Source organism: Corynebacterium drakensteinense (genome assembly GCF_041224285.1).
Classification (GTDB): Bacteria; Actinomycetota; Actinomycetes; order Mycobacteriales; family Mycobacteriaceae; genus Corynebacterium.
Genome location: NZ_JAXOFP010000004.1, coordinates 1 through 56,098 on the forward strand (window position 1 = coordinate 1; position 56,098 = coordinate 56,098).

Annotated in this window: 55 protein-coding genes, 1 tRNA gene and 1 other RNA gene (1 of these 57 cut by a window edge); 16 read left to right on the plus strand and 41 right to left on the minus strand. The window is 55.9% G+C overall.

Annotated elements, in window-relative coordinates; all coding sequences use genetic code 11:
• Positions 1-97 precede the first annotated feature (97 nt).
• From U1140_RS03345 to U1140_RS03390, 10 genes are read right to left on the minus strand one after another with little or no spacing between them, the layout of a single operon-like run.
• Positions 98-373 (minus strand): hypothetical protein, encoded by a 276-nt coding sequence (locus U1140_RS03345; protein WP_369846060.1) that lies wholly within the window; start codon positions 371-373, stop codon positions 98-100.
• 4 nt (positions 374-377) lie between these two features.
• On the minus strand, positions 378-1,730 hold the full coding sequence (locus U1140_RS03350; RefSeq protein WP_369846061.1) for a hypothetical protein: 1,353 nt from the start codon (positions 1,728-1,730) through the stop codon (positions 378-380).
• 52 nt (positions 1,731-1,782) lie between these two features.
• Positions 1,783-2,238 carry a hypothetical protein gene (locus tag U1140_RS03355; RefSeq protein ID WP_369846062.1) on the minus strand — a complete coding sequence of 152 codons (456 nt, stop codon included), beginning with the start codon at positions 2,236-2,238 and terminating at the stop codon, positions 1,783-1,785.
• The gene (locus U1140_RS03360; RefSeq protein ID WP_369846064.1) at positions 2,238-3,014 is read right to left on the minus strand and encodes a hypothetical protein; all 777 of its coding nucleotides are present in this window, start codon (positions 3,012-3,014) and stop codon (positions 2,238-2,240) included. Before U1140_RS03360 ends, U1140_RS03355 begins: the two co-directional genes overlap by 1 nt.
• A gap of 8 nt (positions 3,015-3,022) precedes the next feature.
• A complete protein-coding gene (locus U1140_RS03365; RefSeq protein ID WP_284814052.1) occupies positions 3,023-3,175 on the minus strand; it encodes a hypothetical protein in 153 nt (50 codons plus the stop codon).
• The gene (locus U1140_RS03370) at positions 3,172-3,498 is read right to left on the minus strand and encodes a hypothetical protein (RefSeq protein WP_369846065.1); all 327 of its coding nucleotides are present in this window, start codon (positions 3,496-3,498) and stop codon (positions 3,172-3,174) included. Before U1140_RS03370 ends, U1140_RS03365 begins: the two co-directional genes overlap by 4 nt.
• On the minus strand, positions 3,482-3,754 hold the full coding sequence (locus U1140_RS03375; protein ID WP_369846066.1) for a hypothetical protein: 273 nt from the start codon (positions 3,752-3,754) through the stop codon (positions 3,482-3,484). Before U1140_RS03375 ends, U1140_RS03370 begins: the two co-directional genes overlap by 17 nt.
• Positions 3,741-3,959, minus strand: a complete 219-nt coding sequence (locus U1140_RS03380; protein WP_369846068.1) for a hypothetical protein — start codon at positions 3,957-3,959, stop codon at positions 3,741-3,743. The genes U1140_RS03375 and U1140_RS03380 overlap by 14 nt, the downstream gene beginning before the upstream one ends.
• A 10-nt stretch (positions 3,960-3,969) precedes the next feature.
• Positions 3,970-4,179, minus strand: a complete 210-nt coding sequence (locus tag U1140_RS03385; protein ID WP_369846069.1) for a helix-turn-helix domain-containing protein — start codon at positions 4,177-4,179, stop codon at positions 3,970-3,972.
• Between the two features lie 31 nt (positions 4,180-4,210).
• Positions 4,211-4,408, minus strand: coding sequence for a helix-turn-helix domain-containing protein (locus U1140_RS03390; protein WP_284596538.1), 198 nt, complete (start codon positions 4,406-4,408; stop codon positions 4,211-4,213).
• 37 nt (positions 4,409-4,445) lie between these two features.
• Between U1140_RS03390 and U1140_RS03395 the strand changes: the two genes are divergently transcribed.
• Positions 4,446-5,102: a hypothetical protein gene (locus U1140_RS03395; protein WP_369846071.1), complete on the plus strand. Its 657-nt coding sequence runs from the start codon at positions 4,446-4,448 to the stop codon at positions 5,100-5,102.
• On the opposite strand, the gene U1140_RS03400 is transcribed toward U1140_RS03395, so the two are convergent.
• Positions 5,083-5,259 carry a hypothetical protein gene (locus tag U1140_RS03400; RefSeq protein WP_284817883.1) on the minus strand — a complete coding sequence of 59 codons (177 nt, stop codon included), beginning with the start codon at positions 5,257-5,259 and terminating at the stop codon, positions 5,083-5,085. The two genes, U1140_RS03395 and U1140_RS03400, sit on opposite strands and share 20 nt — an antisense overlap.
• A gap of 113 nt (positions 5,260-5,372) precedes the next feature.
• Here U1140_RS03400 and U1140_RS03405 point away from each other — a divergent pair, with 113 nt between their 5' ends.
• Positions 5,373-5,822 (plus strand): hypothetical protein, encoded by a 450-nt coding sequence (locus U1140_RS03405; protein WP_369846073.1) that lies wholly within the window; start codon positions 5,373-5,375, stop codon positions 5,820-5,822.
• A gap of 214 nt (positions 5,823-6,036) precedes the next feature.
• On the opposite strand, the gene U1140_RS03410 is transcribed toward U1140_RS03405, so the two are convergent.
• The gene (locus tag U1140_RS03410; protein WP_284873053.1) at positions 6,037-6,210 is read right to left on the minus strand and encodes a hypothetical protein; all 174 of its coding nucleotides are present in this window, start codon (positions 6,208-6,210) and stop codon (positions 6,037-6,039) included.
• Positions 6,211-6,254: 44 nt separating this feature from the next.
• On the opposite strand from U1140_RS03410, the gene U1140_RS03415 reads away from it, so the two are divergent.
• Positions 6,255-6,923 (plus strand): hypothetical protein, encoded by a 669-nt coding sequence (locus tag U1140_RS03415; RefSeq protein WP_369846074.1) that lies wholly within the window; start codon positions 6,255-6,257, stop codon positions 6,921-6,923.
• Between the two features lie 33 nt (positions 6,924-6,956).
• Here U1140_RS03415 and U1140_RS03420 read toward each other — a convergent pair whose 3' ends face one another.
• On the minus strand, positions 6,957-7,187 hold the full coding sequence (locus tag U1140_RS03420; protein WP_369846075.1) for a hypothetical protein: 231 nt from the start codon (positions 7,185-7,187) through the stop codon (positions 6,957-6,959).
• A 269-nt stretch (positions 7,188-7,456) separates the two neighbouring features.
• On the opposite strand from U1140_RS03420, the gene U1140_RS03425 reads away from it, so the two are divergent.
• Positions 7,457-7,753, plus strand: a complete 297-nt coding sequence (locus tag U1140_RS03425; RefSeq protein ID WP_284817893.1) for a hypothetical protein — start codon at positions 7,457-7,459, stop codon at positions 7,751-7,753.
• Positions 7,743-8,135, plus strand: coding sequence for an ImmA/IrrE family metallo-endopeptidase (locus U1140_RS03430; protein ID WP_369846077.1), 393 nt, complete (start codon positions 7,743-7,745; stop codon positions 8,133-8,135). Before U1140_RS03425 ends, U1140_RS03430 begins: the two co-directional genes overlap by 11 nt.
• A 360-nt stretch (positions 8,136-8,495) precedes the next feature.
• Here the strand turns inward: U1140_RS03430 and U1140_RS03435 are convergent, their stop codons facing one another.
• The 4 genes from U1140_RS03435 to ssrA all read right to left on the minus strand — a co-directional run bounded on the left by U1140_RS03435 (position 8,496) and on the right by ssrA (position 11,734).
• On the minus strand, positions 8,496-8,963 hold the full coding sequence (locus U1140_RS03435; RefSeq protein ID WP_249617518.1) for a Panacea domain-containing protein: 468 nt from the start codon (positions 8,961-8,963) through the stop codon (positions 8,496-8,498).
• A complete protein-coding gene (locus tag U1140_RS03440) occupies positions 8,956-9,882 on the minus strand; it encodes a hypothetical protein (RefSeq protein WP_369846079.1) in 927 nt (308 codons plus the stop codon). The genes U1140_RS03435 and U1140_RS03440 overlap by 8 nt, the downstream gene beginning before the upstream one ends.
• Positions 9,883-9,988: 106 nt before the next feature.
• Positions 9,989-11,155 carry a tyrosine-type recombinase/integrase gene (locus U1140_RS03445; RefSeq protein WP_369846080.1) on the minus strand — a complete coding sequence of 389 codons (1,167 nt, stop codon included), beginning with the start codon at positions 11,153-11,155 and terminating at the stop codon, positions 9,989-9,991.
• 191 nt (positions 11,156-11,346) lie between these two features.
• Positions 11,347-11,734, minus strand: a transfer-messenger RNA (tmRNA) gene (gene ssrA, locus U1140_RS03450).
• 127 nt (positions 11,735-11,861) lie between these two features.
• Between ssrA and U1140_RS03455 the strand changes: the two genes are divergently transcribed.
• On the plus strand, positions 11,862-12,806 hold the full coding sequence (locus U1140_RS03455; RefSeq protein ID WP_369846082.1) for a DUF4300 family protein: 945 nt from the start codon (positions 11,862-11,864) through the stop codon (positions 12,804-12,806).
• 21 nt (positions 12,807-12,827) lie between these two features.
• Here the strand turns inward: U1140_RS03455 and U1140_RS03460 are convergent, their stop codons facing one another.
• From U1140_RS03460 to ftsE, 4 genes are all read right to left on the minus strand, one after another.
• The gene (locus U1140_RS03460) at positions 12,828-14,735 is read right to left on the minus strand and encodes an acyltransferase family protein (RefSeq protein WP_369846083.1); all 1,908 of its coding nucleotides are present in this window, start codon (positions 14,733-14,735) and stop codon (positions 12,828-12,830) included.
• 96 nt (positions 14,736-14,831) lie between these two features.
• Entirely contained in the window at positions 14,832-15,341 is a 510-nt protein-coding gene (gene smpB, locus U1140_RS03465) for an SsrA-binding protein SmpB (protein ID WP_369846085.1), read from the minus strand.
• 61 nt (positions 15,342-15,402) lie between these two features.
• Positions 15,403-16,305, minus strand: a complete 903-nt coding sequence (ftsX, locus tag U1140_RS03470) for a permease-like cell division protein FtsX (RefSeq protein ID WP_369846087.1) — start codon at positions 16,303-16,305, stop codon at positions 15,403-15,405.
• Between the two features lie 36 nt (positions 16,306-16,341).
• Positions 16,342-17,031 carry a cell division ATP-binding protein FtsE gene (ftsE, locus tag U1140_RS03475; RefSeq protein WP_369846089.1) on the minus strand — a complete coding sequence of 230 codons (690 nt, stop codon included), beginning with the start codon at positions 17,029-17,031 and terminating at the stop codon, positions 16,342-16,344.
• Between the two features lie 239 nt (positions 17,032-17,270).
• On the opposite strand from ftsE, the gene U1140_RS03480 reads away from it, so the two are divergent.
• Entirely contained in the window at positions 17,271-18,944 is a 1,674-nt protein-coding gene (locus U1140_RS03480) for an AbgT family transporter (RefSeq protein WP_369846090.1), read from the plus strand.
• Between the two features lie 46 nt (positions 18,945-18,990).
• Here the strand turns inward: U1140_RS03480 and prfB are convergent, their stop codons facing one another.
• Positions 18,991-20,124 (minus strand): peptide chain release factor 2, encoded by a 1,134-nt coding sequence (prfB, locus tag U1140_RS03485; RefSeq protein ID WP_369846091.1) that lies wholly within the window; start codon positions 20,122-20,124, stop codon positions 18,991-18,993.
• A gap of 70 nt (positions 20,125-20,194) precedes the next feature.
• Between prfB and U1140_RS03490 the strand changes: the two genes are divergently transcribed.
• Both U1140_RS03490 and hisN read left to right on the plus strand, forming a co-directional pair.
• Positions 20,195-21,172: an inositol monophosphatase family protein gene (locus tag U1140_RS03490; RefSeq protein WP_369846093.1), complete on the plus strand. Its 978-nt coding sequence runs from the start codon at positions 20,195-20,197 to the stop codon at positions 21,170-21,172.
• Positions 21,165-21,974 (plus strand): histidinol-phosphatase, encoded by an 810-nt coding sequence (hisN, locus tag U1140_RS03495; RefSeq protein ID WP_369846094.1) that lies wholly within the window; start codon positions 21,165-21,167, stop codon positions 21,972-21,974. Before U1140_RS03490 ends, hisN begins: the two co-directional genes overlap by 8 nt.
• A gap of 43 nt (positions 21,975-22,017) precedes the next feature.
• Here hisN and U1140_RS03500 read toward each other — a convergent pair whose 3' ends face one another.
• From U1140_RS03500 to U1140_RS03510, 3 genes are all read right to left on the minus strand, one after another.
• Positions 22,018-23,292, minus strand: a complete 1,275-nt coding sequence (locus U1140_RS03500) for a S1 family peptidase (RefSeq protein ID WP_369846095.1) — start codon at positions 23,290-23,292, stop codon at positions 22,018-22,020.
• A gap of 275 nt (positions 23,293-23,567) precedes the next feature.
• The gene (locus tag U1140_RS03505; protein ID WP_369846097.1) at positions 23,568-24,137 is read right to left on the minus strand and encodes a VanZ family protein; all 570 of its coding nucleotides are present in this window, start codon (positions 24,135-24,137) and stop codon (positions 23,568-23,570) included.
• Positions 24,137-25,024 carry a mechanosensitive ion channel family protein gene (locus tag U1140_RS03510; protein ID WP_369846098.1) on the minus strand — a complete coding sequence of 296 codons (888 nt, stop codon included), beginning with the start codon at positions 25,022-25,024 and terminating at the stop codon, positions 24,137-24,139. Before U1140_RS03510 ends, U1140_RS03505 begins: the two co-directional genes overlap by 1 nt.
• A 118-nt stretch (positions 25,025-25,142) precedes the next feature.
• On the opposite strand from U1140_RS03510, the gene U1140_RS03515 reads away from it, so the two are divergent.
• Positions 25,143-25,661 carry a DUF488 domain-containing protein gene (locus U1140_RS03515; protein WP_369846100.1) on the plus strand — a complete coding sequence of 173 codons (519 nt, stop codon included), beginning with the start codon at positions 25,143-25,145 and terminating at the stop codon, positions 25,659-25,661.
• 121 nt (positions 25,662-25,782) lie between these two features.
• Here U1140_RS03515 and U1140_RS03520 read toward each other — a convergent pair whose 3' ends face one another.
• The 8 genes from U1140_RS03520 to U1140_RS03555 form a co-directional block, all read right to left on the minus strand.
• A complete protein-coding gene (locus U1140_RS03520) occupies positions 25,783-27,462 on the minus strand; it encodes a urocanate hydratase (protein ID WP_369846102.1) in 1,680 nt (559 codons plus the stop codon).
• 114 nt (positions 27,463-27,576) lie between these two features.
• Positions 27,577-28,326, minus strand: coding sequence for an IclR family transcriptional regulator (locus U1140_RS03525; RefSeq protein ID WP_369846103.1), 750 nt, complete (start codon positions 28,324-28,326; stop codon positions 27,577-27,579).
• 125 nt (positions 28,327-28,451) lie between these two features.
• The gene (locus U1140_RS03530) at positions 28,452-29,810 is read right to left on the minus strand and encodes a YjiH family protein (RefSeq protein WP_369846105.1); all 1,359 of its coding nucleotides are present in this window, start codon (positions 29,808-29,810) and stop codon (positions 28,452-28,454) included.
• A 226-nt stretch (positions 29,811-30,036) separates the two neighbouring features.
• Positions 30,037-31,599, minus strand: a complete 1,563-nt coding sequence (locus tag U1140_RS03535; RefSeq protein WP_369846106.1) for an AMP nucleosidase — start codon at positions 31,597-31,599, stop codon at positions 30,037-30,039.
• A 26-nt stretch (positions 31,600-31,625) separates the two neighbouring features.
• On the minus strand, positions 31,626-32,057 hold the full coding sequence (locus tag U1140_RS03540) for an aminoacyl-tRNA deacylase (RefSeq protein ID WP_369846108.1): 432 nt from the start codon (positions 32,055-32,057) through the stop codon (positions 31,626-31,628).
• 19 nt (positions 32,058-32,076) lie between these two features.
• Positions 32,077-32,676, minus strand: a complete 600-nt coding sequence (locus U1140_RS03545) for a LysE family transporter (RefSeq protein WP_369846109.1) — start codon at positions 32,674-32,676, stop codon at positions 32,077-32,079.
• Between the two features lie 163 nt (positions 32,677-32,839).
• Positions 32,840-32,916 (minus strand) — tRNA-Met (locus tag U1140_RS03550).
• Positions 32,917-33,119: 203 nt separating this feature from the next.
• Positions 33,120-36,131 (minus strand): UPF0182 family protein, encoded by a 3,012-nt coding sequence (locus U1140_RS03555; protein ID WP_369846110.1) that lies wholly within the window; start codon positions 36,129-36,131, stop codon positions 33,120-33,122.
• 91 nt (positions 36,132-36,222) lie between these two features.
• Here U1140_RS03555 and U1140_RS03560 point away from each other — a divergent pair, with 91 nt between their 5' ends.
• Both U1140_RS03560 and U1140_RS03565 read left to right on the plus strand, forming a co-directional pair.
• Positions 36,223-36,768, plus strand: coding sequence for a PPA1309 family protein (locus tag U1140_RS03560; protein ID WP_369846111.1), 546 nt, complete (start codon positions 36,223-36,225; stop codon positions 36,766-36,768).
• A 64-nt stretch (positions 36,769-36,832) separates the two neighbouring features.
• Positions 36,833-37,546 (plus strand): beta-N-acetylglucosaminidase, encoded by a 714-nt coding sequence (locus U1140_RS03565; RefSeq protein WP_369846272.1) that lies wholly within the window; start codon positions 36,833-36,835, stop codon positions 37,544-37,546.
• Positions 37,547-37,613: 67 nt separating this feature from the next.
• On the opposite strand, the gene U1140_RS03570 is transcribed toward U1140_RS03565, so the two are convergent.
• Positions 37,614-38,819, minus strand: coding sequence for a YlbL family protein (locus U1140_RS03570; RefSeq protein ID WP_369846113.1), 1,206 nt, complete (start codon positions 38,817-38,819; stop codon positions 37,614-37,616).
• Between the two features lie 89 nt (positions 38,820-38,908).
• Between U1140_RS03570 and U1140_RS03575 the strand changes: the two genes are divergently transcribed.
• Together U1140_RS03575 and U1140_RS03580 are read left to right on the plus strand one after the other, a co-directional pair.
• Positions 38,909-40,309: a zinc-dependent metalloprotease gene (locus U1140_RS03575; RefSeq protein ID WP_369846115.1), complete on the plus strand. Its 1,401-nt coding sequence runs from the start codon at positions 38,909-38,911 to the stop codon at positions 40,307-40,309.
• Positions 40,310-40,354: 45 nt separating this feature from the next.
• Positions 40,355-41,278, plus strand: coding sequence for a hypothetical protein (locus U1140_RS03580; protein ID WP_369846116.1), 924 nt, complete (start codon positions 40,355-40,357; stop codon positions 41,276-41,278).
• Here the strand turns inward: U1140_RS03580 and U1140_RS03585 are convergent.
• The 7 genes from U1140_RS03585 to U1140_RS03615 form a co-directional block, all read right to left on the minus strand.
• Complete coding sequence (locus tag U1140_RS03585; protein WP_369846117.1) at positions 41,205-43,253, minus strand: ATP-dependent DNA helicase UvrD2; 2,049 nt, start codon at positions 43,251-43,253, stop codon at positions 41,205-41,207. The two genes, U1140_RS03580 and U1140_RS03585, sit on opposite strands and share 74 nt — an antisense overlap.
• A gap of 67 nt (positions 43,254-43,320) precedes the next feature.
• Entirely contained in the window at positions 43,321-44,562 is a 1,242-nt protein-coding gene (locus tag U1140_RS03590; RefSeq protein WP_369846119.1) for a potassium channel family protein, read from the minus strand.
• Positions 44,563-44,571: 9 nt separating this feature from the next.
• Positions 44,572-48,189 (minus strand): UvrD-helicase domain-containing protein, encoded by a 3,618-nt coding sequence (locus tag U1140_RS03595; protein ID WP_369846121.1) that lies wholly within the window; start codon positions 48,187-48,189, stop codon positions 44,572-44,574.
• Positions 48,182-51,403, minus strand: coding sequence for a PD-(D/E)XK nuclease family protein (locus tag U1140_RS03600; RefSeq protein WP_369846122.1), 3,222 nt, complete (start codon positions 51,401-51,403; stop codon positions 48,182-48,184). Before U1140_RS03600 ends, U1140_RS03595 begins: the two co-directional genes overlap by 8 nt.
• 3 nt (positions 51,404-51,406) lie before the next feature.
• Positions 51,407-52,162: a hypothetical protein gene (locus U1140_RS03605; protein ID WP_369846123.1), complete on the minus strand. Its 756-nt coding sequence runs from the start codon at positions 52,160-52,162 to the stop codon at positions 51,407-51,409.
• A gap of 8 nt (positions 52,163-52,170) precedes the next feature.
• The gene (locus U1140_RS03610; protein ID WP_369846125.1) at positions 52,171-53,115 is read right to left on the minus strand and encodes a DUF3152 domain-containing protein; all 945 of its coding nucleotides are present in this window, start codon (positions 53,113-53,115) and stop codon (positions 52,171-52,173) included.
• A gap of 28 nt (positions 53,116-53,143) precedes the next feature.
• Complete coding sequence (locus U1140_RS03615; protein WP_369846127.1) at positions 53,144-53,371, minus strand: DUF3107 domain-containing protein; 228 nt, start codon at positions 53,369-53,371, stop codon at positions 53,144-53,146.
• Between the two features lie 184 nt (positions 53,372-53,555).
• Here U1140_RS03615 and U1140_RS03620 point away from each other — a divergent pair, with 184 nt between their 5' ends.
• Complete coding sequence (locus U1140_RS03620; protein ID WP_369846128.1) at positions 53,556-54,896, plus strand: DEAD/DEAH box helicase; 1,341 nt, start codon at positions 53,556-53,558, stop codon at positions 54,894-54,896.
• Positions 54,896-56,098 carry the 5' portion of an Rv3212 family protein gene (locus U1140_RS03625; protein ID WP_369846130.1) on the plus strand. It continues 108 nt past the right edge of the window, so only the first 1,203 of its 1,311 coding nucleotides appear in the window; its start codon is at positions 54,896-54,898; its stop codon lies off the right edge, out of view. Before U1140_RS03620 ends, U1140_RS03625 begins: the two co-directional genes overlap by 1 nt.

Here is a 56,098-nt window from a genome sequence, read left to right on the forward strand (position 1 = left end):
ACCCCGGTCGAGGTTGAAGTCGGGTTTTGGGAACAAGATGAGTCCTGGGAAATAATGGAAAATAAGGTAAATGCCTAGGAACAAAACCCAGTACACTTCACGCCCGGGATATAGACCCCGCCCCCGGGCCAGACAAACCAGGGTGGGCATGAAGCACCTGAGCCACCCACCGGTCAAGCACCCCCTGGGTCTCAAGTTTCACATCGAGCATGGAAATAGACAGCGGCGGCTTAGACCCACGACGCGAACCACCACGCCCAGTAGAACCCCCAGCACCTCGGCTAGGAACCAACAAATCATCTAAGCCCGGGGCATGCCGTTCTAGATCATGCAGAGCCCTGCCCAACATAGAGAGCAATTGATCTTCCATCACAGAATCAGTCCTTCCTTCCAGAACCCTTAAGAGATCGAAGAGAACTGGCAAGACCAGACCAGAGCCTGCCAGGCCCAGACCCACCCGTACCGTTCCTACCCGTACCGACCCGACCCGACCCGGCCCGTCCCGTCCCGGACATTTCCTGGACGTCACCCTCCGGTTCTGATCCGCGGACAGAAAATGGATTAGAAAATATCGTTCTGTTACCTTGCTGTGACCTTTCCGTTATAATGCCTGATCGTGGCTGTTTTTTGCCTTGAGATTGTTGCGTTATAGCCGTACTCTCTTGCTGATTATGCGATGTTTTGTGCCCGAAGAGCTCTGCAGAGCTGGCATATAGCCACGCCGGGGCTTGATCATCTGGTACCGATGCAGGTGCCCCACAATCACTGTGGCCGACATCTGGAGCTTGCTGTTGTTTCTGGCGCGATTCTGCACGGCGTCGTTGTTCTTCGCGGAACTCACGACGTAGACGTGCGGCATCATCAACTGCATCTGTCTCCTGTCTTGTGCTCGGTTCAGCTATCGGTGGCGCGCAATCGACTGGCGCCGCAGACGGCGCCGATGGGGGCGACTTCGGTGGACTAGGCGCTCGCTCCAGGCGCTGCTTGGCTGCCTGCTGCGGGTGGGGCTTTTTCCGCTCCGGGGTGGGGTCATCGAAGCTAATCTCGGTTTGTTTCGGGGTGAGCTTTATCCCCTGCGATTGTGCCCACGAATTTCCGTTGATGTGCTCAATGGTTGAGTCCTCGTAGTAGACCTCTTCCCGGCTAGGAACAGGCAACGGCTGCCAATCACTGGTTGACTTGTTTTGTTCTTTCCGGATGGAGTTACACCCACGGCAAGCCACCACAACAGTATCGACGGTGGAATCTTCATGTCCGTTCAACGAATCGATGGTGCCACCGCGGGCAGAGCGACGATCTGAGAAGCTCACGGTCTTGCCACACCACCGACACACATCTCCATCTCGGACACGCGCAGCAATCGTGACTTCTGGATTGCGGGAATCTCGCTTACGGGCACGGTCAATTTCGACTTCAGCTTTCTTTCGCATGTGCAGCAGTTGCTCATCGGTGACGATCATGTGCTGTTTGCGCCCATCGCATTCGACTGGCTCCATGAGCCCGGCGTGGGTAAGCAGGTCGATCATGTACTGGTGCCGTCCGGGGGCAATGGTTGCCAGCAATCCAGTGGATACAACATAGTCAGTTAAGTGTTGTGCAGAGACAGACGATGCGAGAACTAAAAAGCCCCACGCTTCATTGCGTAGGGCATGGTCACCGTCGCAGGCTTCGAGCAATTCGAAGAGCTTCGGATGCGTTAGCGCACTGTCATCGATTCGCAGCCAAGCCATGACAGACTCCTAGATTTTCTGGTGAAGGTAGTGTTCGTATTTCGGTCGTTTGCTAGCGGTGCGGGTGATTCGATGACGTCGCGGGGGCGCGCTTGGTGGGGTTTTGTTTGCGCGCCAAAGCGGGATAGCACTCACTGCATAAGCCTTGGCCGCAATGTGCCAGCTGTCCCGGTTTCGGAGTTCTGGCGGCTCGCACCATTTTTTCCCCACAACCACGGCAATAGTGCTGGTATTCTCCATGGGCTTTATTCGCCATGGTCCAGACATCGCTATAGCGTCCAGCCATCACCCCGTCGACACGCAAGCCCTGGCGCTCCATGTCGTAGAGCGCACGCTCACACACATCGAGCAGTGGGCAACGGTGGCACAGAATCTTGGCTAGGCGGTGGCGTTCGGCAACGTCATCCTCGGTTTCGGTAGCGCGCCTGCCCTCCCAAAGGTTATTGCGACGATAGCCCCGTTGCTGGCAAACACCAATTTGATCATCATCTCTCGCTATCCAGGCCATTACACAGACCTCAACGGACGCGCCTGAACCACGTGGGAACCTGACGATTTCACGGCAGCTACATAATCATCTTCAAACGAGTCATGCTGGAGGCCGGGGGTGTCTTCTGTAGGCATTTCACCGGCAGGTGTTTTCGCAGCGACGGCACGCAATCGCACCATTTTCCCGTCAGCGGCAACCCACCCCACCTTGTTGTCCTGGTCTTCAACAACGCCTGTCACGGTTAGCGGTTCTTCCATGGCTGCTGCTACCGCGCCCACACGCTTGATCTGGCGTGGTGAAAGCAACACACCGCCGTTTTCAATGCTCGTGCGCTCGTCCCACCGGTCTACTACACCTGCTACATCTCCAATGGCAGTACCTTGGGCAGGGTGGTTCGCTCGGTGCACCTGGGCTCGGCGCAAGTTCAGCCCCAGGCCTGACTCGTCAGTGCGCACGATGGTGTCATCGCTAATGAACAAGCCAACAAGTGGGTCGTCTTCCGAGTCGGAAGGTTTCATCGCCATTGCGGAAAAGACCCGTGCGCTAGCAACGGAAACCTCGACAACGGCATCGCGCTCATAATCCAGATCCAGGTAACTAATTCCGACATCGGCGGCGAGGAAAATCTGGTCATCTTCATTGCGCGCACACACTGACATCCATTGATCGGAGAGATCAAAACGGAACTGGATAATATCGTTTGGTTCTTTGCCTGCGATGGCAATCGCAGCTTTGACTGCGCGTTGAAATTCAACGGCGTAGGCAACGACTTTTGATCTGTGCTTTGTGCTCATGGTTCGTCCTAATCGTTTTCTTCGTTATCTTCTAGTAGTGAGAGCTGGCCTGGCAGCACAATGTGTGAATCGCCTGGAGCGACAATCCATTGCCAGAGTTGGATCTTTCTCCGCTCCGGCAGGTCCTCCCACCATCGCTGCGCATCGGATAGCTGGCTCATGCTGTGTAGCGCTCGGTATCGATGCCGAGCTGTTCACATAGGCGGAGTGCGGCTGCCGGTAGCTTGCGTGGATATGGTCGGCATTTGGATTGATCATGGATACGCCATGTGGTGTAGCCCTGTTGCCTGGCCTGTTCGGCTTTATCTGGATGTATGGGCACCGCTACGTTGTTCATGATTCCGGTCTTGGCATCTGCATGCTTTTCGACGATATGGTTTCCGGTTACATCGTCGGCGGGCTCGAACTGGATCCAGTTGCCGTATTTGTTCAGTATCCACCGAATGCGTTTCCCGCACTCCCGGCAGTTATGAGCGGAGCTCATTACGTATCCTTTCGTGCTCACGCATCAGTTCGTCCCAATCTTGGAGCAACCGCAGCAAAGTTATGTTGGTGATGTCCTGGACGACGGCAATGAGGTAATTCAGATGTTCGGCGACGGTGAACGTGTCAATGCCGTCTTCTTTGAGCGCCTGCTTAATTTGCGCATGGAAGTCGTCGGCTGCGTTGTCAATCTTTTTCGGCGCCTGGGTGTAGACAATCTTGCCGTCACTGCGGCGATGGTAATTAGGCAGCTGCATGATCATCTCCTACCTGTGTTGCGTGCTTTTTGCTTTGGGCGCCATGTCCGAATAGTGCGGATTCGACGTCTGTGAGGTCTTCTTCCATTGCGTTGTGTGCTTCGGTGATTGCCGAGAGGGTGGTCTGCAGCTGGATTAGCCAGGAGACGACGATGACGAGCGCTACAAGTAGTGCGAGGAATGCTGCGATAATGAGGTCTGTCATGGGCTTTGTCCTATTTTTTGACTGAATTTGTGGTGTCGAATTGGTCGAGGAATGCGTCAACGCATTTGCTGGAGAATCGAACCGAGCGGCCAATTTTCCAGGGGCCGAGGTAGTCAAGTTCACCGGCTTCGGTTCTGCGGTAGATGGTCATTTTGGAAACTCCGAATATTTCTGCGATGTCTTCGACGCTGTACGCGAAGCTTGCTGCACGGGCATTCATGCTGTGGTTCTCCTTTCGTCAGATATGTGGGTCAGTGGCTTAGGTCGTAGATGTTGTCTGTTGCCAGCGCTTCGATTTCGGAGCGCAGGTAGAGAAGTTTGCGGCGGGTTAGGCGTACACGTTTGAGTCGGCCTTCGCGTGCCCAGCGGCGTAATGTGTCTGCGGATACTCGCAGGTATTCAGTGGCTTCAGCTACTGACATGTAGGGGCTGTTGATGTTGGTGGACATGGGCATTTCCTTTCGTTGGTGTGCTTAGATAAATCACATGGCTAACCCGGCAGAGATTCTTTTCAATCAGTTCAATGAGTGGCGCAAAGACCAATCCGCGAGTTCTTTACGCAAGGACACAAGGTCGTTGCAACGCCACCGCATCATGGTTGGGCACCTCAACGACGTCGAAAAGCTGTTGTCGGTGATGGAAAAAGACGGCAAACGCGTGCAGTCGTTTAGGAAGTATTTCCCTGTCTGGTCACGGTTTCTTTTTGCATACCCTGATGGCTGGAGTATTAGCTCGAACACATTAATCAGCGTCACAGATCTTGATGCACTCGATATGCTGATTGATCCAATTGATAGCTACTGCTTGCACGCAGATGAAGAGAAGTTCGACGACCTTAAGGCTTATCTCGATCGGGTTAAGCAAGCCCTGGACGATGACGAGACTCTCCCATCCACGGTTAAGCTGTCCACACGGACGCTTGTCGAAAATCTTGTAACCATCATTGATTCCTATGCCATTTATGGAGATGTTCGGCTGGACGATGCTTTGCAGCGTCTGCTTGGGAATCTCGCGATGGTTGCTATGCAAAGCAAGAAGTCCGATATCTGGCGCAAGATTCTCGACAGATTCGTTTTTCCCTGGCTTGCAAATCAGCTTCCGGGCTTGCCGATGGCGGAAGTCCTTAGGTCTCTGGTGGGTTAAATTTCATGGCTTTTTCCAAAGCTTCTTCCCTGGCGAGGTAGACCGCCCGTGCGGAAATTTCACCATGCATGATCTCGTCGTAGACGTTGTCTAGAGTCCAGACCACTGCCAGGAGTTCTGCTCGGGTGATGTCTTCGGGAATGAATGAGCGTGGCATTGTTTCTCCTTGGTTTCCACGTGATTTATCGCTATTGAGTTCTCTGTGATGTTTCATGTGATTAGTTCTTGGAATGCGCAGGCAGTAATCCGACAACCTGGTAATTTTTGGTTATGGGGTACTTGCATTTACAGCCATTTTTTGATCTTTACTTTGAGCTAGACGACGTTTCGGTAGCCAGTGTTTTTGAAGCCGCGCAGCAGGGTTTGCGCGAAGGGATGTTTATCTCCCTCTGTGGTGCAGACGGAGAGAGTGGGGGTTACCTCGAAGTTGATGCTGCACTCTTCGTTCCCGAGGTCACCGCCCGCGACGGCACAAAGATCGTTGATGGCGGCCTCCAGCTCTGGCTTAAACCGCTTTTTGTCGATGAGCCCGTTGCCGCTGATGAAGTACTCGTCGACCAGCTTTTGAAAGTCATGAAGGAAACTGACGGCTGTATCGTTATCGGTGCTGATAACGAGCTTGTGTTGAGTCTGGAGCGCGCACAGCAGCTTAGGCTTCAGGCTCGCAGGGTCAATCCGTTTGAGGACATCGTTTTTCCTAATCCATCCCATGATGATTAGTCCTATCTGTGGTTTGATGACGGGCGGGTATTCTGGATGCTGTCGTGAACTGTGCCGAGAAAAGGTAATGATTGTGGAACTCCGTGATGGTTGTTGGACTTCAAGAACTCAAAGAACCATTTGCGAAGAAATAATCTCCACCGCTAGACGCATTGAGTATGGTGATGGCAACTACCAGGAACTTGCACGCAAGATTCAGGAGTCCGCAAGAGAGCTAGCTCGCTATTCTCGATAGGGTTTGTTGGAATTCTTTGATTTCTTCGCGGCTTAGATCGAAGCAGTGAATCTTTTCCGGGAAGTGCATTGCGATTCTTTCTTCACCGGAGATTCGGTAACGGTAAATCCATATTCCAAAGGCCGTTGCCCCGGTGTCTTTGCTTTCACTCATAGTTCTCTCTCTTTTGGTCGATGAAGTTTGTAGAATTTCCGGTCATGGATTTCTCTTCCCTGGATTACGACCTGCTCATTTCGCTTGTCGCTTTGAGCTTTGCTCCCATCACCGTCTGGTTGGCTAGAGCGCAGCTGGCTCATGCCAGAGATTCCGAGATTGGTCGAAGCTTAGGAATCGAATTTCAAAAAACCGGTGAATTGGTGAACGACAATGCCGGTGAAGTAGTCAACGACAATGTGGTTGTGGCTGTGCAGTTAACCAATATGGGCATAGCTACAATTCCGAAGCTTTGGTGCTCAATCGTGGCGGGGGATCACTATTGGCACTTGGATCCTGTGTATGGTCTAGCTCCTGGAGAACACACTGCTGTTGTTCGTTTAGAGCTAGAGCGTATAAGCCTGGACGATGTGTTTTTGCATGTTGCATGGCCAGTTCCGGAGACTCTAGGCAAACGTAAGGGGCTTCGCTATCAAGCAGTACGCATGAATCTGGATCAAGAACTTCAACGATGGCGTTGGAAACCCATGGCACGCGTTTTTCGTGGATTGCATAAGGGCCGTCGCCCCATGGGTGTGTGGAAATCGTTTTCGCCTCGGTCTTATTCTGCGAAGAATTTGCCTGGCTGGCCTGTTGGGTCTCCTGTTGATTCTTTATCTTGGTCAGAAGGTGTACGCAATAAGCTGATATTGCCAAAGAAAAACCAGCCGTAATCATGGTGATGGTTTCCATTAGTCCTCCCTCCCCTAGGCGGCGGTCTTGCCGTTTTCTTCACTGAAGAACATTTGGTCAAGGGCTGTACCCGTAATTTCTTTAAGTTTGAGAAGCGTCACGATGTCCGGAACTGACTTCCCGGCGCGATAATTTCGGATTGTGCTTCCAGTTCGATTGAGAAATGCCTGTCCGAGCTGTTCATCACTGCGCGATCCCGTAATCTTTTTCGCTCGGTCAAGAACTTCTGGGTTTAGCTGAATCATGCTGATCTCCTAGACTTTTTGGTCAACTGTTAGACAGTATGGCTATAACTAAGCCATTTTGTCAAACATAATCCTCATTCAAGACATAACCGCAGGTAATTAACTAGACATAATGACTAACTAGCTGTACTCTTGCGCTCATGGATCACAGAGCTTGGTTTGAGACCGCGACTGATAATGCGACAGTGAACGCTGCAGCGAAGACCGCCGGTATTGTTCAGCGAACCCTCGCGCGACAGCTTGAAAGAAACCAGATAAGTGCGGAGAGCGTGATTTCAATAGCGGAGGCTTACGGCCTGCATCCCGTTGGAGCGTTAGTTGATACCGGCTTTCTCAATGAGAAGTGGGCCACCGCAATTGATCCGTCTCATGCCCTCCGTAAGGTAGACGAAGAAACGCTTGCCTACGAGGTGTTACGCCGAATGAAGATCGGAGCAAAGACAGATGTATTCACCACTCCGGTCGACGAGCTTTCAGATCGGCGCGAAAGAACTTCCGAAATGCCGTTGACGGCGGTGGCGTATAACGGCCCGGACGAGGATGCACAACGCGGCGATGGTGAATAATCCAGAACTACACCGCATCGCCGAAGCACATGGGGTAAAACTTGTGCGGCACACCGGTGGGCCACCAGGCTGGTACGACCATGCACGTCGCACGATAAGCACCAGGCGCGGCCAGTCAATCCAGCAATACCGCAGCGTGCTTGCACATGAACTAGCGCACGCGGTTTACGGTGACGTGCCGGTCGATAACGGGTTTTTCAATCTGCGGCAGGAAGCGCGCGCGGATAGGTGGGCGGCGAAGTTACTGATCTCGCCTGTGGAGTTTGCGTTAGCCGCGCAGTGGCATGGTGATTGTTTGCCCGCGGTTGCTGACGAGTTGGAGGTTACCCAGCACCTACTTGAGGTGTGGGTCGAAGCCCGGCAGCGGCGACAGCTGACCTAGCCCGGCACGGGCATGGTTGGTCTGGTTTTTGCGTTTTGGTGAAATCTGGGGAATTAGACCGTGGTGAGGTTGTTCGGAAACTCCGAAAGGAACCAGGTCAGAGCGCCCACGGTAGAGCATTAGATCACTACAATCTTGATGCAATCCGTGAGTGTGGCGACCCGGCACTGCATCAGCTTGGCACTAGCTTCTTTACCGATGGAACTAGCGGGTGGACGCAGCAATGTGCAGACGAAATGGGATCCTAAAAATTTAGGGTGGTGCAGAACTGAACAAAGGTTGAACTCTTAGGCAATTTCTAAGAGTTCAACCCGCGGGTTCATACAAACAGCGGGGTTAGAACAAGAGCTATGCGTAGATTCACGCAATCTTTGAAGATTCTTCCAGTTGACGCCTGAAATGCTTCTTCATGAGCTCTTCATCGATAACGACATCGGAGCTCGCACGTGGCCGAACGCCCGCTTGTTCACGGGTGAATGTCCAGGGCGAATCCGGCATATGGGTCAATTCACTAAGGTCCGTTCCGCTTAATGCACCATAATTAGTCAACACACCGTCAACAACAAGTTTCTCGAGTTCCCCCAAGTTCTCCGGGTCTCCGATCCAGGACGAGACATGAAACTGTCCCTTATGGCGCGAAAATAGGTCGCGGTTGACTGGACCATGGCGCCAGGCCTGAAATTCAGCGTTGAACAACGGCTTTTCAAGCAATGCGAGCGACCAACCTTGCGAGAAATATGCCAATTTCTGCAGTTTCATTGCAGAAATCGGTTTCCCAAAATAGCGAACAATATAGGCGGCAACATCGTGAATAGTCGTATTATGCATGACTGCCACCTCCATCCCGACTGTCGCGTTCAGCCGCAAGTCTACTCTTAATCTGCCTATAAATCTCTGGCATTACGTCTTGCGTATCTTGCCCTCCTTTTCGGATTGTTGCAAATCCGACCTCAAACGCCTTGGCGATACCTAAATAAATTTCACGGTCATAGGTATAGAATTTCCGTTTTTCCGGGTAATCAATAGTTATTACCCCTCGAAGTCTCCGCTCTTGTTCACCGCCTACCCGTGCGCTCTCAATTGGAATGACAACAAACGACTGATACCCATTATGTATATTCGGATTTATCGCAACCAAGTCTTTATGCTCTTCTTGGACATCCTCGACAACGATTATTTGGCGTTCGCCCACAACGGCCCCCAACAGAGCCCTCCCCTCTTCGGTATTCCTGTCGAAGTATTCTCGTGCATCACCAGGACGGCCGTGACACTTTATAAGCTCAAACCGGTCACGATCTTCGTCTTCTTTGTCTTCTTCCATAAGCGCATACTTATAAACGCATATCCGGGCATCATCGCTCAATGCGCTCGATGTGCATGCAACCAGGTCATTTAGCAGTGCATCTTTATGATGGTCGAGCATGTCAGATTGGATATAGTCCGAAATTGGCTGGATAAACCCCGGCACTGCCGATGTAAATCGGCGCATATAATCCAACGGATTCGCCTTATTCCGAAGTATTAAATTCGTGAGATTTGGCGCGAATACACCAGCAGCGATAAATAACAGCAACAATGACGAGAACGCCCATTGTCCTTCGCCTAACGCCGGCGGTAACAACCCGGAACAAATAATGCCCGAAACACGGAAAGTACCCTCAATACTATGGCGCTTTGTCTCTTTTGGTTTCCGGAATTCGTTCTTATTTTGAGCAGGCTTTCTAAAAAATTTATTCCGCCTTTTCATACCGCATTCCACCCTGGCACACAGGCCTGTTGATTAAGCATCTGTTCCTCTCATCAATTAAGAATTGGATTTTGAGTTCTGCACCATCAAAGCTCTACTTCTGGCGCTATTCACCAAGCAAAGAATCCACACGCCCAAAGATTTCTTTCGTCTTCGTCTGACTTGCACGCATATACGTCTCAGTAATCGTCTTGAGATCCACCTGGCCCAGAATCTCACCAATCGCAGCCGGGGTCATACCTTGTTCCGCCAGCGTCGTAATCAACCACACTCGCCCATAATGCGGCGTAATGCGCACATCACCATACCCGGCGCGGGTTTTTGCCTTGTTTTGTGCGGTTCGGTAGGTGGTGTCCATGAGTAGGCGGCCGGTGGGTGTGGTGGTGACCCAGGCTGTGGGGGCGGTGCCTGTGTAGGTGCCTAGGTGATGACGGATGGTGTTGTGGAAGCGGGTGAAGATGGGGACTTCGCGGCGGCCGGCGTCTGTTTTGGGGTTGGGGTCGTAGACCATGCCTTCGCCGTGTTTGCGCCAGGCGGTGCCTTGGATGTGGATTGTCATGGTTGTGCCGGTGTCGGTGATGTCGCAGCGTCGTAGGCCAAGGGCTTCGCCGATGCGTAGGCCGTGGAAAAGGGTGAATATTGTGATGAGTTTGTAGCGTTCGGGCATTTCATTGACGATGGCGTTCATGACGTCGGTGTCTGGGAGTTTTTTGCGGTGTGGTTTTGGTTTTTGGATTGCGGATATGTTGGCTGCTGGGTTGGTGGGGATTATTTCGCGTTCGACGGCTGCGACGAGTGCTGTGTGGAGTCTTCTGAATGCGGCGTAGCTGGTGGACTGTATGCCGTATTTGGCGGCTAGTGCGTCCCACCAGTCGATAATGTCGCGGCGGGATAGTTCTTCGAGGGGCACAGCTTTGAGTTTTGCCGCGCGTCCGGTGGTGTTGAGGATTCGGTTACCGACTGATTTGCGGTAGTCCTGCATTGTGGAGGGCTTAAGGATGTGGCTTTGGGTTTCAAGCCATTGTTCTAGCCAACTGCCTAGTGTGTATGCCGGAGCGGTGTCTTGCTGTTTTTGTTCCGCGCGTTGTTTTGGTGGGCTCCAGGAGTCGAACTCGATGAGTTTGCGTTCGCCTTTGAGCCAGGCGGCTGCGTCGTCGTAGTCAAAGAATGTGGTTGGCGCCTTGTGTGCGCTGCCGTCTGGTCCGACGTAACGGGCGCGCCACTTGCCGGAGGGTAGTTGTTCGATTGATCCAAATTTCCGTTTGGTGGCCATGGTTGGGTCTCCTGGCGTGGAATTGTCGTGGAAGATTTGTGGAAGATCATGGCATATATGGAATATTTATGGAAGATGAACACCCCCACATGCACGCCTATGCACGCTACTGCACAGTTAGCATAACCGCAGTACACGTGGTGATTGCATGAGAAAAGCCCAGGTTATTGCTAACCTGGGCTACCCCCATATTGTGGAGCTGCCGGGACTTGAACCCGGGTCCTTCGTTGTATCGCCAGGGCTTCTCCGTGCGCAGTTCGCGGATGATCCTTGCTCGGCCCTCCGACTCGCACGAACACGTCTCGGAAGATGGGCCCAGTTATCAGTGAGTGTCCCTACTGGCCCTGATAACTCAGCCAGCAGGCTAGCTCTTTAGTCGATGCCAGGTTCCAAGCCAAGAGCATAACTTGGGCTGACAGACACGCGGTCGCTGCGATTTAATTAGGCAGCGAGGGCGTAGTCACGCTGAGAGTTCTTCTCTGCGTTTATTTGAGTTGTAACGCCGCTTACGGTGGCCGTTACCTTACACCGGCACGCTTCCCCTGGCTCAACAGACGAAGTCGAAACCAAATCAACCCCGCTGTTAGGGAAACCCTGTCGCTTCAGCATACACCGAACCCCAGGTAGCAGCAATCTCACCCCAGGTAGCAGCAATCCCACAGTAAGCAGCGGGCAGTGCACAACGGGATTCCGTTAGCATGAACCAATGCGAACAAAAGTCTTGCTCATCTCCGCGTTAACCACGAGCCTGCTCTTGGCAGCGTGTACACAACCCGACGAGGCGGCAGACCCGTTGGCTTCTTCTAGTAGCACCTCGCGGCAGTTCCCCACCGCCGACGCTGACGCGCACGAGCTTCTGCGCGGAATAACGGTCAGCAACCTCGTCGACAAGCAATCGCAAGATACCGCACGCGCTGCACTAGCCGATGCCGGTGTGCCAGAGCAGAGCATCACGCGGTTTTTCGAGCTGGTCGACGAATACAACACAGCCGTTCCCACAGACAGCCTGGTCAGCGATGGATTCACCGACTATGGCACACAGGATCCGGACTATGACGTCGCGGCGCTCACCACCGCCTGGCAACAACACCACGCAAATTACGCGGGCACCAACTGCCGGATTAACACCTTCACGCTGGCAGATTCGCTGTTCAGAGTGAATGACCAGGACAACCCAAACGAATCCTTGCTGTTCATCGACCAGGAATCTCTGAACAACGCCCCGGGCGAAATCCTGGATGAACAAGAGCGCCGGAAATTCGCCGCGTTCTATAGCAACATCCCGACGACCAACCAGCAGGATCCAGCCCAACACATCGCGGATATTCACACGCATTTCGACGAGCGCGGCATCGACTTTGCAGACACCAACGCGCGGGTGATCTCGATGTTCTCACACGATACCTTGACCGATCCGGCCACCTTATTCATCGGACATACCGGCGTCGCAGTACCGCTTGACGACGGCTACCTGTTCCTCGAAAAAATCGCTTTCGACATGCCCTATCAGGCCATCACCGTGCGCGATCTCCAGCAGCTTAATGATTATCTGATGCAGAAATACGACGACGGGCCGGACCTGGAGTACGGTCGTCCCGTCATCTTCGATAACGACGAAGTTATCGCGGGCATGCGGTTTGCCAACAAGTAGTTAACACAGCGTGAAAAGTAATTAACACAACGTGTCTGTGTTTTTGTCTCCGTTGACGTATTGCTGCAGTGCGTATTTGATCGCGGTGACGTATTCGGTCGCACCGATCGGATCCGGGTGGATGCCGTCCTCGCGCAGTGCACCAGGAGTGTGCATGGCGTGGGTGCACCAGTCAGAGATATAGACGTTGTCGTGGGTCTGCGCTGCCTCAATAATCTGCTCACGCGCGTGCGGCATCCACGACCGATCCCCATACGGCAACACCATGACTACTGTGCGCTCCTCTCCGAGCACCTCCATCATGGAATCAATTTCGCCAGGAAACGCCGAGCTGTTGGTGCCGAAGCCGAGCACTACCGTATCGCGCAGCAGCCCTTGCGATGCCAAGGACGAGGCAATCTGAATGCCGACACCCCAAGCACGAGAAACATCGGCGTCAACATAGATGCCTGGGAATTCCTCATCCAACGCTGCATAAGATGCGAGCATTACCGAATCCCCGATCGCTGTGATCTCGTCACCGGTCGGCATGGTCCGATCCTTGACGTCCGTGTCCTTGGTTTTAGCATCACCGTCGTCAGCGGATTCATCGGAATGGGCTTGTTCTTGCATCTGCTGACGTTGCTGCCGGTTTTGTTCTGCCAATGCGTCCAAGTCTTGTTCGAGGTTAGTTTTGGCAGAGGAATTTACCACTGCGTACGCAGTTCCCCCGACCGAGCCCACTGCCAACACGAATCCGACAACCCAAGTAGCAGCGGCTCCTACCGACGCAGACTTCCGTGGTCGGTGCGCCCAAATGGTGGTGAAGACCTTGCCATAGCCCTTGCGTCGGAAAGGGTTTTCTATCCAGCGGTAGCTCATCTCGGAAAGCCCCAACGAAATAGCCAGAGCCAACGCACCAAGCCAAACAGCATGATTTTCGACGACTTCTTCCGGCGCGAGCTCACGGATAATCATGATCACGGGCCAGTGCCACAGGTAGATAGAGAACGAGCGTTGACCGAGATAACGCATCAACGGGAATTCGAAAATCCAGCGTAGTGGGCGCACCTCATAGACCACCGCGTAAATCATGCCGGCACCAGCCAGGCTGGTGATAAACAATCCACCCCAGTAGGGGAAATTGCCATCGTCAGCCATGAACAACAGCTGCAGCACGTAGACCGCCGTGGCCGCCATACCAATCAAGGCAGCCAAGAAACGCGCCCGCGTGATTTCTAATACCGGCCATGAATCCCGCGTCGGATCCGGTTTGCTGGTGGTCATCAACATCGCCAGCACGGCACCAATCAGCAGACCAAATGCGTGGGTATCAGTGCCGTAGTACACGCGAGTCGGGTCCGACGTCGGGTCATAGATCACGGCCATCGCGATAGCCGAAGCCACCGCAGCCAGCAACGAGGCCAACGCGATATGCAAACGTTTGCGCGCTCCCCACACCGCAAGCAGCGCGAACAGTCCCAGCGGCCACAGTAGGTAGAACTGCTCTTCAACCGCCAAAGACCAATAATGCGCGAAAACTTCCACCTCACTATCCGCAAAATAGGAGGCAGAAGTAGCGATCTGGGTCCAGTTGCTTACGAAAAACAGCGAACCCAAAAATTGCGTCCGGATATTGACCGCAAAATCACCGCCGATGATGCCGACGATCGCGGTACAGATCACGAGCACCACGACCGCCGTCGGCATGATTCGGCGCAGGCGGCGCACCCAAAAGTCTTTGAGATTCAAGGTTCCGCTGGTGTCATATTCCCGCAACAGCAGCGAGGTAATCAAAAACCCCGAAAGCACGAAGAACATGTCAACGCCCAGGTAGCCACCTGGTAATACGTCACCAAAGAAGTGGTAGACCACCACCGCCGCCACAGCCAGCCCACGCAAGCCATCGAGGCCGGCAACTTGCCGCAATCGAGCACGAGTTTTAGACATGAATTCCAGCCTTATGCGCCATGTACTCCGTTAATGAAGAACACATCATTAAGAAAGAACAATTCATCGGGAAACCTCACTACCGACGAAAAAATACTAAACGTTGATGCCCTTCACACGACGACCCAGCTCACGGGAGACTTCCCGGTTGATGTCACGGCGCTTGATGTCCTCGCGCTTATCGCGGTTCAACTTACCTTCCGCGAGCGCGATCTCACATTTCGCTTTGCCGTCTTTCAGATACACCTTCAGCGGGACCAGTGTGCGGGAACCATCACGAACCTGTCCCATCAGCTTATCGATCTCGCGGCGATGCAGAAGCAATTTGCGGGTGCGTTTCGGCGAATGATTCGTCCAATGCCCCATCGAATATTCCGGGATGTGGAGGTTTCGCAGCCACACCTCGTTTTTGTCGATGGTGGCAAAGGCGTCGACAAGCGAAATTTTGCCTTCACGCATGGCTTTAATCTCGGTACCTACCAGCACCATTCCGGCCTCGTAGGTATCGAGGATCTTGAAATCATGGCGCGCCTTGCGGTTGGTCGCCAGCACCGCAGAATTGGCCGCCGCAGCGTTCTTTTTCGCCTTGTTTCCCTTTTTCGCCATAACAGCTGTAATCCTACTAGCTTTATTACTGAGCTTTGCTTTCGAGCTACATTTCTGCGCTCTACTTCCGTACGTACGAACGCAGCGTGATATAAGCCGTGATCCCAGAAAAGACCATGCCTGCGACCGCAACTGCCGGGAACGTCGCCCAGATATCACGGGTACGGATCGGAGCGATGAGCTGTGACTCGTACAACCCCGCCAGTGACGGATCCACAATGGTGAATTTGGCGGCAAACAAACCAGCACCAGCGACGATTGCACCAAGCATCGTTGCCAGCATCGCTTCGATGACGAACGGGGCTTGGGTGTACCAGCGCGAAGCACCGACGATGCGCATGATGCCGATTTCTTCACGACGGTTAAACGCCGCGATTTGCACCATGTTCGCGATCAGGAAGATCGCAGCCACGGCTTGCACCACAGCCAGGATGAACGTCGCATTCCGGATGGTATCCAGGTTGTCCGTCGCACCGCGGACGTCTTCTACCTGGTCGATCACCCCGTCGACCTGCGGTAAGTCACGAATCGGATCCAACGGTGCGGTGTCAGTCGGATCTGTCAGACGCACGTGTAACGCTGCAGGTAGGGCATCCGGTGAGGTTTCTTCGACCAGCACGGGGTCTGTCTCACCAAAGACTTCCACGAATCGTTCGTAAGATTGTTGCTGGGAACGGAAAATCACCGAATCAACCCCATCAGAGGATTCCAGTTTCTGCTTAACCTCGCTGCACTGTTCTGAGGTGCAGTCGTCATCGCTAGCAGAGATCTCCCCGTCCAGCTGCACCATGACCTCGACACGCTCGAGGTAAATGTCTTTCGTGTCCGCAGTCATCATTGAGACCAGCACGCCGGCAGTCACTAGGCTCAGCGAAATCGCGGTGGTTACGATCAACGCGAAAGCCATGGTGAAATTGCGCCCCAGGCCTTTGAGCGATTCTTTGAGCACAAAACTCAGCTTCATATTCTTCTCCTGCCCCTGCTCACGTAGTCGCGAGCGTTAGCGTGATTCCCCGTAAATACCGTGTGCTTCATCGCGCACAATCTTGCCGAGATTCATCTCGATGACGCGCTGGCGCATGTCGTTGACTGTGCGCGCGTTGTGCGTGGACATGACGACGGTGGTTCCTTTCGCGTTGATCTGGCGCAACAGCGTCATGATCTCATCGGCGGTATGCGGATCCAGGTTGCCGGTAGGTTCGTCGGCAAGCAAAAGCAGTGGCCGGTTCACGAATGCGCGGGCGATGGCCACGCGTTGCTGCTCACCACCGGAAAGCTCATTCGGCATGCGATTAGCTTTCGCATCCAACCCGACCATCTCGAGCGCTTCCATCGTGCGCTTTTTGATGCGCTGTGGGCGCTCACCGATGACTTCCAGCGCGAAAGCAACATTGTCATAGACGTTGAGTTTGCTCAGCAGCCGGAAATCCTGGAACACATAGCCGATGCGCTGGCGCAGCTTGTTCACCTCGCCGCCTTTGAGCTTGTTGACGTGGAAATCCGCAAAGTGGATATCACCTTTGGACACGTTGGTATCGCGGATCATTAACTGCAAAAACGTCGACTTACCCGAACCAGATGGGCCGATGAGGAAGACGAATTCGCCTTTGTCGATGTGCAGGTCGATCGCATCCAGCGCCGGACGCGTCGACGTCGGGTATTCTTTGGAGACCTTGTCGAAAGTGATCACAACTACCACTTTAGCCACATCCATCATGGGTAGGTCTAGTCAGCGTGGTTACGAAATTTCCAACAGTGTTATTGACCGTGGTGTTGCCAGTGATGTTGACAGTGATTTCGATGGCCCCGAATGAGCCGCTGATGGAACCCTAGACAATTTATACGTGTCCAATATATCGTGAGACGGATCACCAATAAACGGAAAATGCGTGATCGGCAAGAAGACCAACCACAGATTGGCCACAAACCATGAACACAACCGCGCCACAAGACACAAAAGACAAAAAGAAGGCGGGCACGAACTCGAAGAAAAAATCCGGTGGAAAAGCTGGTGAATCCGCCGGTGGTTTCCTTGGGCTGATCGAAAAGATTGGTAACAAACTGCCCAATCCGTTCTGGTTGTTCGTGATACTGGCAGGCCTGGTAGCCATCACGAGTTGGATCGGTTCCACCATCGGCATGAGCGCGACGCAACCAGATTCTGGCGAGACCGTCGAGGTCGAAAACTTGCTGACTGCCGACGGCATCCAGCGCATGGTCACCGATGCGGTGGAAAACTTCACCAGCTTCCCGCCGCTCGGCGTGATTCTGACGGTCATGCTCGGTGTAGCAGTCGCTGAGCATTCCGGTCTGCTCAGCGCCCTGGTGCGCTCAATGGTGGCGAAAGTCGGGCCCAAAGTTCTGACGTTTACCCTGGCACTGGCCGGTGTAACCGGATCTGTCGCCTCGGATGCGGTCTATGTCATCCTGATTCCGCTGGGCGCGATGTCATTCCACGCTCTGGGACGCTCCCCGATCGTCGGCGCGATGGTCGCGTTCGCTGCCTCTTCTGCTGGCTTTAACTCCTCGCTGATCCTCAATATCACCGACTTGTTGCTGGCTAGCATTTCCACCCCTGCCGCCCAGCTTGTCGACGAAAACTATGACGTCTCCCCGCTGGCAAATATCTTCTTCGTTATTCCTTCTGCGGTGGTTCTGGCACTGATCATTACGGCCGTGACCGAGCTGTTCGTTAACAAGCGTGCGCATGATCTAGTGGATCACGACAAGATCGATTACTCGCAGGTCTCTTTTGATAATGCTGCTGGTGGCGGCAATGACGACAGCGGCAATGACGACGATGACCAAGGCGATGCACAAGATCAGCTTAAGCTGGCGGCAGAAGAAAAAGCTGGCCTGCGCGCAACCGGTATCGCCTTGCTTGTGATGCTGGCTGCCTACTTCGCACTGCTGTTTATTCCTGGTTCACCATTGGCAGGACCAGACGGCGAAGTGATGGATTCGCCACTGATCCGTTCGATCGCAGTCCCAATTGCAGGCGTATTCTTCCTGTGCGGCATTGTCTACGGGCTGGTCTCGAAGTCGATTTCTAGCTCCGCGGATATTCCAGAATTCATGGCAGCTGGTTTAAAGACGATGCTGCCGATGATCGTGCTGTTTTTCGCCGTGGCACAATTCTTGGCTTGGTTCGAATGGTCCAACCTTGGCGTGTGGACGGCCATCACCGGTTCCGAACTACTCAACCGTGCAGATCTGCCACCGATCTTGTTGTTTGCCGGAGTAGTCGCCCTCGTCGCCCTGCTGAACCTATTCATCACCTCTGGTTCTGCACAATGGGCGCTGATGGCACCGGTAATCGTGCCGATGTTGATGTATGTCGGAACCTCGCCTGAGGTCACGCAGATGCTGTTCCGTATCGGTGATAGTCCGACAAATATCATTACGCCGATGTCGCCGTACTTCGCTCTGGCGCTAACCTTCTTGCAGCGCTATTACAAACGCTCCGGCGTCGGCACGCTGATGTCACTGGCACTGCCGTATTCGATCTCTATGATCGTCGGCTGGTTTGCATTCTTCATGATCTGGTATTTCCTAGGAATCCCACTGGGCCCAGGTTCCCCGATGGAATACCCAGCTAGCTAATCCGTCAGCGCGTTTGCCAACGCAGCGCCCGGCGCGGTTACCAACTCTAATCGGTAGCCGCGCCTTCCTGTGCCGCATCCGACATACGCCAGCGAATGGCGGCCTCTAAAAATCCATCAAGATCGCCATCCAGCACCTTGCCGGGGTCACCAACCTCAAAGTTGGTGCGCAAGTCTTTGACCATTTGGTACGGGTGCAATACATACGAGCGCATCTGGTTGCCCCACGATGCATTACCGCCCGCGCCGAGTGCATCCAGCTCGGCGCGTTCTTCTTGCCGCTTGCGTTCCAACAGCTTCGCCTGCAGCACTCGCATGGCAGAGGCTTTGTTCTGGATCTGGGACTTCTCGTTCTGGCAGGTCACCACAATCCCCGTCGGCACGTGAGTTAACCGCACCGCGGAATCGGTGGTGTTCACCGACTGCCCACCCGGACCAGAGGAGCGGTACACGTCGGTACGAATTTCCGAGTCCGGAACTTCGATAGAGTCAGTCTGTTCCACCACCGGCAAAACCTCAATCTCTGCAAACGAGGTCTGGCGTCGAGCCTGGTTATCGAACGGCGAGATTCGCACCAACCGGTGTGCTCCCTGCTCCACGGACAACGTGCCGTACATGTATTGACCGTGTACAACGAACGTCGCGGATTTAATACCGGCTTCTTCGGCATAGGACACGTCGTAAATCTCAACCTTGTGCCCTTTGCGCTCTGCCCAGCGGATATACATGCGCATCAGCATCTCCGCCCAGTCGGCAGCATCCACACCACCCGCGCCAGAGCGAATGTTGATCACGGCTTCACGCTCGTCGTATTCACCGGCCAACAAAGTGGTGATCTCCAAGGCGTGGATGGCTTCTGCCAGCGCTGCTAATTCCTCATCTGCGGCAGCTGTCGCGGACTCATCACCGTCGGCAGCTTCTTCGTCAGCGAGCTCATAGAGCACCGGAATATCATCGAGGCGCTGGCGCAAGCTCGAAAGTTTGCGCAGCTTAGCCTGTTTCGCAGACAGCTCCGAGGTGACTTTCTGCGCATGGCTGGGATCATCCCACAAGCTGGGATCAGCCGCTTGGTCTTCGAGCTCACGCACCCTACTCTGTAAAAATTCGGGGTCGGCTACCTGCTCGATTGACTCCAACGTGGTGGTGAGCTCTTTGACTACAGCAGCTTTATCCGATCGCATATCCACCCAGCCTACTCAATCCGCACTGTGTGAACCGAACGGATTTTCAGGCACAGGAATTTCAGGCAGAATGGTTGCCATGAATTCGCCTGCAGATTCTGCTTCCGACGACTCACGCACCAACGATCCCCAAACCAACGATGCTCAACTCGAGCTCGATAAAGCCATCGATGCCACTGCCAAAGCGTTCATGGTCGCCCACGTCGGCGACGACGACGGGCAGCTAGCCCAGGCACTGGTTCTCAACTCTGGGCGCATCGCCTGGCGGCTGCGCGAAAAGGGCCTGGAGCAGAGCACAAAAACCTCGATTTCCGACGTGGTTACCAACGCTGATCGCGCAGCCGAGCGCTTCATCGCGACGGTACTGGAAGGCATCCGCGCTGAAGATGGCATCGTCGGCGAAGAAGGTGCCCGCTCCCACAGCACATCGGGGCGCACCTGGGTGATCGATCCGGTCGATGGCACCTATAATTTCGCCTCCGGTTCGGATTACTGGTGCTCAGCACTCGCGCTCGTCCACGGCAGCACTGGTGATGCTGCTTCTGACGACGCTACGGATCACGCGGGTGATGGCGCTCCCGAGCGGATCATCGCCGCTGCTGTACACCGCCCTGCCATGGGATACACCTGGTTTAGCGGTGCCACAGAATCCGGCTCTATGCTCCCTACCACCCGCGATGGCGAAGCCGTCGCCAAGATCAACGACCGGCCACTTGGCAAAGCCTGCGTCGGCACCTATCTGCACCCGACCTGCATGGCCGATGAATCCACCCGCACAGCCTGGCACGCGGTACTTTCCCAGGCCGCTACCTTGCGCATGCTCGGCGCTGGATCTGTCGATCTCGCCTCAGTTGCCGATGGCACCCTGCATGCGTGGATGCAGCACTCCGTTCCCGCATGGGATTGGTTACCAGGCAAAGCGCTGGTCGAAGGCGCGGGTGGAACCACCGCCACCCACATGGCAGGTGGGGTGCGCTGGCACATCGCTGGAAACAAACAAACCGTCGCTGAGATCGTCGACATTCTGAAAGGCAGCAACCATGACTAACCCCCCGCCCCACTCGCTGTATGCCGAAGACCTCGCGCTCGCGTTGGAACTGGCCGATCGCGCCGACGGCATCACCCTGAATCGTTTTCAGTCCGCGGACCTGCGAGTCGAATCCAAACCCGATATGACTCCCGTCAGCGATGCCGACGTAGCGTGCGAAGAAATGCTGCGCGAACAACTCGGTGGCGAGCGCCACAATGATGCCATTTTGGGCGAAGAAATGGGCGGCACTCCGCAATTTTCCGGGCGCCAGTGGGTCATCGACCCCATCGATGGCACCAAAAACTATGTCCGTGGTGTGCCTGCCTGGGCTACCTTGATTGCTTTGCTTGTCGACGGCGAGCCCGTCGTCGGCGTGGTTTCTGCCCCAGCGCTAGGTCGGCGTTGGTATGCCGCGAAAGATCATGGTGCATTCCGTCGCGTATTCGATTCCGAGCCTGACCCGTTGTCGGTTTCGGCGGTCACGGATATTGCTGATGCCTCAGTGTCGTTTTCTTCCCTGGAAGGTTGGAGGGAACGCGGCCAGCTCGATAATTTCTTGGCACTCAGTGAGCAGACCTGGCGGCTCCGCGGCTTCGGGGATTTCTGGTCTTATTGCCTGGTTGCCGAAGGTGCTGTGGATATTGCTGCAGAACCAGAAGTATCCCTGTGGGATCTGGCTGCCCTCGATATTATTGTCCGCGAGGCCGGCGGCGCTTTTACCAGCCTAGACGGCGCAAAAGGCCCACACGACGGTTCAGCCGTGGCCACAAATGGGCACCTGCATGAGACCGTGTTGGACCTTTTAGCTCGCGGAGAATAACTTTCCGCGGTTTAAGTTTTCCGCGGCTTAGTTTTTCGGCGGTTTAGTTTTCTGGCAGCTGGAAGCCAGCGCCGACGCTGCCTTTCGCGTTGATGTCATTGATGATGGTGGTGGCGTCGGTGGCCATCGTCGGCACATGCACGAAGCCTTGCAGCGGGCTGCGGCACGATAGATCCAGCCCCGTCGGGTTTGCTCCACCAGAAATCACGCCGACCAAGCGGTTACCTACCAGCAATGGTCCGCCGGAATCACCCAACGTGGCGCAAACCTGGTTGAACTGCAAACCGCGGGCCTCGCCGTAGTGGACACCACAGGTGTGGCCAGTAGCAACACCGTTTTTACAGACCTGCTCACCAAAGCGTGGGCCAGGAGCGATCTCGTCGACAGTGACGTCATTATAGCTTCGGCTAATCTCGGCGTTCGAGCCGAATTCAATGATGGAATAGTCATAATCCGGGTTGGAGGCAACGATTGTGCCGGAGTTTCCGACCTGCCAGGAATCCGCAGAAGCGACATAGTCACCTTCTGCACCGCAGTGGCCAGCGGTGATGCCTACCTTGTGCCCTTGCGCATCAGTGCCTGCGACCGCAAGCGTACAGATACCAGAATCACCCACGAACAACGGAGTTCCCGGGCCGTATAGCGATTTGCCTTGCGCAAGATGGTCGTTGGATTCTTCGGGGATGCGCGGCGCATCAAACCACGAACCGGGCACGCGGTGCAGGATGAATTCTTCAGCTGGCTTGCCCGCTAGAAACTTCGACAACGGATCATTCACCCAACGCATGTGCGGATCAACCGCCGGGTTTTCGATAATGGCCGGACGTTCACCTAAGCCCTCGTACTCACGACCCTCGGCGTGCTGCGATGCACCGTTGTGCTTTTCAGTGCCATGTGCTGGGTCTTCGTTCGTTGCCTGGGCATTCTCTATACCGGTCGTGTCCGTGCTAGGCGACGCAGACTGTGGCTTTGACTGTGAGCCCTGCGCCTCGCGATGCTTCGGCAACACGTTGGCCAGCTGCTGATCGACGGCATCGGTGATTTCTTCATCCACCTCCGGGGTAGTAATTCCCCACTGTTCTAAGTGCGCGCGTGCCTGGCCCACGAATCCAGCAGAATCAACCACTGGGCCTTCTTCGATGGTTTTGCTCACTTCGGCAAAAGCCTGCCGTGCTGCTTCCACACGTGGGTTTTCCTGCCATGGTTGCGCACTCGCGCTCGCAGACCCTGTCAACAAACCTGCCGCACACGTTGCTGCCGAGGCCACCACGGCGGTGAGTACTCGACGTGCACTACGCGAACGCATTGGCGCTGTCATTACTGGCTGCGCCGAAGCTGGCTGCGTCTTGGCTGTTGGTGTTGCTTGCTGCGACGCTGGTCGTCCTCGCACGAATCATCCTCTATTCTGCTCGCGAAAAACTGCCGAAAGGCTGTGGTGTCCAAGATTTCTTCTGCCTTATCGTCGCATGGATTTTCCGCTTGCACGCTGGGTTAATCAGGTCGTTGAATGATAGTTATCAAACGGTTATTACCTGTGTACGCGAGCTGGGAGAACGCTTTTATTCATCGCATAGACCACCCCCATACGTGCAGTTAGTACACGATCTTTTCCGGATCTCCGAGCCGCTCGCCAAGCCCTACCAGCACAGCAAAAACCACAGCCAAAGCCAGCGAAATGCCTAACCAGAACGGGTACAACCTGGGTCCAGCCGCCTTCGCCAGCAACGCACCCAGAAACCCGCCCAGAGTGTTGAAGAGGAGATCGTCAGTAGAGCTTCGTCCGACAGAAAATGCGTATTGTGCTGTTTCGATACTGAAACTGCACAGCGCAGCCAGTACAGCGACTTTCCACACACTTGCCCACCCAGTCCGCGATCCACCGCGCACTCGATTACTTCCCCGGCGCGAACTTCCCGTAGCAAACACGATGAACAATAACGCACCAAAGGGAATGAATAAAGCGGTATTTCCGCCATATTCGAACACACTGAGGAACCAGTTCGATGACGAGCGCCAGACATCGAGTGGTTCCAGAATGATCTCACGCACCCGCTGGTTGTCTGGGTCCCAGAGATAGCCGATCTGGTAGAAGCTTTTCAGTAGGGTTAAGGCAATAATGACGGCCAACCAGGCCACAAACGCAATTCGGTGAAGGTTTTTCATTAGTCGTTATTGCCGTTTTCTGGGCTGCGGGCGGAAACCTGCGATTGTTGCTGCTGCGACGAACGCACGCGCAAAGACTCCAGGCCAGTCGTCGCCAAGGGAATTTCTTCCCGACGCATTGCTTCGAGCACCGCGGAGATAACTGCATCGGTGGCCTCACGGGATTCCAATCGCGTGGAACCAGACCAAAACAGTAGTTCAAGGCTGACGGTTTCAATTCCTACCTCGTGGTAGTACGCGCTCGGTTCGGGATCGTTGAGCACACAATCTAGGCTGTTCATCGCCTCGATAGCAACGGTTTTCGCCCGGTTCAGGTCGGCAGTCGTCGCTATATCAATCACGACCCGGGCACGGATGGTTTCGAATCCAGTCTGCACGACGACCTCTCCGGAGTGCATGAGCGTATTCGGCACGACGACGAGTTGGCCGTCAAAACGACGAATACTGGTAGAGCTGAGATAAATGTAGGTAATCGTTCCTGCATTATCGCCAACTTGCACCTGATCTCCTACGCGGAACTGATCACGGGCGAGAATCATGATGCCAGCGAACATATTGCCCAGCACCGTCTGAAAGGCAATACCAGCAGCAATGGAAATAACACCGATTCCGCCGAGAATATCGACCGGGTTAATCGATGGGAAGACCACCGTCATCGCCGCAGAAAACGCTAAAGCAGTGATGATCCAGAACACCAGTCGCCCGAGCACACGACGCGAACTTTGCACGCGGCCACGCATGTATAGATACAACCGGGTAATTGCGGTGACGACCGCTGCGATAGCGACACCGATCAGCAAGGTGATCAACCCTCTGAACACTCCATCCCAAGTGATCGTGCGGATGAGTTCTTCGCCAGGAGCATTCACGTTCATTGTCTCAAGCATTTATTCCGTCCTGCCCGTGCAGCATCGTGGTTCTGCTGCTTCCTCAAGCCTTGCAAGTTCTATACACTTTGCAGCTTCTTTACGCTCTGCAACTTCTTTACTCAGTATCTTAGGGACTATGAGCCAAGATAGCCGTCTAACCGAGAAATCCGTGACAGCACCCGATGGTTCCATCGCTGGCATACCGGTGGGCACCTACCCAGTGCGCGGGCACGAATTTTTGTTGTTTCGCGTCTTCGATGTGCGCGGCAACCACGAGGAGCCAAACACCGCAGATGCGCAAGATTCGCAGCAGCGGCAACGCCCGGCAGCTTTTTCCGTGCTGGCTGATCGCCTGTGGCCGCGTGGGATCAAAAAGGAAGACCTGCAGCCAGACCTGTGGGATAAACAGCTGTGCCCGTCGCAAGAACTCCGGAAAGAATTCCACGACGGACTGTCTTTCGACGATTTTTCACACCGTTATACAGCAGAATTAGATGAGCGAGCTGCGGCCGGACAGCTCACAGAAACTATTAAAGCCCTGCATAAAGCGGCAGGGCAAGGAAATATCGCCATATTATTCGCAGGCAAGGACACCGAGCACAGTCATGCTCGTATCCTCGCCCAATGGTTGGTAGAGGCTATCGACGCAGAATGAGCTTCGCTGCGATAGCCAGCATCACAAACGCCCCGCCTAGTGCTGCTGCACTACACGGTGGAGCATCCATCATGCAGGCAGAGCCCAAGCGGGGCGAAGATCAGTGAGCTAGTACGTAAAACTAGCTTTCGCGGGAACGGAACGGCATCGGAATACGCACACCGCGCTCTGTCGCCACTTCATCAGCACGGTTATAACCAGCATCGACGTGACGAATAACTCCCATTCCCGGGTCGTTGGTGAGCACAGCTTCCAGCTTCTTTGCGGCAAGCTCTGTGCCGTCGGCAACGGTAACCTGCCCGCAGTGAATGGAACGCCCCATGCCGACGCCTCCACCGTGGTGCAACGAAACCCAAGTGGCACCACCGGAGGTTGCGGTCAATGCGTTAAGCAGCGGCCAGTCGGCAACCGCATCGGTGCCATCGAGCATGCCTTCGGTTTCGCGGTATGGCGAGGCCACCGATCCAGAGTCCAAGTGGTCACGGCCGATCACGATTGGAGCTTTGACCTTGCCCTCTGCAACCAGCTGGTTAAACAGCAAGCCGGCCTTGTGGCGCTCTCCATAGCCCAACCAGCAAATACGCGCTGGCAGGCCTTCGAATTCGACATATTCTTCGGCAGCATCCAGCCAGTTGTGCAGGTGCTCGTTTTCAGGGAACAATTCCTTGATCGCCTGGTCGGTGACCTTGATGTCTTCCGGGTCACCAGATAGTGCCACCCAACGGAACGGGCCGAGGCCTTCACAGAACAGCGGGCGGATATACGCCGGCACGAAACCAGGGAATTCGAACGCACGGTTGTATCCGGCGTGGCGCGCTTCATCACGGATGGAGTTGCCGTAATCGAACACCTCCGCGCCTTCGTCCTGGAATTCCACCATCGCTTGCACCTGAGCCGCCATGGATTCGCGTGCTTTCTTGGTGAAAGTTTCTGGGTCAGCCTTCGCCTCGCGGTGCCATTCTTCGACGGAGTGTTCTACCGGCAGGTAGGACAGCGGATCGTGCGCGGAAGTCTGGTCAGTAACAATATCGACGGTCAGCTCACCGGCACGGTGACGCTTGAGCACCTCCGGGAAGATTTCGGCAGCGTTACCCACCACACCGATGGTCAGTGCGCGCTTTTCTTCTTTAGCCTGGTTGGCCATCTCGATGGCTTCGTCCAAGGAAGTGGTGACCTCATCGAGGTAACGCTTGCCCTGACGACGCTTCAGGCGAGTCTCGTCCACATCGGCGATGATGCACACACCGCCGTTGAGCTTGACGGCGAGCGGCTGGGCGCCACCCATACCACCGCAACCACCGGTCAGGGTCAAGGTACCAGCCAAAGTATCGTTAAAGCGCTTGGTGGCCACCGCCGCGAAAGTTTCGTAGGTGCCCTGCAAAATTCCCTGGGTAGCGATGTAAATCCAGGAGCCAGCGGTCATCTGGCCGTACATCATCAAGCCTTCGTCGTCGAGCTTGCGGAAGTGCTCCCAGTTCGCCCAGTCGCCCACCAGGTTGGAGTTCGCGATCAGCACGCGTGGCGCCCATTCGTTAGTGCGCAACACGCCGACTGGTTTACCGGATTGCACCAGCAGGGTCTCATCGGCTTCAAGATCCTTGAGGACGTCAACAATAGCGTCGAACGATTCCCAGTTACGGGCGGCTTTACCAGTGCCGCCGTAAACCACTAGGTCTTCCGGACGCTCAGCAACCTCTGGATCGAGGTTGTTCATCAGCATGCGCAGCGGAGCTTCCGTCTGCCACGACTTGGCGGACAATTCGGTTCCACGCGGGGCGCGAATTTCACGAGGTTGCGACATTTTCGTCAACGTCCTTTCACTCAAAAACTTCTTTTTCTCGTCTTTTAATGTAGAAGTTTTCTAGGTCACAAAACAGACGCTTGTCGACGATTTTGTCTGAAATTCGAGACGCAATCAGCGTGTGCGATTGCCGTACATCCGCGCAGAAATCTCTCGCGCACTCTCCTGCAAGAGGCGACACACCTCGGAAAATTGCTCGTCCGACAAGCTATTGACCGGATAGGTTACCGCCAGCGCCGCGGCTGGCCGTTGCAGATGATCCAATACTGCGACGGCAACGCTGGCTTGCCCCCGACTGACTTCTTGGACTTCCACATCGAAGCCGCGCTGTCGCACGTCGGCCAGGTGTTTTTGGAACCCGCCCCAGCCTTCTGTCGCATCGGAGGCCGAATACACCGCGCGATATTCCGTTTCCGGCAAATGTGCGAGCATCGCCCGGCCAGAGGCCGTGCCCACCGCTGGCAACCGCACCCCCACTTGGCTGATTAACGATACTGCCCTGGCTGCACGCGTTTCTTGCAGATACACGATTTCGGTGGCCGACAAGCGGGATAAGTGCCCCGATCCGCCCGCGAAACTGGCAATCTTCTCCAGATGCTTATGGCTCAGCCGCACCAACGGCTGCTGGGTCGTATAGGCACTGGCCATGGAATAGGCGGCAAGCCCGAGACCATAGGTGCGCTCACCGGCGAGATGGACGACAAAGCCGGCCTCGACCATTTCTGCGAGCAGGTGATAAGTCGTCGACCGGGGTATTCCTAGTTCTCGGTGTATGCGGGCTGCTGAAATCGGCACGTCAATCGTTGAGAGGAGCCGCAAAATATCTAGAGTATGTCGGGCAGCCGGGACCTGCGGAGAATTCATAAACTACAGACTAACGATTACAGACTATGAATTATTGCTCAGGAACTACCTGGGAACGGCTACTAAGGAACCTCTGAGCAACCGTATGACACCGCACCCGAGCTAGCCGCAGCACACGCAGGCTTTTAGAGCAGCAAGTGCGCGATTGGGGTGGCAATCAAGATCGTCAGCACGACGCGCTCGAACCAGATGATCACGATAGAAGTCAGGGAAATCGGGATCCGGGTAGCCATGATGCACGGAATAAGCGCGGAGAAGAAAATAATCATCGAAATCGACACCACGCCGACAACGAACTTCGCCACCATATCCTCTGCGCCTGCCATGCTGGCTGCTGGCAGGAACATTTCTGCAATACCAGTGGCCATCGCCTGGCTGGAATCCATGGTTTCTGGCAGACGCACAATCCAGGCAAAGGGGTAGAACAAATAGCCGATCCACTCGAATACCGGGGTGAAGCGTTCCAACAAGATGCCACCCAGGCCCACCGACAAGATCGAAGGCACGATGGCACCAGCCATCTTGATACCGTCGACGAAGCTGTCGACGACGGCACGCCACAGGCTTGGTGCATTTTCTAGTGTGTACAGCGCTTCATGCCACGCGGCTTTGAAACGGCTACCGGTCACTGCACTTTCTGGCTCGGGCGTTGCGCCTTCGCGATATTCATCCGGGATGCGGGCCAACGGCGGGATGCGCACGGTGATCGCGGTAACCAGGAAGGTAACAACCAGCGTGGTGAAAAAGAACGTCGTCCAGATTTCCATGAGGCCGAGTGCATTAGCGACGATGACCATGAACGCTGCGGAGACCGTCGAAAAGCCGGTGGCGATGATGGCTGCTTCTTTCGCGGTATAGCCACCGCGCTGATAGACGCGATCTGTGATCAAGATGCCCAGAGAATACGAACCGACGAACGAGGCCACCGCGTCGATAGCCGAACGACCCGGGGTTTTCCACAGCGGGCGCATCACCGGCTGCATGAGCACGCCGATAAATTCCAAGAAACCGTAGCTGACCAGCAGTGCAAGAAACGCTGAACCGATCGGGACGATCAAACCAACCGGGGTGGCGATCTTCTCCCATAAAAACGGCACCATGTCTTCGTCGCCAAGCACCCATGGCAGCGCATCCAATACCGCGAGCAGAGCGATGATAAAACCGATGACATTCGTGACGACGAAAATCGCCGACAGCGTGCCCTCTTTCCAGTTCTGGTTATAGATGGAGCGCACAGCTCCGAAACCAGCAAGAGCCAGGATGATCCACGGCACCAGCCCCGGCACACCATCGCGGACGATCGTGACCATGTGGTCGAGCGGGATCGAGCTTTTGTCTTGATAGGTCAGTGGGAAGAAAAAGACGAACGCACCAATGGCGCTGTAAACAAACAATCGCCAGATATGCTTCGGGATTGGCGGGTCGGTATGGCCGACGCTCGGCACGTTGGTGACATGCTTCGGTTCTGGAATGGTCGGAGACACGGCTATTCCCCTCTGGTTCGATGACTACTTGCTCGGGCGGACGCGGACACTAATCCCGCGTCACATTCAAACGAGATAAGTGATAGTCGTAACACTATTACTTGTTGAACAATGTGAGCAAGGCAATAGCCATAGCGCTAGTCTGTGATCACAGACTTACAGAGTTCACCTGCCATCGGTGCCTTCGGCAAGTCCCCGCATTCGCATTGAGCCTGCCCAACTTTTGCTAGCGAAACGCTACTTCCCCCACCGGCCTGCGCAGCTTGCGTGAATGCAACTGGTCTGGCCCTTCAGCCATCTTCTCGCAGGCACGCACCGCTGCCAGCAGGTGCTCCTCTTTCGAAGACTGATAAAACTTCTTCGCCGACTTGGGCAGTTTGGGCTCGTGATGCAAAGGCTTATCCGATACGCTCAGCAACGCCCCATACGGAACGCGGAAACGGTAACCGTTGGTAGCGATGGTCGCCGATTCCATATCGACGCCGATCGCCGTCGATTTCTGCAGTTCCCGATAGATATCGGACTGCGCGCGCCATTCCCAGTTTCTGTCAGACGTCGACAGCACGGTTCCGGTACGCAGCCGCTTGCGTAATTCATCACCGGACAATCCGGAAACTCTCCGCAACGCATCGGTGACTGCCATCTGTACTTCCGCAATCGGAGGAATCGGCTTTTCCATGGGAACCAGATTGTCGAGAACGCCATCGGAGCGGTCATAGCTATTCGCCAAAATCATGTCGCCGATGCGCATGCGCCCGTCGAGGCCAGCGCAATGCCCCACCATCATCCAGCAGTGTGGCCGGAGCACCGCCAAGCAATCAGTGATGGTCTTGGCATTCGACGGACCGACCCCGATATCGATGATGGAAATGCCACACCCGTCTTCCCGAACCAGGTGATAAGCCGGCATCTGGTGCTCATGCGCGTGCTGGCGACATACCTCGGCTGCGGGGATGTCACCAACCGGAAAGTGCAAGTCTCCGGGACAGACTAGCTCGGTGTATGGCAGCGAATTGCAGGCATCCGCCTCGTTTAGTGAGGCAGCGTAGTGCAAAAACACGTCGGTATGCAGCTGATAGTTAGTAAAAAGCACAAACCGCTGCAGGTTGCTGGCGTTCGCTCCGGTGTAATGCTCCAGCCGCTGCAGAGCCAGATCAACGCGCGGTGCGGTGAACAAACTCAACGGTTTAATCGGCAGATTCAAAAAATCTGCTTCTCCATCCGCGACAGCATCATCGACGAATGCAGAGTCAATCGGGGTAAAACGCCTCTCCACGGCAGCGATATCTGCAGCCGTCATCGTGGCGGGCTCCCTCTGTGTGGCGGCTTCGTTAAACAAACGTGCTGCCTTTTCGGAAGCCTCGTTGAAACCACGACACATGCGTAACGGGATCGGCTGTGCAGACACCCGAATTTCTACCTCCCCGCCATGGTGAGCGAGCAAATTAGAAATCTGTTCAAGCAGATAGCGCCGGAACATCCGCGGGCGAGTAATCGATGCCGCATATATTCCCGGGCGGTCAACGAATCCGTGCGATAAGGACGAATCAATCTCGCCAATCTCTTCGACGCTAAAGCGCAGCTCTGGATAGCACGCACGAATCGAGCTAGGCAACTGGCCACCAGCTATTTTTGCAGTGCAGGCTCTGCCATACTGCGCAACCAAATAAGACATATTTGCCTGATGGATCTCCTGCAGCCGATCCACCGCTGCCTCCGGATCAGTGAAAAACTGCCCCTGGCCCTCAGTCGTGGTGAAAGGTGCAGACTCGAACAGATTGGTACCCATGATCTCAGCCTAGACCGAAAACAGCACTACTCGGCAGGAGCGTAAATCCCTACAACACTTTGATCTACCGCAGCTTCCAATTCCTGACGACTAATCAGGTATTTGCGGCCCATTTTCCCCCCTCCAATGTAAAACTCCTCACCCTTGATAGCATTCAGATCCGCTACAACAGGAAGGCCTTCAGGAACCCCAATCGGGCCGATACTATCTCTTTCCATACCAGTTAATGCCAACGCTTCATCCATCGGAAGGAACGACGTTTTACCGCCCAACGCTTGCTTGAGACCTTTACTATCTAAACGATGAGTGGCAGGAACCAGAACGAGAGCATTATGTCGCTTTCCTGACATCTTGGTAGAAACCACAATCGAATTCAGACTTTGCTCCGCAGTAGCACCAGTCTCCTGCAAAAAAGTCTCAGTGTCTGAGATATCAGGATTGACATGAAGAACACGCATAGTTTTTCCTTTTTATTGTTTAGACAAGTTCGAAGAAATAGAAGACACCAATACAAATGAAGACTATGCCAGGCAAGAAACGAACAGCGGGAATTCGCGCCAGTGGCGAATTCGCTGCTGCTTTCAACAGCACGGACATCATGAGAAATACCAGCAGAGTCACCACTAGCAGAAGGCCGAGAACCAGGGATTTCTGGCTGAATCCAGTGTAGTGGCTCATCATCTGCGTAAAGAAAGAGGTAAAGAAAACCAGTGCCTTTGGATTCGAAATGTTGGTGACAAAGCCCAATCGAAACGACTTAGCCCATGTGCCTTTCTCTGGCGATCGCGTCGAAGGGGTCGATTCTGTCACGACTTGGTCGCCGTAATTGCGCGCTAGCCTTGCTGCGCCACGGAGAGCCAGAACTCCCAATATCACGAGAACCACGCAGCCGACCACCGGTAGCACGACTCGCAGGGTAGGAACAGCGACCAGCAACGCCTCGATACCAACCAGCGAGAGCACTGACCACACCGCCACTCCCAGTGCAGCGCCAAGAGCCGTCCAGAACCCCGCACGCAGACCATACCGCGAGGTTTGCAGACCGATAGAGATAATATCAGGACCCGGCATCGCCATAACGAGGGCCCAACTAAGAAAATCAGCTAGCACTGACATGCTCCATCTAATCAAGTGAACGCTCGAAATTAAGACCAGATTTCGAGCATGCCGTACGCTTTGAAAACAAGTATACGAAAATTCCCTAGCGGCGCTAAGCACCGCTAGGGAATCAGTTGAATATTGGTAGCGGGGACAAGATTCGAACTTGCGACCTCTGGGTTATGAGCCCAGCGAGCTACCGAGCTGCTCCACCCCGCGTCGGATGATATTCAATTCACCTGCCAGCTGAAGGCTTCCACTTTCAAACACCTTCGCGATCTCCCGCTCGCTGACATCATGTAACTATACATACCATCGCTAGATATACCAAATCCCGCCATGCGCTGGGCACACAGCGGGATTATCAACGATCTCGCGAGCAATATCTTACTGACGTTGCATCGCTGCCAATCGTGTTATCGCTAGTTCTGCGACTGGTAGTTTTCCACCGCACGGTCCAGGCGATCCAGCGCGCGTCCGTATTCCTCGAAGGAACCATCCCGCGCCTTTTCCAGCTCACGCAATGCGTCGTTGATCGCATCGACACCTTCGCCGCTAGCTGGCGGGGTTGGACCAGAACGATCCGCAGAATCGCGATCCGAGTCAGCATCTTTATCGCTGGAAGCCGAAGCACCAGCCTCTGCAGTATCAGCTGCATCAGCATCATCGGAGGAATCACGGGAAGTGCCCTCGTCACCATCGGCCAGGTCGATATCCTGGGCCGCCTGCGAGTCAATACCTACCTGCTCCAGGGCCTCACCGATGGTTGGCGCATATCCGATGCGTCCCTTATAGGAAACCAACACACGCAGCAGCTTCGGGAAGGCCGAGTCTTGGTCCTTGCGCTCGGCGTAAATCGGCTCCAAGTAGAGGATTTCACCGCCGCCTACCGGCAAAGTCAGCAAGTTACCGTTGTAGAGCTCGTTCGTGCGCTCCCACAGACCACGGTCACCAGCAACCTGGTCAGACGACATCATCGCATCCTGCGCCTGGCGCGGACCTTGCGTCTGCGTATTCGTCGGCAAGACACGTACGGTGATGTCACCGTAGTTTTCTGGATCCGAAGTCACCGTCATGTGCGCCGACAGGAAGTCACGCTCCAGACCACGGAATGGGGTCACCATCTGGAAGCTGGACTTATCCGGGTTTTCTGGGTCCGCGGCCATCACGTAATACGGAGGCTGCGGCAACTCCTGGGATTCCGGCTGGGTTGGGTCCAGAGGAACTGACCAGAAAGCATCGTTGGAGAAGTACACGCCTGGGTCATCCACGTGGTAGCGCGCGAGCAGGTTGCGCTGCACCTTGAAGATATCTTCTGGGTAGCGGAAATGTGCACGCAGCTCATCAGAAATCTCGGATTCGTCCTTCACGGTGTCCGGGAATACTCCGCGCCACGCATCCAATACCGGGTCTTCGGTATCAAACTCGTACAGCTCCACGGTGCCGTCGTAGGCATCCACGGTGGCTTTCACCGAGTTCCGGATATAACCGATGCGGTCATTGATCAGACGCTGCTCAGTGCCATCCGGGTTCAGTGCGTCACGAGTAGCCTGCGACAACGACATTTCCGTGCTGTATGGCATCGCATCCAAGGTGGTGTAACCATCCACGATCCACTTGATCTTGCCATCAACGACAGCCGGGTAGGTGTGCGAGTCGGTGGTCAGCCAAGGCGCCACCTTTTCGACGCGGGCACGCGGGTCACGGTCATACAAAATCTTCGATTCTGCACCAACGCGGTCCGACAGCAGGAAGTTCATCTCCTGGTATTTCGCGGCATAGACCGCACGCGAGAACCAGTTACCAATGCCAACTCCACCTTCTCCGGTATAGGTGTACGACGAATTATCAGTGTCATATTCCACGTCGTTGCCAGTGCCCCCAACAATCGCATAGTCCAGACCATCTTGGGCCGAGGCAATGACCGGGCCATAATACACACGCGGCTGATCCACCTTGATGCCGAGTTCTTCAGCATCTTCGTCCTCGGCGCGAGAAGCCAAGGTCTGCAAATCAGACACGGTATACACCGGGAAACCACCACGGGTAGAACCAGCGGATTCTGCGGCTTCGTTGATGGTATTGGCTTGTGCTGCTACGAAACCGTTGCCGTGGGTGTAGACCGTGTGGCGGTTAATCCAAGAACGCTGGTTTTCACGCAATGCATTCGGGTCCAACTCACGTGCGGCCACCACGAAATCGCGCTGTTCGCCGTCGATCTCATAGCGGTCCATGGACAACACATCAGGAAAACCGTAGAAGTTACGAAGTTGTTGTTGCTGGGTAAACGTCGGCGCCAAGACATCTGGATCGAGCAGACGCAGGTTGGAAATCGTGTTTTCGTCCGCAGCAACGTCGTCGTCAGAAACCTCTCCCGCGCCCCAGTTGGTCTCATACTCCACGTTGGTGTCGTCGATGTTGTAGGCGAAACGGGTGGCAGCGATATTGCGCTCAATCGACTGCGCTTCTTTCAATGCGCGGTTCGGTTGGACGGAGAACTGCTCCATCAGCATTGGCCACGCGGTGCCCACCGCGATGGAAGTCACCAACATCAGCACCACAGCAAGACCTGGGATGCGCAGATCCTTGATCACGATCGCCATGAAGAAAGCCACAGCCACCAACGCAGAAACCACGATCAGAATGATCTTGGCGGGCAGATCCGCGTGCAAGTTGGTAAACGAAGCACCGGCAAAAATATCGTGCTGGTTAAACAGAATCGTGTAGCGATCCAAGAAATAGCTGGCAACCTGCACCAGCATCCACAACCCGGCGATCACAGCGAGCTGGATGCGAGCCGGCTTGGATACTGATCCCTTCACACCGGCAGCTTGGCTACCCACACGGATTCCACCAAGGATGTAATAGCCAATCAGCGAGACTAAGAAACTCAGAACCAGCAGCACGCTCAGCGACGACACCACAATGTTGAGCAGCGGCAGGCTAAAGGCATAAAAGCCCAAGTCCATGCCGAACTCAGCATCTTCACGGCCGAAGTCCCCGCCATTCAAAAACAGCAGGACGGTGCGCCAATAGCCTTGGCCCAAAAATCCTGCCGCTAATGCGATAACCAGCGGTGCACCGTAGAGGAATTTGCGCATCGTCGCCGCAATGGAATCGCGGTACTGGTATACCGGCGAGTTCACATCGGCCATCGAGACATCCGTCGGCCGGTTTTTCCACGTCAACCACCCGACCAGGAAGGTGACCAGGCCGGCGATAATGGCAAAGATGAAAAACAGAACAATGCGGGTAATAATCGCGGTGGTATACACCCCGCGGAAATCGACTTCACCAAACCATTGCCAATCGGTGTACAGCGACACCACCAACGGGCCGAACGCAAAGAGCACCACGATGATGCCGATCATCCACGACAAAATCCGCGGTGGTTTACGCAAAGTAGGTGAAGGTTGGTTAAGGCTGCCAGCCAAGTCCAACTCCTTTAAAATTATCGAAAACTGGAAAGCGTTATAGTGATCTAGCTTAGGCAATAGTAGACCGAAACAAAAGGACACCAGCAAAATGAACAAGCAGCAGATAACGCAGCCGATGCTGAACCGAGCGATGATGGAAGCCGTAGACTTTATCCACCCCGAGGGTTGGGATTGTCCGCCCACCTTGTTTGCGTTGGTGCCGACGAGCCTGTTGGCGAGCCAGATGGTCGATTTCGACGACTCAGCTCCCCTGACGCTGGTGGTGCAGGACGATCTACCCAACAACATTGAGCCCGGTTCAGAGCATCTGGCTGATTATGTCTCACGCGTGATCTGGCCGGACAACGTCGTTGGCGCGGTGTTGGCACAGGAAATCAAGTTCAAAGACACCGCGGATTCGCGCGATTCCGAGCCCCGCCCGGCGCGGTTGTTTTCCGGGGTCATTCGCGACGAGTACGCGGCCGACGAAATTGAACAAACCTTGCTGCAGTTGCGCCCCACCGAAGAAGAATTAGCCGCCGCCGGCCCATTCGCCGAAGACGACGTGCAATTACGCGGCGGCCCAGGAATCGCACCGGGTGTTATCGCAGCTTTACGGCATGGCCTCAACCAGAGCAGCGATAACGTACTCTAGAGTTTCACTAGTCTCAATAAAAGGTTGAAACTTTTGCCGACCCCGGGAGTTTTTCGTGTCCGCCATGTTTTCTGCTCGCACGCTCACCACTCGCGCTGCCACTCTTGCAGCCACTGCAGCCCTGCCGCTAACGCTGGCGGCGTGCGCCTCTGGCGGCGATAACGGCGATTCCACCCGGTCATCAACGTCCGTGACGACGTCGTCTAGCACCCCCGAAACCTCGGAAGAAACCACCAGCGCAACCCCGTCGACAAGCACGTCGAGTTCGTCGACAAGCACCACCGGCTCTAGTACGCACACCACGACGAGCTCTACAGACGCAAATGCAGCAGGTGATGCCGGAAACCGGCCAGCGCAATCCAGCGCGGCAACGAGTAGCACGTCGGCCAGCCAAGCACGCGGCGAGATGCCTGAATCGGTAGCAAACGCTTACGAGATCTTCGGCGAATTAGTTCCACGCTCGCTGTTCGAGCAATTCGACTCGTGCGAATCCGTCGGCATGCAAAGCTATTACAACTGTTCGGGAACCTCGGTGGGCCAATTCCAGTTCACAGAATCCACATCCAAGGCGATTTCTACCTTGCAAACCTTGACTGAATTGCGAACTTCCCAGGTCGTCGACGATTCGGGAGACCGCGTCGTCGGATGGTCGTCGTTGGGTTCTACCGCAATCATCACGGTGGTCAACACGGAATCAGGTTTGGTCATGCAGCACATGATCTCCGGTGACGCCGACGAGCCAGAAGAAAAGATTAAAGAGCTCGGGTTGGTGAGCTAAAACTCTCTGCGGCAGTTCTGCCACCCCGGCCTCGAGCACCAGCTACACGCCCACCCCGCGCCCTGCCCTATTTCTCGCAGGTAACGACGTCGTCGCCGTGGGCAAAAGCGTCCATGGCCGCGATCGCGTCGTCAAGGGTTTCCACTTTCGCGATGACCATATCCCCGTGATCCACGCTGGTCGCTTCCGCACAGTTATCGGCCGGCGCTAAGAACAACTCCGCACCGACTTCCGCGGATTTCGCGACTTTGTGCGCAATTCCGCCGATGGGCCCCACTTTCGAATTCGGGGCAATCGTGCCGGTACCTGCAACGAATTTTCCGCTGGTGAGATCGCCCTCGCTGAGCTTGTCTATCACCGCGAGCGAGAAAATCATCCCCGCCGACGGGCCACCAACATCCTGCAAATTATAGGCAACGTCAATATCGGCATCCGGGACAGAGGTCATCGTGATACCCAGTAATGCTTCGCCTTGCGCATGCGGGTTTTCTAGCAGTTCGACGTCTGCTTCTCGTTGCTCGCCGTCACGTTCAAACTGCAGGTGAATGGTCTCGTTCGGCTTATGCCCACGGACCGCGTTTTGCACATCCTCCGGCGAATGAATCTCTTGTCCGTCCACTTTGTGGAGCACGTCACCGTCGGCAAGCTGGTCTTTTCCTGCAGAAATCTCCAACACCTGCGCGATCGCGGTGTGCGTTGGAATATCGAGATAATTCATCGCGGCAACGGTGGCGGCGGCCTCTGAAGCGCTAAACGCTGCCTGGTTTTGTTCTTGGAACTGCTCACGGTCCGTTCCCGGCGGATAAATCTTTTCGATCGGCACCAAGGTGTCATCCGAACCGATCCAACGCGCGAAAGCCTGCGCCACCGTCATGTTGGTGCGCACCGAGACCGTCGTCATATTCAAATTGCCGGCTGGGGTTTCATCCACCTCGAAGCCCGCGCCTGCTTCCACGTCGACGACCGGGGTGCCATTGACATCGCTCAGGGTGTTAAACGTCGGACCTTTGCCTTCTGCTGCATACGGAACAGCGAGCGAAATGTCGGTACCCGGAATATGGTCCATGCTCACCAAAGCCCCAAGGATGACGACGGGGATTGCACCGAGAGCTACCGAAGCCAGTCGCGGCTTGTTGTTTCCCGCAGGCTTGGCGACGGATTTCCCCGCGCCGTCATTACTGGCGTTTCCGTTGCTATCGGCGTGTGTTTTGCCAGTGGTTCCAGAACCAGTACCGTTTGGCGTGCCTTTCGGAGCGTTCACAGCGTCATTCACGTATAAGAGACTACCGTGTTCGCTGACAGCGTTGGGTTTCTGGCCATGCAAGCCAGCGAGTCCGCCGTAATGTTCTGTAGGTTGGAGACATGACTAACGGATTCGGATTTTCCTTTCCCAATAGTGGCAACGGTGATGATGACGATGACCGTAACCACGGCCACGGCGGTGGCGCTGGTGGCCTCGGCGATATGTTGAACCAATTCGGCCAAATGCTGTCCGGAATGGGCTCGTCGATGAACAGCAACGACGATTCTCCCGTTAATTACGACATGGCTAAGCGCATCGCCGGCCAGCAGATTAAGTCTGCAACAAAAATTTCTACACAAGATAGCTCTGCCGTGGAAGAATCCACTCGTTTGGCGGAGTTGTGGCTTGACGACGCAACGGACTTGCCGACGGCAGAAAACCGCGTGGCTGCGTGGAATGCAGAAGACTGGCTGCAGCACACCATGCCAATGTGGAAGCGTTTCGTGAACCCAGTTGCCAAGCACATGAATGAAGCGCAGTTGGATTCGTTGCCGGAAGAAGCCCGGCAAATGATGGGCCCAATGTCGAATATGATGAGTCAGCTATCGGGTATGAACTTCGGTATGCAGCTGGGCCACGCCCTGGGGGATCTGGCACAGCAGGCACTGACCGGTTCGGATTTCGGCTTGCCGGTTGCCCCCGCTGGCACCACGGCGATTTTGCCGCACAATATTCAATCCATTGCGCGTGACCTCAACGTCAAAGGGCAAGAGGTGCTGGTTTATATTGCCGCACGTGAAGTCGCCCGTCAGCGTCTGTTCAAGCATGTGCCGTGGTTGAGTGAGCGCTTGGTCTCCTCGGTGGAGGAATACGCGGTGGGACTGGTCGTTGATACCAGCCACATCGAAGAAGCCGCACGGGATTTGAACCTGGAATCTGGCGACCCGCAAGCGATCCAGGATGCCATGCAAAATCTGCAGGGCATGGACTTGTCTCCACGGATCACCTCACGCAATACCGCCGCCGTCGCACGCTTGGAAACACTACTCGCACTCATCGAAGGCTGGGTGGAGTTCGTCGTCGACGAGGCGTTGCAGGATCGCATCCCAGCAACGAAGGCTTTGACAGAAGCTTGGCGACGTCGTCGTGCCTCGGGTGGATCCGCCGAGCAAGCTTTCGAGAAAGTCGTTGGCATTGAGCTCGGTGCCCCACGGGTTACAGATGCCGCCGAGCTGTGGCGTCGTTCCACCGTCGCGGTCGGGGTTGAACGCCGCGACCAGGTGTGGGAGCACCCAGACTTCTTGCCGCAACCAGAGCACCTGGATAATCCTGCCGCCTTCATCGACGGCTTGCTAGACGAAAGTGGCGACGAGGAATTCGAGGCAGAATTCGCGAAACTTGAAGAGATGTTGCGCGATGAAGCCTCCGACGAATCTGGCGACTCGGAAAGCGCAAACAACTCCGGCGAATCTGGCTCAGATGAGTCAGACTCCGGCGAGTCAGACAGCTCCAACAACTAACGCCAAAGCCGTGCACTTTGCATAATTCTTGGGGGGGGGATTTGCATGGCAGAAAGTACACACCGGTTTTGTTTTGCTCCTGGTGTGCGCACCATTCAACGCGATGAGGGCTGCGTGCAATTCGGTGCGGATGCGACCCGCGTCGGGATCATCGAAACCGCACAGCCCGATACGCTAGCTTCGGCACTGAATAAACTTCCGCGCGTTTTTTCGCGCGCGGATTTTTCTGCCGCCACCAAACCTGCCGGGTTGCTACGTTCAGCGGCGCACAGTCTGTTCGATGATCTTCTCGCCTACGGCATCGTTCGCTCTGCAGCGCCCAACCCAGTGATTGTTTTGGGTGCCAGCCCGCTGGCCACGATGCTGCGTAATGCGCTAGCGGAGTCGAACTTCGTGGTGCGCTCGCCCCTGCCAGGGGAACCAGAAGAAACATATCTGGGCATGCAAAATGTCTACGACCAGAATATCCCTGTGGTGGTCGTCGACCGGCTCGCGCAAGCAACGACAATGGCGCCCATGTTGCTCTCACTAGCACGTACGTGGGTTCCGGTCTCTCTGGTGGATGCCACCGGCATCATCGGTCCAGTGCATGTCGATGGTCTCGGTCCATGCCCGTTATGCGCAGAACTGCATCGCACTGACCGCGATCCCACCTGGCATGCGGCAGCACAAGGGATTAGCCGCGAACAACCTACAACTGGCCACCACTTCCCCACCGCTGCCGCCCATGCGACAATCGCGCACGTCATCGTGACCTTGGAAAGCTTGTGTGGGCTCAGCCCACCACCGGGAGCACCGCCGCACCGGGTGCATCCCGGGCAGTTTTCTGAACTAGACCCGTATGCTCGTCCGCAACACCGGGTGGTGGATAACCACCCGCGTTGCCCGGAATGTTTTATGCATACTGGCGGACAATATCCAATAAATCCTGGCCAAACAGCTGGGCTTTCTTTCGGCCAATTCCGCTGATCGCATACAGTTCATCTACTGTCTGCGGCAGTGCTTCGCTGACCGCCTGCAGCGTCGCATCAGAAAAAATGATGTAGGCAGGCACTTGTTCTTCGCGTGCGATCCGTGCGCGCCATCCGCGCAATTGGGTGAATAATTCTTCGTTGCCAGCTGATTCGCACGTTGCATGGCGGCCAAGAACCTTATCGCCGGGGGTGTGTAGCGCTTGTTTGCACACCCGGCATTTTTTCGTTTTGCGCACCCGCGCCGCAGACTTTTCGTCATTTGCTGGCGCAGCAACTATGCCGTCCAATAAGCGCGTGCGTTTGCGGTTTCCGCGCCCGCCTTCCTGTCGCGCACGAGCCCAGGACAGCGTCAAGTATTTGCGTGCACGGGTGATTCCGACATAAAACAAGCGCCGTTCTTCTTCAATCTGCTCATCGCCGGCATCAAGTGCATACCCAATCGGAAGCAAGCCATCGGTCAGCCCCACCAAAAACACGGCATCCCATTCCAGACCCTTCGCCGCGTGCAGAGTGACCAGGGTAACGCTGTTCATCGTCGGTGGTTGCTTATCTTCCGCTCGACGCCGCAGCTCTCCGAGAACAACCTCGAGAGAATCAGTACTGCGCATCTGCACAATTTCTTCGACCAGATTGACAAACGCCCGCAACAATTGCCAGCGCTCGCGCTCTTGTGCCCCATCTGGCTCTTGGGTAGAAAATCCCAACGGTGCCAGTGCCGCGCGAGTCACCGCGACGGGATCCGGCGGCAAGTCGCGGGTCAGGTGTGCACGGACAAGGGTTCGCATCGCTTCGACGATGACGGGGTTGTGGAAAAAGCTCGCCCCGCCACGCACTTGATAGGCGATTCCGGCGTCTGCAAGCGCTTGTTCCAGTACCGCGGATTGGGATTTTATGCGGTAGAGCACAGCGATTTCTTTTGCCTCTACCCCCTGATCCAACAAAGTCAGAATCTGCCCGGCGATCTCGCGGGCTTCGACCGGATCTGACTCATATTCGCGAAAAACCGGCTCCGGCCCATCTTCACGCATACCTTGCAGCTCCAGGCGCGTCCCGGCGATGCGCCCTTTCGCTTGCCCGATGACCTGGTTCGCAAGCTGGGTAACCTGCGGGCTGGATCGGTAGTCGCGCTGCAGCTTGACGACGTGTGCGTTGGCAAAATGCCGCGGAAAATCCAGCAGGTATTGCGGGGTCGCACCGGTGAATGAATAAATCGTCTGATTCGCATCGCCAACCACGGTGAGGTCATCGCGGTCACCCAGCCAACCTTCCAACACACGTTGTTGCAGCGGGGTAATGTCCTGATACTCATCCACCACAAAGGTGCGGTAGCGTGCCCGAAACTCCTCGGCTACCGCAGGGGCGTTTTCTAATGCACCCGCGACGTGCAACAGCAGGTCGGAAAAATCCAGGTGAAAGCCTTCATCACTGGTTTTCAGCTTCTCGTAGCGGCGATAAACCTCCGCGACCTGCTCAGCGGGAAGAGGCGGTGTGCGATCGATGCTGTCGACGTAGGCGGCATAACCATCTGCACCGAGCAGGCTCGATTTCGCCCATTCGATTTCGGTCAGCAGGTCATAGATGGTGTCTTTGCTGGGGCTAGTGCTAACAGAACGGGCTGCCCGGGCCACCACTGCGAACGGATTATCAAGGATTTTCCATTTCAGATCGCCCGCAATTTGCGGCCAGAAATACCGTAGCTGCCGTCGTGCGGCAGCGTGGAATGTCGTGGCTTGCACCCCGTCGATATTCATTTTGGCCAATCGGTCGCGCATCTCACCAGCTGCACGGGTGGTATAGGTCAACGCGAGCACACTGTTGTTGTTGGCAAAACCGTGGTCGATCAGATGTGCAATGCGGTAGATAATGGTGCGGGTTTTACCGGTTCCTGCACCAGCGATAATCGCGACCGGGCCGCGTGGAGCCGAGGCTGCGGCGCGTTGGTCGTCGTCAAGATCATCCAGATTGACCATGGTCTGTGCCTCTCACTTCCCCTGTCGTTGCAATCGCGCACTTGTGTCGGTCGTTGCCCGTGCTGGACTAGTTAGCGGAATCGTCTAGGTCACGTTGCTCGTCGACATGGCGACCGTGACAATCCCACGTGTGATCAACTAAGTCTTTGTCTTTGTTTTTGTTTCTGCTCTCTCTACTTTTGTAGTCGCGCTCGAGCTTGGCTTTTGTTGCAGAAGCATTTGGTGGTTGCTTGTCATAGTTCTTTTTGCGCTCGGATTCATCGCTTTTCCGGATATACAGCAAGCGATCCTGCGCGCGCAGCTCCAGAGTTTCGTCGGTATCGACGCGGTAGATGCGATCATTGCGGATCACGCTGAGCACAATGTCTGACAGGTGGCGCGGGTTGGCACCGACCTCGTAGCCTGCCACTGGGCGTTCGGCAATAAAAAAGCCTGCCGACGGGGAAAGCAGATCATCCATCATCCGTACCACCGACGGCGTGGACGTCGACAAGCCCAGCAAGCGACCCGCGGTCTCCGACGAGACCACCGTAGAATTCGCCCCGGATTGCAGCAGCAGGTGCCGGTTTTCAATTTCACGCACAGCCGCGGAAATCTTGGCTTTTTTGTTCATCTCGCGTGCCGACAGCGTGGCCAACACGTTGGTGTCGTCGCTGTTCGTGGCCACCACAACGTTTTTTGCACGCTCAATGCCGGCGATTTTTAGCACATCCGATTTGGTGCCAGAGCCCTGCACGGTGACGATGTCTTGGACTTCTGCCACACGTAGGCACGCGCGGTCAGGATCGACGACGACAATGTTGCGTACGTCGGTGCCGTCGTCAAGCAACGTTTGCATTGCAGATTGGCCTTTGGTGCCGAAACCGATGATGATTGTGTGATCGTGCACGTGTTTTCTCCATTGTTGAATCTGGAAGGTTTTGCGCGAACGCTCAGTCAGCACCGACAGGGTCGTGCCGACGAGCAGGATCAGGAATGCCAAGCGCGCTGGCGTGACCAGGATGATATTGGCAAGTCTCGCCCCGGTGGTTACCGGGACGATGTCGCCGTATCCGGTGGTGGTCAGCGAAATCGTTGAATAGTACAACGCGTCAATGAAGTTGAGCTCTTCGTTGTAACCGTCTTGGCTAATGTAGACGACTCCTGCGATGGCGAACACGATGCCGGTTGCTATCAGGAATCGCCGCAAGATGAGAAAAAATGGGTGCGAACGCATCGCCTCGGGGATGTGGATGACATCCTCCAAGGCATGGTTCGGCAACGAAGTCAGCTCAAAACGCCGGAGCTTCGCCTTAATTTTTCCGCGCATTACTGTGTTCTAGGTTCCTTCGGTCTCATCGAAGCCAGCGCGAGCGTTCGGCAGGTGCGCGTTGGGTCTGCTTTCTGCGGCATCTTCTCGTTCGAGCATGCTGGAAAGTTCACCGGCATCCGGCAACTGCGTTGGTTCGAATGTGTAATTATCCATGATGTAGTGGAAGGCTGCACGCACCGGTTTGTTCGTGCCGCTGATTCTCTGCCATGCTTCACGATAGACCGCCAACTGAATTATTGCCGAACGCATCTGCTCACCCTGCGGTGGCCTGCCGGTTTTCCAGTCGATCACCATCCAATGTTCGCCCATGTCGAAAACGGCATCCATGCGCCCTCGCACCACCGAACTGCCCAGGCTGTATTCAAACCCTTGCTCTATATTGGTGGGGGTTTTCTCCGCCCAGTCGCTAGCCAAGAAAGCTTCTTTGAGCTTGTCAAAGTCTGCTTCTTCGGTTTCGTCATTGCCGGGCAGCTCGGATTCGTCGAGGATAGCGTTGGCCCCATAGCGATCTTCAATCCACTGGTGAAATGCCGTACCACGCTTGGCATAAGCATTCGGCTTAAACGGAACCGGGCGCCGTTGGCGACGGGCGAATTGCGTGGGGTTATCGCGGAGCGCCACCAATTCCGAAGCGGTGAGTTCACCGGGGATTTCGACGTCGATAACCGGTGCTGACAGCGCGCGGTGTTCTTCGATCAGCGCGGTAGTTTCGCGCTCCCACAACGAGAATAATTCACCGCCCACCGGGGCGATCTCGTCTTCGGTATCGAGCGTGCGCACCGCTTCGCGGACAAGCTCTGCACCACGTTGGACCTCTGGCCGTGGGGTAACCGATGGGAATTGGGCGGTAGCGTCTGTGGCCGTGTCAGTGGCCGTGTCAGTGGCCGTGTCGGGGTTAGCGCCACTTTCGGTGGCAGCGGCACTTTCGGCGGCGATGGAACTTTCAGCGGCAGCGTCGTCGAGTTGCCAGTGCACGATGTTCACTGCCCCACCTTGTTCGTTTTCACCATCCTCAGTGGCCCGACGATAGATTTCGGCGAAGTGCTCATAGGGGTCTTTTTCCGAGCCAGTGATCACCAATTCATCTTCAGCACGTGTCAGCGCAACATAAAATAACCGTGCGCTTTCTTCCGCATCCACTTGTTTTTGCGCAGCGATAAATGCTGTTCCGTTTTCTTCGAATTCTTTGCGGTCCTCGGCAGCAAAAAGTTCGCTCCACTCGTGATGCGGAGGGCGTGCGGCATCGGTCAAGAATGTGCGGGTCTGTGGCTTATAGGTACTGGTATCGGCATGAGCGACATAGACGGTGGAAAATTCCAAGCCTTTTGCCTTGTGTGCCGTCATGATTTGCACCCGGTCACTGGAACGCGGGGTCTCGCCTGGGCTCAAAGCATCTTCGTGTTCCCGGGCTAAGGCAGCATAGTCGAGCCAGGCTGCGAGTGGTTCACCATCAAATTCTGCGATGGCTTCGAGTGCTTTATCAAGGTGCACTGCCCCGACACGTCGCTGCGTTAATACCTCGGTGCGCAAGTGGAAAGTTTCAATGATATCGGCAAAGAGATCACTGAGTGGTTTGCCCAAACAATAGGTGCGCAAGTAACGCAGTTTCGATGCTAGCTCTGTAATGCGTTGTAAACCTTGCTCGGTATAGCGTTCGGTTTCGCCAAGATCGGCAATAGCATCTGTGATTCCGACTGTCTGCTCAGCTTCTTCTTCCACGGCAGCAGCCAGCTGCTGTTCCAGAATGTCTTCTGGCAGCCTCGGTTCGCCATCGCTGCCACTGTGACCGTCGGCGTTTGCGGCTGTGGCATCTGTTTCTGCACTCTCATTTTCTCGGTGCCGCAGGCGGCCAGCAAGGTTTTTGGCTCGAGCGGCCAAGGCCTTGATATCCACCATGCCCAGGCCAACCGCGGGACCAGAGATCACCCGTAGCGCAGCCGACATGTCTTCTGGACGAATCAACATGGTCGCAATAGCCATCATGTCGGCGACTTCCGGGATTTCCAATAGCCCGCCCAAGCCGACGACTTCATACGGCACCCCGAATTGTTCAAGCGTGTCAGCAACCACCCGGGATTGTTTATTCTTGCGCACAAGCACCGCGGCACTAAATTTCTTATCCGGGTTGTTTTCGCGCTGTTGCAGGTACGTGCGGTATTTCTCCTGCAAACTTTCTGCTATCCAGGTGATTTCTTCTTCCACGCTAGGCCAGTAGCCAAAGCTGACGATGCCGGCTCCGGCCCCGGCGCGGGCTTCGAGAGCTGCGACGGGGCGATCATCACCACGGCCCAATACTGCATCGGACACCGAATTGGCGATATCCAGCACTGTCGATGGGTTCCGCCACGATGTCGTCAGTTCCTTCGTCGGTGCGGGCGCAGTGGCAAGAACAGCCGCTTCCCGATCGGCCGCAGCGTCTCCTCGGTTACCGGCATCCCCGACAGTGCCGGTTCCTGCATCGTCAGTGTCTGCAGTTCCGGTGTCTGCAGTTCCGGTTGCGACAGGAAAATCTTCGTTAAACATCGCCAAGTTTTCGGCAGTGGCACCGCGCCAGCCATAAATCGCTTGCATGGGATCGCCGACAGCAGTAACCGTCAAGCCTTCGTGCGGGGTGTTTCCGAACAGATTGCGCAACAAAACGCGCTGCGCATGCGAGGTATCTTGATATTCGTCCAACATGACGACTTTGGTGTGACGACGCTGCGAGGCCCCGACTGCCGGGTGTGCGCGAGCCAATTGGGCAGCGGCAGACATTTGTTGGGTAAACGTGACCGCGTTGCGTTCCCGTAATTCTTGTTCTAATCGTTCGATCAGCGCAAGATAATCCACCCGCACCTGTTGCCGATCAACCCACCCTTGGACAGTGCTGTTGAGGTTTTTGCGTTGCCGAGGTGCGCGCGGCAGATATTCGACTTCAGCGAAAGCGCGGGCGCATTCGTGGAAGTCGTCGGCAAAACTGAGGTTGCTGGCCATCCGGTCAAACAATGCGAGAAGCTCTTCGACGATGCTGGATTCTTTCTTCTCGGTATCCAGCGTTCCTTCGAATTCGCGCACCACCGATTGCGCAATCGAGACCAGATGCGCTTTGGTAATCAGCCGTGCGGTAGGTTCTACCGGCAACAACAGACCATATTCACGTACAAGATCACCGGCATAAGAGTCATACGTCGACACGCGCGGCGCGATCGTTTCTAGATTCGCACGCAGCTTCCCATCGGGATCGACTTCCGGTAGTCGAGGCGAATCGCGCAGAACCTGCAAACGATCGCGGATGCGCTTGGCTAGCTCCTGTGAGGCTTTGCGCGTAAAGGTCAACCCGAGGACTTCCTCGGGCAGCGCATAACCATTCGCTACCAACCACACCACGCGAGCAGCCATGGTTTCGGTTTTTCCTGCTCCGGCTCCAGCAACCACTAAAAGCGGGCCGGGTTTGGCGCCGATGATGGCGGCTTGTTGCTCAGTTGGGGCAAAGCGTTGCCCCAGAATCTCCGAGAGAAATTCTGGGCTGATATCCCCGGTAACGCCATTATCGCCGCCGCCTGCGGATGCGTGTTGTTGTTTGTGCTTTGCAGTCTGTGTGCGCGCCTGCTTGTGTGTCGTCGCACTATCTGTCTGCTTAGACATGGGTGATCACATCCCCTTCTGCTTGTGCCGGGCACACCGGGCGCAGCGAGCAATACTCGCAATAATCTCCCGGGCGCGCAGTAACCGTCGATCCTGATAGCTCGGCGATCAGCGGTGGGAGCTGGTGGTGAAATTCTGCAAGTTGTTCTGGCTCCAGCCGTGCTTGTTCGCGCGTGCCTGCGGCATTTTTTCTGCCCATGGGATAAAGCAGCATGGCCATCCCGATCTCAACGCCGTCGCCGGTGACGATTCGAACTTCTTGTTGCCGGTCTGTCACCACTTTTCCTTTGCTCAGGGCGAGTTGGTAGGCGCTAAGCTGTGGGTTCTGCGCGGTGTCGGCTTGGCTCGGCATCTGCGACGACGAAGACGTCTTCAAGTCGACGATGACGTAATTGCCACCGGCATCTTGTTCTAGCCTGTCGATCCTGCCGACGAGACTCACCCCGGGTGCAATCTCGACGAAAATGTCGATTTCGCTGCCGACATAATCCAGCGCTTCGCGGGTGCTGTGAATCCAGTCTTTGCTTCGCGTCAGTAGCTCGCGGAATTGTTCCTGGCTGAAGGCTTGGCGCCACGCTGGGCCATGGTAGGTCGCACGGAAGGCTTCTTCAGTCTTCATCTGCGCCCATTCCGGATCAGCCCCGCGGCCAAGTGCTTCAAAATAGGCGTGCACCAGCGTGCCTTGGCGCATGGCATCCGTGGTAGTGGAATCGCCGAGCTTTTCGACGATTTCACGCATCGGACAATTCAGCAGCCCCTCGATACGCGACGGCGACAGGCGAACCCGGTCTGGTGTCGCGACCTCGCCGGCGACGGTTTCGGTATTAGCCCACCATTGCGCAGGGTCTGCTCCAGGAACTCCGGCGGCTGCTAATCGTGCTAATTGGCGCGCGGCTTGCTGGGTTTCTTGCTCGCCGGACTCTGGATCACAGACGACTCTGCGTAGCTCAGCGATCACGGATGCTGTCGATAACAACCGCGGCACCGTGACCGATTCTGCAGTTGCCGATATATCCCCCGTTTCTAGACCAGCGCTATCGCTGATTGCTTGCGCAGCCTGCCGTAACGCGTCGTCACGATCGTGCACTGTGGCGGCCGAAACAATCTGTTCAGGCTCCAAGGAATATTTAGTGCACCAGGCAAGAAAAAACCGGGATGGCTCGATAATTTCATCCGCGTGCGGGGCATGGACCGCGGTGACCAGTTGGAGTGAGCGAGCCCGGCTGGTCGCCACCCGAAACAGGCGCCGTTCTTCGCCCAGACGGTCTGCGGCGTGGGAGACGTAATCATCCGGCGCGATGCCGGAATCGAGATAATCGACCAAGTCTTCCTGGCCGAACAGCGAGCCAGTCTCCGCGAGGTCTGGCCAGCTACCTTCCTGGACACCATTGACAATGACGGTATCCCATTCGCGACCGATCGTGCCGTGAGCACTCACGATTTCCACGGATTCTGTGCGCGAGCCACGGCGTTCCCGCACGCCAGTAGGCAGTTCTTGTTCCGTAATATGCTGCACGAACGTTTCCACAGAAGCTTCTGCACGGCGTTCGACGAAGTCTCCAGCCGCATCGAACAACGTCATTACCGCATCCAGATCACGGTCCGCCTGCGAACCGGAAGCACCACCGCGCAACGCGGTGGCAGCCAACCGGCCGGAAAGCTCAGTAGCCTCCCAGACAGCCCAGAGCACGTCTTCGACGCTTCCACCAGCAAGTGCGCTGCGTCCTGCCTGAATGACTCCACGAATCCGCACTAAGATATCGATTTCGCGGCTCGTCAGCAGTTCTGCGAAATCTGGCAGTTCTTCATCGCTATTCAGTAACTGTGCCAAGGTGTCGATGCCGCGTTGAGTGGGATCGAATCGACGCAAACCGCGAATGAGGCGGCGCAGCGTAACCGGATCTGCCCCACCGACCGGCCCGAGCACCAACTGTTCTAGCTCCGTGCGCGTGAGTTCCTGGTGCAGGGCACGAATACCCAACAAGAGATGGGCGACCACTGGCTGCTCTGCAAGCACGGTATCGGTGGGACTGATATAGACCGGCACACCGGCGGACAGAAGGGCGCGACGGATAGCCCCCATATCCGCGCTTGAGCGCACCACGACGGCGATATCTGACCAGGCCACACCATCATCGAGGTGTCGGCGTCGCACCGCATCAACGACGGCTGTGGTGTTTTGCGCCCATGATTCTGCCAATAGCGCCCGGCGTCGTGGGCTACGGTGCATATCGCGCAGCTCGAGATGGTGTTGTGCAGGTAGCTCATCAAAAAATTCGCTGCTGGCACCGCGGAAATGGAAAATTGCGTGGTCGCGGTTGCCTCCGACGACAGCGAGCTCCGCGCCATCAATGAGTGCGCGTAACAGTTTGCCGGCGGTCGGGTCCAAAAGCTGGGCATCATCCACGATCACGGTGTGCCACGGGCTCAACTCGCGGATCTCATCCAAACTGCGGGAGACTTCTGCCATGAGCTCAGCCGCAGAGAACCGGTAGGTGCCCTCTAGCTCCATCATCTGGGTATATTCCCGTAGGAACTGCGCAGCCGCGGTCCACATCGGCCGGTGGAATTGCCGCCCCAGTGTTTCGAGCCGTTGTGCGGTCACGCCGCGCTCGACTGCGCGCAATAAAAAATCGCGTAGTTGGCGTCCGAATCCGAGATACGTCAACGCTGGGCGCACATCTTCCGGCCAGTCCACCGATGCCTCGGGAGATGCACTGAGACCAGGATCCTGCTCAACAGCTGTCTCAGCAATCGGTTCTGCCTGCGTCGCTGCCACACCTTCTGCATAATCTTGTGCCTGCAAGCGCAACAATTCGCGCATCATCGCATCTTGTTCTGCGCCGCTGATCAACCGCAACGGAAGATCGCTGAGTAGACGTAGTAACCCGAAAGCGACCGAGTGCACCGAGCGCACCAACGGCCCTTGCGAGTAGTACTGCGACACTCGCTCAGAAAGCTCTCGCCGCAGCCGCGCACCCGATTCTTTCGACGGGGCAATCACGACGATCCCCGACGGATCCTGGCCTGCAGCTAGACACCGCTCCACGCGTTCAACGGTGGTATCAATCAGTAGGGAGGAAACACCGGATCCAGCTGGACCTGTTACTTTCCACAGCCCCTGCGCTGGCAGGTCTAGTGGCCATTCGCGGTGGTGTGCTTGTCGGGTGTGTGAGACCAGCCTGACGTCAGGATTCGGATGAATTTTCGTCATGCATTACAGCATGGCATATGCCCGTGACACGAGAAGGTCTTCCACCCGATTAATATGGGAACGTGTGTTCGCTTTCGCTTCGGGATGCAGGTTATTCACATGACGGCGGTATGCGACCGCCCGCAGCAACAGCTGATCCATATCGCGAATGTGGGCGAAGCGATCACAAATCGCATCGTCTACGACGCCAGCAACCAGCCCATCAACAATCGCCAGCGCACAGGTATAGCCCAGGGGACGTGGCGCGGCCGTGGGCACCAGATCCACGATCATCGGCGGCAGCGAGTAATGATAAATCGTCGAGGCCAACAAATCAGCATGCCCGACGCAGTACTGCGTGTCCGAATCCAACGCGCGGTAGGCCTCGCCGGTTTCTTGCCACGCCGCCGCTTCCGCACGCGCGAACACATCATCGCGCGCAGCCGTCGGCATGCTCACATCGCGCAACCGTTTCGCCAGGTTGAGCCCTACGAGCGCGGTTTCATCCACCCGCCGCGATAGCTCACCTTGGCTCCACGCGCTAGCCTTCCAGCCAGCCACCGTATAACGGCCATCCGTTGACAAGATCGGCCGTGCGATCCGTGCTCCATCGACGGACAACCCGGCGCGCACCTTCGCCGACCACAGCGCCGTCGGAGACGCTTGCGAGAGCACCATGTCGCCGATTTTGGAGCCATTATCCCAAGCGTGACCCAAGGAAATGGGTGGTTCAGCTGGGGTTTGAAACGCTTCGCAGACGTGATCAGGTGGCACAGGCATGGCGATTGTTAAGTCTCTTTCTCCGGTTCGTGCAGAGCATCAAGCGCGGCTCCGTCGGGAAGCGGGCGCGGATATGGCCACGGGTTCGGGCGGCACGTGTCGGGATTATCCGGGTAGACCTCTTCAGGGTTGAGCTGGAATAGCTCTGAGTTTTGCAGGCTGATGGTTTGTTGCATCATCACCGGTGCGAGGTTGCCGTCTCCAGTACAGGCTTGATGGTGGGGATAACCAATGGCGTGACCGACCTCATGGTTGATCAAATACTGCCGGTAGGCGCCCAAATCGCCCTGGAACGGTCCGGCACCACGCACCCAACGCGACTCATTAAGCAACACCGTCGAGCCACCCGTAATCGTGGTGTGGCACGAGGTTTCTAGCTCCAGGTCCACCCCACACATCTCTGCCGTTGTGGCAACAGAGGCGAGAAGAATGCGGGTGTCTGGCTCTTCTGCCGGGTGTACGTGCACGAACTTAAAAGCTGGATCGTAGGTCCACCCGCGGGGGTCTGCCAGAGTCGCATCCACCATTCGGGCGAGCGCATCATCGCCGCCATAAGGTGCGGTGTCGAGGCCATCTTCGACTTCCACGGTGTAACGAATGGTTTTTTCTCTGCCTTCGCCCACTTCTTGTCCGGGCGTGCCGACAGCGTGGAATTCTCCCGCACCATTCGCAGAATAGGTACCCCCAGGAGGCAGGTCGCGCAGCCCTAGTTCGGCGCCGGTGGCGGCGCCTGGGGCAGGGCCGTCGCCGAGTTCATTGTCACCATGATCATGCGAGCCGTGCCCGCCCTGCGAATTTCCAGCCGAACTGGCTCCACCGTGCGCGCCGGTTGTGCCGTCGCCGCCGCGGGAAACGTCGACAAGCACCGCAACTGTTAACACCAGCAGCACGGGGATTACGACCACGCGCCACCAGCCATAGCTGCGGATAAAATGCTCGACTTGGTTGTTCATCTAGCTGTGTTCAGCCGTTTCAGCTGGTTTAGGCGCCACCGAAGCCGACGACCGGCTGCTCGCTGCTGCCGACCTCAACGTAGGCAATGGCGTTGGTACGCACCAGGTATTTACGTCCTTTGGCATCGGCCAGCTCGACGACGTCGTCGGCCTTGCCCAGCACGTTTTTTACCAGTTTGACTGCCTCATCGTGGGACAACTCGGAGCTAATGACGATTTCGCGAGGAGATTCAATCAGACCAATTTTGATATTCATACGTGTGCATTCACCTTCCAAATACTCATGTCAAGCATGCGTAGTCGTTATGTCTCGTTGCCTTCAGCCATATCCTAGTCAAGTTCCGCGCCATGCACATTCTCAGTCGGCAACGCGTCAACGTGCTACGGACGAGCGCGGTCTGGCGTTCTGTCTTTGTGCATTTCCGCGTTAGTATTAAGGCGTGTCAACCCGCAATACATCCCCTCAGCCAACCACACCCACATTTGCCGAGTTGGGCGTGGCTGCGGAAATCTGCGAGGCGCTTGCCGACGACGGTATCCACCACACTTTCGCCATCCAAGAACTCACCCTGCCATTGGCATTGGACGGCAAAGATCTCATTGGCCAGGCGCGCACCGGCATGGGCAAAACGCTCGGGTTTGGCGTGCCATTGCTCGACCGCGTCTTTGATGATGCGGATATCGCAGAACTCGACGGGACCCCACGCGCGCTAGTGATCGTCCCGACGCGTGAGCTAGCAATCCAGGTGGGCGATGATGTGCATCGCGCCGCCCGGCACACCCCGGTGCGCACACTCACCATTTATGGCGGCAGTTCCATCGAAAAACAAATTACCCAGTTGGAACGCGGCGTCGATGTCGTGATCGGCACCCCGGGGCGCGTATTGGACCTATACAAGCGCGGCAATCTGCAGCTCAACCAGGTTGCGATCTGCGTGCTTGATGAAGCCGACGAGATGTTGGATCTCGGGTTTTTGCCGGATATCGAGCGCATTTTCCAGGCGCTGCAACCTGCAACCCATAAATCTCCGGAACGGCCGTCGACAAGCGGCGGCAGGATCCAGACCTTGCTGTTTTCGGCCACGATGCCTGGCGAAATCAAGGCATTAACCAGGAAGTTCCAACACAAACCGATCCATATTCACGCCGAAGACCCTTCTGCTGGCGCAACCCATACAGGCACCCGGCAGGTGGTTTTCCAAGCCCATCAGCTGGACAAACTGGCTGTGGTCTCCCGGATTCTGCAAAACCCCGGCCGCGAGCAGGCGGTGGTGTTTACCCGCACCAAACGTTCCGCTGCATTTTTAGCCAACGACCTGGCGAAGCTGGGTTTCCGTGTCGCAGCCGTCCACGGCGACTTGAACCAAGGACAACGAGAAAAAGCCCTGCGCGCTTTGCGTTCTGGCACGGTCGATGTGCTCATCGCCACCGATGTTGCTGCTCGCGGGATTGATATTGATTCGATTACACACGTGATCAACTATCACCTTCCCGACGACGCGATGACGTTTGTCCACCGCATCGGCCGGACCGGTCGCGCAGGCAAAACCGGAACCGCTGTATCGCTAGTCGGGCTCGAAGAGCTGGCGAAGTGGCGCGTGATCAATGACGAGCTCGGGCTGGCGCAACCGAACCCTCCCGAGTGGTTTTCTACCTCCCCAGAACTTGCTGCCGCATTCGAGTTGCCCGCTGACCTCAACAACGAGGTAGGGCCGCCGACGACTGTCATTGGCGTCGACCCCGACAAACACCGCGGACCACGAAAGAAATCGAAGCGTTAATGGCAGCAACACACTCTGCTCCCTTGCGACGCACCCGCACGGACCTGGTGGTCATCGCGGTGCTGACACTCGTGTGCGTGGCGGCAGTGCTCATCGTTTATGCGGGCGCATCTATCCGCACTAGCGATTTAACTCCCGCCGAGCATGCTCACGAGGCAACCGAACCTCTCAACGAGATCCCCGAACAGCTCGGCGAAGTAGCACGACTGCAATCTGCGCACCTGCCCGGCATGATCGATCACAGTGCTGGCACTGCACATTCTCATCCCGCTGCTGCCCTCGCACCCACCGTGGCCGCCGGTTTAATCATCACCTACGACGAGCACGATGGTGCCCACCGCGTGCGCGCCTATGCACCGGAAACGCTTGCCGAGACAGAACCTACCCCGGAACCTACCCCGCACTGGGAATATTCCCGCGACTACCCGTTGTGCAGCATGGACAGCGCCTGGGATTCGGTGGTGCTCACTTATCGCAACGCCGCTGGATGCGGTGATGTCGTTGCGCTCAATGCGGCGACGGGAGAATACGCTGCCACCCGGTCTGCGATCGCACCGGATGCGGTGGGCCCGATTCACTCGAATGACCGCGTGGGTACTGTCTCTCCAGATCGCGTCGAATTATGGCGCTCAGATATGGTGCGAACGGTGGAATACGGCAAGGTCGAAGCCCCGCAAGAACCCGGCAGCCAGCCGCATGCCGGCTGCACGATACGTTCTGCATTGACACGCACAGAATTACTGGCCGTCGTCGAAAACTGCCCCGATAGCCAAGAACACAGCGTGCTCCGGCTGCAGCAAGCCACCCCAGAAGATTCGCGTGTGCCAGAAATCGATTCCAGCATTGGGCTAGAACACCCTGATGCGCAGGTGGTCGCAATCGGGCAAGACGCTGCCGCGGTTTATCTACCTGGCGAACAGCCCGAACTGATGTCGTTTAATACCGAAGGCACCCGCACCAGCCAGCGACGTGTCGCTGCAGCTGCAGAAATGGGTGAGTTCTTCACCCCCGCGACAGCCGATTTACCGCACCACATGACGTGGTTCGACGGGCACCGCCTGTATTTTTTCACCCCGAATGAGCTGGCAGTCGAGCACATCATCGATCCTGCTCTGGGCACCGGCGTGGCCGTCGCAGGCCGTGCTCTAGTTCCCACGGAATTTGGAATTAGTGTGGTGGACTGGAACACGGGCGAGATTGAA

Excerpts from the sequence above, each read along its gene's own strand:
- U1140_RS03405 (WP_369846073.1), top strand. The coding sequence starts at position 5,373 with ATGGGGTACTTGCATTTACAGCCATTTTTTGATCTTTACTTTGAGCTA.
- U1140_RS03430 (WP_369846077.1), top strand. The coding sequence starts at position 7,743 with ATGGTGAATAATCCAGAACTACACCGCATCGCCGAAGCACATGGGGTA.
- U1140_RS03500 (WP_369846095.1), bottom strand. The coding sequence starts at position 23,292 with ATGACAGCGCCAATGCGTTCGCGTAGTGCACGTCGAGTACTCACCGCC.
- U1140_RS03445 (WP_369846080.1), bottom strand. The coding sequence starts at position 11,155 with ATGGCCACCAAACGGAAATTTGGATCAATCGAACAACTACCCTCCGGC.
- U1140_RS03510 (WP_369846098.1), bottom strand. The coding sequence starts at position 25,024 with ATGCTTGAGACAATGAACGTGAATGCTCCTGGCGAAGAACTCATCCGC.
- U1140_RS03350 (WP_369846061.1), bottom strand. The coding sequence starts at position 1,730 with ATGGCTTGGCTGCGAATCGATGACAGTGCGCTAACGCATCCGAAGCTC.
- U1140_RS03360 (WP_369846064.1), bottom strand. The coding sequence starts at position 3,014 with ATGAGCACAAAGCACAGATCAAAAGTCGTTGCCTACGCCGTTGAATTT.
- U1140_RS03395 (WP_369846071.1), top strand. The coding sequence starts at position 4,446 with ATGGCTAACCCGGCAGAGATTCTTTTCAATCAGTTCAATGAGTGGCGC.
- U1140_RS03505 (WP_369846097.1), bottom strand. The coding sequence starts at position 24,137 with ATGAAAAACCTTCACCGAATTGCGTTTGTGGCCTGGTTGGCCGTCATT.
- U1140_RS03580 (WP_369846116.1), top strand. The coding sequence starts at position 40,355 with ATGGCAGAAAGTACACACCGGTTTTGTTTTGCTCCTGGTGTGCGCACC.
- U1140_RS03525 (WP_369846103.1), bottom strand. The coding sequence starts at position 28,326 with ATGAATTCTCCGCAGGTCCCGGCTGCCCGACATACTCTAGATATTTTG.
- prfB (WP_369846091.1), bottom strand. The coding sequence starts at position 20,124 with ATGCGATCGGATAAAGCTGCTGTAGTCAAAGAGCTCACCACCACGTTG.
- U1140_RS03435 (WP_249617518.1), bottom strand. The coding sequence starts at position 8,963 with ATGCATAATACGACTATTCACGATGTTGCCGCCTATATTGTTCGCTAT.
- U1140_RS03375 (WP_369846066.1), bottom strand. The coding sequence starts at position 3,754 with ATGCAGCTGCCTAATTACCATCGCCGCAGTGACGGCAAGATTGTCTAC.
- U1140_RS03380 (WP_369846068.1), bottom strand. The coding sequence starts at position 3,959 with ATGACAGACCTCATTATCGCAGCATTCCTCGCACTACTTGTAGCGCTC.
- U1140_RS03560 (WP_369846111.1), top strand. The coding sequence starts at position 36,223 with ATGAACAAGCAGCAGATAACGCAGCCGATGCTGAACCGAGCGATGATG.
- U1140_RS03410 (WP_284873053.1), bottom strand. The coding sequence starts at position 6,210 with ATGAGTGAAAGCAAAGACACCGGGGCAACGGCCTTTGGAATATGGATT.
- U1140_RS03515 (WP_369846100.1), top strand. The coding sequence starts at position 25,143 with ATGAGCCAAGATAGCCGTCTAACCGAGAAATCCGTGACAGCACCCGAT.
- U1140_RS03490 (WP_369846093.1), top strand. The coding sequence starts at position 20,195 with ATGGTTGCCATGAATTCGCCTGCAGATTCTGCTTCCGACGACTCACGC.
- U1140_RS03390 (WP_284596538.1), bottom strand. The coding sequence starts at position 4,408 with ATGTCCACCAACATCAACAGCCCCTACATGTCAGTAGCTGAAGCCACT.
- hisN (WP_369846094.1), top strand. The coding sequence starts at position 21,165 with ATGACTAACCCCCCGCCCCACTCGCTGTATGCCGAAGACCTCGCGCTC.
- U1140_RS03595 (WP_369846121.1), bottom strand. The coding sequence starts at position 48,189 with ATGTCTAAGCAGACAGATAGTGCGACGACACACAAGCAGGCGCGCACA.
- U1140_RS03420 (WP_369846075.1), bottom strand. The coding sequence starts at position 7,187 with ATGATTCAGCTAAACCCAGAAGTTCTTGACCGAGCGAAAAAGATTACG.
- U1140_RS03545 (WP_369846109.1), bottom strand. The coding sequence starts at position 32,676 with ATGGCGATGCCGGGTCCTGATATTATCTCTATCGGTCTGCAAACCTCG.
- U1140_RS03480 (WP_369846090.1), top strand. The coding sequence starts at position 17,271 with ATGAACACAACCGCGCCACAAGACACAAAAGACAAAAAGAAGGCGGGC.
- U1140_RS03600 (WP_369846122.1), bottom strand. The coding sequence starts at position 51,403 with ATGACGAAAATTCATCCGAATCCTGACGTCAGGCTGGTCTCACACACC.
- U1140_RS03355 (WP_369846062.1), bottom strand. The coding sequence starts at position 2,238 with ATGGCCTGGATAGCGAGAGATGATGATCAAATTGGTGTTTGCCAGCAA.
- U1140_RS03585 (WP_369846117.1), bottom strand. The coding sequence starts at position 43,253 with ATGGTCAATCTGGATGATCTTGACGACGACCAACGCGCCGCAGCCTCG.
- smpB (WP_369846085.1), bottom strand. The coding sequence starts at position 15,341 with ATGGCGAAAAAGGGAAACAAGGCGAAAAAGAACGCTGCGGCGGCCAAT.
- U1140_RS03440 (WP_369846079.1), bottom strand. The coding sequence starts at position 9,882 with ATGAAAAGGCGGAATAAATTTTTTAGAAAGCCTGCTCAAAATAAGAAC.
- U1140_RS03590 (WP_369846119.1), bottom strand. The coding sequence starts at position 44,562 with ATGCGCGGAAAAATTAAGGCGAAGCTCCGGCGTTTTGAGCTGACTTCG.
- U1140_RS03520 (WP_369846102.1), bottom strand. The coding sequence starts at position 27,462 with ATGTCGCAACCTCGTGAAATTCGCGCCCCGCGTGGAACCGAATTGTCC.
- U1140_RS03460 (WP_369846083.1), bottom strand. The coding sequence starts at position 14,735 with ATGTCTAAAACTCGTGCTCGATTGCGGCAAGTTGCCGGCCTCGATGGC.
- U1140_RS03540 (WP_369846108.1), bottom strand. The coding sequence starts at position 32,057 with ATGCGTGTTCTTCATGTCAATCCTGATATCTCAGACACTGAGACTTTT.
- U1140_RS03365 (WP_284814052.1), bottom strand. The coding sequence starts at position 3,175 with ATGAGCCAGCTATCCGATGCGCAGCGATGGTGGGAGGACCTGCCGGAG.
- U1140_RS03605 (WP_369846123.1), bottom strand. The coding sequence starts at position 52,162 with ATGCCTGTGCCACCTGATCACGTCTGCGAAGCGTTTCAAACCCCAGCT.
- U1140_RS03615 (WP_369846127.1), bottom strand. The coding sequence starts at position 53,371 with ATGAATATCAAAATTGGTCTGATTGAATCTCCTCGCGAAATCGTCATT.
- U1140_RS03565 (WP_369846272.1), top strand. The coding sequence starts at position 36,833 with ATGTTTTCTGCTCGCACGCTCACCACTCGCGCTGCCACTCTTGCAGCC.
- U1140_RS03415 (WP_369846074.1), top strand. The coding sequence starts at position 6,255 with ATGGATTTCTCTTCCCTGGATTACGACCTGCTCATTTCGCTTGTCGCT.
- U1140_RS03370 (WP_369846065.1), bottom strand. The coding sequence starts at position 3,498 with ATGAGCTCCGCTCATAACTGCCGGGAGTGCGGGAAACGCATTCGGTGG.
- U1140_RS03575 (WP_369846115.1), top strand. The coding sequence starts at position 38,909 with ATGACTAACGGATTCGGATTTTCCTTTCCCAATAGTGGCAACGGTGAT.
- ftsX (WP_369846087.1), bottom strand. The coding sequence starts at position 16,305 with ATGAAGCTGAGTTTTGTGCTCAAAGAATCGCTCAAAGGCCTGGGGCGC.
- U1140_RS03455 (WP_369846082.1), top strand. The coding sequence starts at position 11,862 with ATGCGAACAAAAGTCTTGCTCATCTCCGCGTTAACCACGAGCCTGCTC.
- U1140_RS03535 (WP_369846106.1), bottom strand. The coding sequence starts at position 31,599 with ATGGGTACCAATCTGTTCGAGTCTGCACCTTTCACCACGACTGAGGGC.
- U1140_RS03610 (WP_369846125.1), bottom strand. The coding sequence starts at position 53,115 with ATGAACAACCAAGTCGAGCATTTTATCCGCAGCTATGGCTGGTGGCGC.
- U1140_RS03400 (WP_284817883.1), bottom strand. The coding sequence starts at position 5,259 with ATGCCACGCTCATTCATTCCCGAAGACATCACCCGAGCAGAACTCCTG.
- U1140_RS03385 (WP_369846069.1), bottom strand. The coding sequence starts at position 4,179 with ATGAATGCCCGTGCAGCAAGCTTCGCGTACAGCGTCGAAGACATCGCA.